Source organism: Halosimplex halophilum, from assembly GCF_004698125.1.
Lineage (GTDB): Archaea > Halobacteriota > Halobacteria > Halobacteriales > Haloarculaceae > Halosimplex > Halosimplex halophilum.
Genome location: NZ_SRHV01000005.1, coordinates 505,329 through 560,088 on the forward strand (window position 1 = coordinate 505,329; position 54,760 = coordinate 560,088).

At 71.0% G+C, this 54,760-nt stretch carries 59 protein-coding genes (1 of these 59 running past the window's edge); 25 read left to right on the forward strand and 34 right to left on the reverse strand.

Going from position 1 to position 54,760, the window contains the following annotated elements; translation table 11 throughout:
* Nucleotides 1–212 precede the first annotated feature (212 nt).
* Both E3328_RS18800 and E3328_RS18805 read left to right on the forward strand, forming a co-directional pair.
* Nucleotides 213–515: an EMC6-like membrane protein gene (locus tag E3328_RS18800; protein ID WP_135366171.1), complete on the forward strand. Its 303-nt coding sequence runs from the start codon at nt 213–215 to the stop codon at nt 513–515.
* Between the two features lie 2 nt (nt 516–517).
* Nucleotides 518–2,350 carry a ribosome biogenesis/translation initiation ATPase RLI gene (locus E3328_RS18805; protein ID WP_135366172.1) on the forward strand — a complete coding sequence of 611 codons (1,833 nt, stop codon included), beginning with the start codon at nt 518–520 and terminating at the stop codon, nt 2,348–2,350.
* 40 nt (nt 2,351–2,390) lie between these two features.
* Here E3328_RS18805 and E3328_RS18810 read toward each other — a convergent pair whose 3' ends face one another.
* Nucleotides 2,391–3,407, reverse strand: coding sequence for an ROK family protein (locus E3328_RS18810; protein WP_135366173.1), 1,017 nt, complete (start codon nt 3,405–3,407; stop codon nt 2,391–2,393).
* A 49-nt stretch (nt 3,408–3,456) separates the two neighbouring features.
* Nucleotides 3,457–4,209 carry a hypothetical protein gene (locus E3328_RS18815; RefSeq protein WP_135366174.1) on the reverse strand — a complete coding sequence of 251 codons (753 nt, stop codon included), beginning with the start codon at nt 4,207–4,209 and terminating at the stop codon, nt 3,457–3,459.
* A 230-nt stretch (nt 4,210–4,439) separates the two neighbouring features.
* On the opposite strand from E3328_RS18815, the gene E3328_RS18820 reads away from it, so the two are divergent.
* Together E3328_RS18820 and E3328_RS18825 are read left to right on the forward strand one after the other, a co-directional pair.
* Nucleotides 4,440–5,441 (forward strand): ABC transporter ATP-binding protein, encoded by a 1,002-nt coding sequence (locus E3328_RS18820; protein ID WP_135366175.1) that lies wholly within the window; start codon nt 4,440–4,442, stop codon nt 5,439–5,441.
* Between the two features lie 2 nt (nt 5,442–5,443).
* Nucleotides 5,444–6,295: an ABC transporter permease subunit gene (locus E3328_RS18825; RefSeq protein WP_135366176.1), complete on the forward strand. Its 852-nt coding sequence runs from the start codon at nt 5,444–5,446 to the stop codon at nt 6,293–6,295.
* Nucleotides 6,296–6,373: 78 nt separating this feature from the next.
* Here E3328_RS18825 and E3328_RS18830 read toward each other — a convergent pair whose 3' ends face one another.
* The 3 genes from E3328_RS18830 to E3328_RS18840 all read right to left on the reverse strand — a co-directional run bounded on the left by E3328_RS18830 (nt 6,374) and on the right by E3328_RS18840 (nt 8,529).
* Nucleotides 6,374–7,513 carry an ATP-binding protein gene (locus E3328_RS18830; RefSeq protein ID WP_167837476.1) on the reverse strand — a complete coding sequence of 380 codons (1,140 nt, stop codon included), beginning with the start codon at nt 7,511–7,513 and terminating at the stop codon, nt 6,374–6,376.
* Between the two features lie 180 nt (nt 7,514–7,693).
* Entirely contained in the window at nt 7,694–7,891 is a 198-nt protein-coding gene (locus E3328_RS18835; RefSeq protein ID WP_135366178.1) for a hypothetical protein, read from the reverse strand.
* Between the two features lie 116 nt (nt 7,892–8,007).
* Nucleotides 8,008–8,529, reverse strand: a complete 522-nt coding sequence (locus E3328_RS18840; RefSeq protein ID WP_135366179.1) for an archaemetzincin family Zn-dependent metalloprotease — start codon at nt 8,527–8,529, stop codon at nt 8,008–8,010.
* A 40-nt stretch (nt 8,530–8,569) separates the two neighbouring features.
* On the opposite strand from E3328_RS18840, the gene E3328_RS18845 reads away from it, so the two are divergent.
* The 3 genes from E3328_RS18845 (at nt 8,570) to npdG (ending at nt 10,751) form a co-directional block, all read left to right on the forward strand.
* A complete protein-coding gene (locus tag E3328_RS18845; protein ID WP_394345916.1) occupies nt 8,570–8,959 on the forward strand; it encodes a UPF0146 family protein in 390 nt (129 codons plus the stop codon).
* Between the two features lie 153 nt (nt 8,960–9,112).
* Entirely contained in the window at nt 9,113–10,006 is an 894-nt protein-coding gene (locus tag E3328_RS18850) for a TIGR01548 family HAD-type hydrolase (RefSeq protein WP_135366181.1), read from the forward strand.
* Nucleotides 10,007–10,082: 76 nt separating this feature from the next.
* Nucleotides 10,083–10,751, forward strand: coding sequence for an NADPH-dependent F420 reductase (gene npdG, locus E3328_RS18855; protein ID WP_135366182.1), 669 nt, complete (start codon nt 10,083–10,085; stop codon nt 10,749–10,751).
* Nucleotides 10,752–10,763: 12 nt separating this feature from the next.
* Here the strand turns inward: npdG and ribH are convergent, their stop codons facing one another.
* Nucleotides 10,764–11,180 (reverse strand): 6,7-dimethyl-8-ribityllumazine synthase, encoded by a 417-nt coding sequence (gene ribH, locus E3328_RS18860; RefSeq protein ID WP_135366183.1) that lies wholly within the window; start codon nt 11,178–11,180, stop codon nt 10,764–10,766.
* A gap of 122 nt (nt 11,181–11,302) precedes the next feature.
* On the reverse strand, nt 11,303–11,569 hold the full coding sequence (locus E3328_RS18865; RefSeq protein WP_135366184.1) for a thioredoxin family protein: 267 nt from the start codon (nt 11,567–11,569) through the stop codon (nt 11,303–11,305).
* 183 nt (nt 11,570–11,752) lie between these two features.
* Between E3328_RS18865 and E3328_RS18870 the strand changes: the two genes are divergently transcribed.
* From E3328_RS18870 to E3328_RS18880, 3 genes are all read left to right on the forward strand, one after another.
* Complete coding sequence (locus E3328_RS18870; protein ID WP_135366185.1) at nt 11,753–11,911, forward strand: preprotein translocase subunit Sec61beta; 159 nt, start codon at nt 11,753–11,755, stop codon at nt 11,909–11,911.
* Nucleotides 11,912–12,027: 116 nt separating this feature from the next.
* A complete protein-coding gene (locus tag E3328_RS18875; protein ID WP_135366186.1) occupies nt 12,028–12,402 on the forward strand; it encodes a DUF7532 family protein in 375 nt (124 codons plus the stop codon).
* Nucleotides 12,399–13,934, forward strand: a complete 1,536-nt coding sequence (locus tag E3328_RS18880) for a ribonuclease FAU-1 family protein (protein WP_135366187.1) — start codon at nt 12,399–12,401, stop codon at nt 13,932–13,934. The genes E3328_RS18875 and E3328_RS18880 overlap by 4 nt, the downstream gene beginning before the upstream one ends.
* 3 nt (nt 13,935–13,937) lie before the next feature.
* Here the strand turns inward: E3328_RS18880 and E3328_RS18885 are convergent, their stop codons facing one another.
* Nucleotides 13,938–15,596 carry an LVIVD repeat-containing protein gene (locus E3328_RS18885; RefSeq protein WP_167837477.1) on the reverse strand — a complete coding sequence of 553 codons (1,659 nt, stop codon included), beginning with the start codon at nt 15,594–15,596 and terminating at the stop codon, nt 13,938–13,940.
* Nucleotides 15,597–15,742: 146 nt separating this feature from the next.
* Nucleotides 15,743–17,482, reverse strand: coding sequence for a hypothetical protein (locus E3328_RS18890; protein ID WP_135366189.1), 1,740 nt, complete (start codon nt 17,480–17,482; stop codon nt 15,743–15,745).
* Nucleotides 17,483–17,612: 130 nt separating this feature from the next.
* Here E3328_RS18890 and engB point away from each other — a divergent pair, with 130 nt between their 5' ends.
* Complete coding sequence (gene engB / locus E3328_RS18895; protein WP_135366190.1) at nt 17,613–18,230, forward strand: GTP-binding protein EngB; 618 nt, start codon at nt 17,613–17,615, stop codon at nt 18,228–18,230.
* Between the two features lie 663 nt (nt 18,231–18,893).
* Nucleotides 18,894–19,232, forward strand: a complete 339-nt coding sequence (locus tag E3328_RS18900) for a cupin domain-containing protein (RefSeq protein ID WP_135366191.1) — start codon at nt 18,894–18,896, stop codon at nt 19,230–19,232.
* Here the strand turns inward: E3328_RS18900 and E3328_RS18905 are convergent.
* From E3328_RS18905 to E3328_RS18915, 3 genes are read right to left on the reverse strand one after another with little or no spacing between them, the layout of a single operon-like run.
* Nucleotides 19,229–20,212, reverse strand: a complete 984-nt coding sequence (locus tag E3328_RS18905; protein ID WP_135366192.1) for a metal ABC transporter permease — start codon at nt 20,210–20,212, stop codon at nt 19,229–19,231. The genes E3328_RS18900 and E3328_RS18905 overlap by 4 nt on opposite strands.
* A gap of 2 nt (nt 20,213–20,214) precedes the next feature.
* Nucleotides 20,215–20,952 (reverse strand): metal ABC transporter ATP-binding protein, encoded by a 738-nt coding sequence (locus tag E3328_RS18910; protein ID WP_135366193.1) that lies wholly within the window; start codon nt 20,950–20,952, stop codon nt 20,215–20,217.
* Nucleotides 20,949–22,103, reverse strand: a complete 1,155-nt coding sequence (locus E3328_RS18915) for a metal ABC transporter substrate-binding protein (protein ID WP_135366194.1) — start codon at nt 22,101–22,103, stop codon at nt 20,949–20,951. Before E3328_RS18915 ends, E3328_RS18910 begins: the two co-directional genes overlap by 4 nt.
* Nucleotides 22,104–22,301: 198 nt before the next feature.
* On the opposite strand from E3328_RS18915, the gene E3328_RS18920 reads away from it, so the two are divergent.
* Complete coding sequence (locus E3328_RS18920; protein ID WP_135366195.1) at nt 22,302–22,676, forward strand: NifU family protein; 375 nt, start codon at nt 22,302–22,304, stop codon at nt 22,674–22,676.
* A 92-nt stretch (nt 22,677–22,768) separates the two neighbouring features.
* Here E3328_RS18920 and E3328_RS18925 read toward each other — a convergent pair whose 3' ends face one another.
* A complete protein-coding gene (locus E3328_RS18925) occupies nt 22,769–23,824 on the reverse strand; it encodes a presenilin family intramembrane aspartyl protease PSH (RefSeq protein WP_135366196.1) in 1,056 nt (351 codons plus the stop codon).
* Nucleotides 23,825–24,014: 190 nt separating this feature from the next.
* Between E3328_RS18925 and E3328_RS18930 the strand changes: the two genes are divergently transcribed.
* Both E3328_RS18930 and E3328_RS18935 read left to right on the forward strand, forming a co-directional pair.
* A complete protein-coding gene (locus E3328_RS18930) occupies nt 24,015–25,568 on the forward strand; it encodes a sulfatase (protein ID WP_135366197.1) in 1,554 nt (517 codons plus the stop codon).
* Between the two features lie 2 nt (nt 25,569–25,570).
* Nucleotides 25,571–26,599 (forward strand): lysylphosphatidylglycerol synthase transmembrane domain-containing protein, encoded by a 1,029-nt coding sequence (locus E3328_RS18935; RefSeq protein ID WP_135366198.1) that lies wholly within the window; start codon nt 25,571–25,573, stop codon nt 26,597–26,599.
* A gap of 91 nt (nt 26,600–26,690) precedes the next feature.
* Here the strand turns inward: E3328_RS18935 and E3328_RS18940 are convergent, their stop codons facing one another.
* Nucleotides 26,691–26,936 carry a PRC-barrel domain containing protein gene (locus E3328_RS18940; RefSeq protein WP_135366199.1) on the reverse strand — a complete coding sequence of 82 codons (246 nt, stop codon included), beginning with the start codon at nt 26,934–26,936 and terminating at the stop codon, nt 26,691–26,693.
* A gap of 315 nt (nt 26,937–27,251) precedes the next feature.
* On the opposite strand from E3328_RS18940, the gene msrB reads away from it, so the two are divergent.
* Nucleotides 27,252–27,659, forward strand: coding sequence for a peptide-methionine (R)-S-oxide reductase MsrB (gene msrB / locus E3328_RS18945; RefSeq protein WP_135366200.1), 408 nt, complete (start codon nt 27,252–27,254; stop codon nt 27,657–27,659).
* 129 nt (nt 27,660–27,788) lie between these two features.
* The gene (locus E3328_RS18950) at nt 27,789–28,571 is read left to right on the forward strand and encodes a DUF7978 family protein (protein WP_135366201.1); all 783 of its coding nucleotides are present in this window, start codon (nt 27,789–27,791) and stop codon (nt 28,569–28,571) included.
* 4 nt (nt 28,572–28,575) lie between these two features.
* Here the strand turns inward: E3328_RS18950 and E3328_RS18955 are convergent, their stop codons facing one another.
* The 11 genes from E3328_RS18955 to E3328_RS22625 form a co-directional block, all read right to left on the reverse strand.
* Nucleotides 28,576–28,815 carry a glutaredoxin family protein gene (locus E3328_RS18955; protein WP_135366202.1) on the reverse strand — a complete coding sequence of 80 codons (240 nt, stop codon included), beginning with the start codon at nt 28,813–28,815 and terminating at the stop codon, nt 28,576–28,578.
* A 37-nt stretch (nt 28,816–28,852) separates the two neighbouring features.
* On the reverse strand, nt 28,853–29,938 hold the full coding sequence (locus E3328_RS18960; RefSeq protein ID WP_135366203.1) for a PAS domain-containing sensor histidine kinase: 1,086 nt from the start codon (nt 29,936–29,938) through the stop codon (nt 28,853–28,855).
* Nucleotides 29,939–30,047: 109 nt separating this feature from the next.
* Nucleotides 30,048–31,094: a DNA repair and recombination protein RadA gene (gene radA / locus E3328_RS18965; RefSeq protein ID WP_135366204.1), complete on the reverse strand. Its 1,047-nt coding sequence runs from the start codon at nt 31,092–31,094 to the stop codon at nt 30,048–30,050.
* Between the two features lie 143 nt (nt 31,095–31,237).
* Nucleotides 31,238–31,711 (reverse strand): hypothetical protein, encoded by a 474-nt coding sequence (locus E3328_RS18970; protein ID WP_135366205.1) that lies wholly within the window; start codon nt 31,709–31,711, stop codon nt 31,238–31,240.
* Nucleotides 31,712–31,750: 39 nt separating this feature from the next.
* A complete protein-coding gene (locus tag E3328_RS18975) occupies nt 31,751–32,128 on the reverse strand; it encodes a hypothetical protein (protein ID WP_135366206.1) in 378 nt (125 codons plus the stop codon).
* Between the two features lie 63 nt (nt 32,129–32,191).
* Nucleotides 32,192–32,797: a PspA-associated protein PspAB gene (gene pspAB / locus E3328_RS18980; RefSeq protein ID WP_135366207.1), complete on the reverse strand. Its 606-nt coding sequence runs from the start codon at nt 32,795–32,797 to the stop codon at nt 32,192–32,194.
* A 102-nt stretch (nt 32,798–32,899) separates the two neighbouring features.
* Entirely contained in the window at nt 32,900–33,706 is an 807-nt protein-coding gene (locus E3328_RS18985; protein ID WP_135366208.1) for an aldo/keto reductase, read from the reverse strand.
* 61 nt (nt 33,707–33,767) lie between these two features.
* A complete protein-coding gene (locus tag E3328_RS18990) occupies nt 33,768–34,643 on the reverse strand; it encodes a M48 family metalloprotease (RefSeq protein ID WP_135366209.1) in 876 nt (291 codons plus the stop codon).
* Between the two features lie 110 nt (nt 34,644–34,753).
* Complete coding sequence (htpX, locus tag E3328_RS18995; protein WP_135366210.1) at nt 34,754–35,635, reverse strand: zinc metalloprotease HtpX; 882 nt, start codon at nt 35,633–35,635, stop codon at nt 34,754–34,756.
* Nucleotides 35,636–35,719: 84 nt separating this feature from the next.
* Nucleotides 35,720–36,541: a tRNA pseudouridine(38-40) synthase TruA gene (gene truA / locus E3328_RS19000; protein WP_135366454.1), complete on the reverse strand. Its 822-nt coding sequence runs from the start codon at nt 36,539–36,541 to the stop codon at nt 35,720–35,722.
* A gap of 57 nt (nt 36,542–36,598) precedes the next feature.
* A complete protein-coding gene (locus tag E3328_RS22625; protein ID WP_246023057.1) occupies nt 36,599–37,177 on the reverse strand; it encodes an SHOCT domain-containing protein in 579 nt (192 codons plus the stop codon).
* 119 nt (nt 37,178–37,296) lie between these two features.
* On the opposite strand from E3328_RS22625, the gene E3328_RS22225 reads away from it, so the two are divergent.
* Complete coding sequence (locus E3328_RS22225) at nt 37,297–37,464, forward strand: hypothetical protein (RefSeq protein WP_167837478.1); 168 nt, start codon at nt 37,297–37,299, stop codon at nt 37,462–37,464.
* Here the strand turns inward: E3328_RS22225 and hisS are convergent.
* Together hisS and E3328_RS19015 are read right to left on the reverse strand one after the other, a co-directional pair.
* Nucleotides 37,446–38,756: a histidine--tRNA ligase gene (gene hisS, locus E3328_RS19010; protein WP_135366211.1), complete on the reverse strand. Its 1,311-nt coding sequence runs from the start codon at nt 38,754–38,756 to the stop codon at nt 37,446–37,448. The two genes, E3328_RS22225 and hisS, sit on opposite strands and share 19 nt — an antisense overlap.
* 78 nt (nt 38,757–38,834) lie before the next feature.
* Nucleotides 38,835–39,260 carry a winged helix-turn-helix domain-containing protein gene (locus E3328_RS19015; protein ID WP_135366212.1) on the reverse strand — a complete coding sequence of 142 codons (426 nt, stop codon included), beginning with the start codon at nt 39,258–39,260 and terminating at the stop codon, nt 38,835–38,837.
* Nucleotides 39,261–39,357: 97 nt separating this feature from the next.
* On the opposite strand from E3328_RS19015, the gene E3328_RS19020 reads away from it, so the two are divergent.
* On the forward strand, nt 39,358–39,978 hold the full coding sequence (locus tag E3328_RS19020) for a DUF7509 family protein (RefSeq protein ID WP_135366213.1): 621 nt from the start codon (nt 39,358–39,360) through the stop codon (nt 39,976–39,978).
* Nucleotides 39,979–40,003: 25 nt separating this feature from the next.
* Here the strand turns inward: E3328_RS19020 and E3328_RS19025 are convergent, their stop codons facing one another.
* The 4 genes from E3328_RS19025 to E3328_RS19040 form a co-directional block, all read right to left on the reverse strand.
* Nucleotides 40,004–40,627, reverse strand: coding sequence for a DUF7411 family protein (locus tag E3328_RS19025; RefSeq protein ID WP_135366214.1), 624 nt, complete (start codon nt 40,625–40,627; stop codon nt 40,004–40,006).
* Nucleotides 40,628–40,990 carry a DNA-binding protein gene (locus E3328_RS19030; RefSeq protein ID WP_135366215.1) on the reverse strand — a complete coding sequence of 121 codons (363 nt, stop codon included), beginning with the start codon at nt 40,988–40,990 and terminating at the stop codon, nt 40,628–40,630. It abuts the gene before it with no gap.
* A gap of 100 nt (nt 40,991–41,090) precedes the next feature.
* A complete protein-coding gene (locus E3328_RS19035) occupies nt 41,091–41,552 on the reverse strand; it encodes a 30S ribosomal protein S19e (RefSeq protein WP_135366216.1) in 462 nt (153 codons plus the stop codon).
* 763 nt (nt 41,553–42,315) lie between these two features.
* Nucleotides 42,316–43,332, reverse strand: a complete 1,017-nt coding sequence (locus tag E3328_RS19040; RefSeq protein WP_135366217.1) for a lysylphosphatidylglycerol synthase transmembrane domain-containing protein — start codon at nt 43,330–43,332, stop codon at nt 42,316–42,318.
* Nucleotides 43,333–43,489: 157 nt separating this feature from the next.
* Here E3328_RS19040 and thiL point away from each other — a divergent pair, with 157 nt between their 5' ends.
* The gene (gene thiL / locus E3328_RS19045; RefSeq protein ID WP_135366218.1) at nt 43,490–44,356 is read left to right on the forward strand and encodes a thiamine-phosphate kinase; all 867 of its coding nucleotides are present in this window, start codon (nt 43,490–43,492) and stop codon (nt 44,354–44,356) included.
* Between the two features lie 40 nt (nt 44,357–44,396).
* Here thiL and E3328_RS19050 read toward each other — a convergent pair whose 3' ends face one another.
* Together E3328_RS19050 and E3328_RS19055 are read right to left on the reverse strand one after the other, a co-directional pair.
* Entirely contained in the window at nt 44,397–45,575 is a 1,179-nt protein-coding gene (locus tag E3328_RS19050; protein ID WP_135366219.1) for a site-2 protease family protein, read from the reverse strand.
* Between the two features lie 308 nt (nt 45,576–45,883).
* Nucleotides 45,884–46,132, reverse strand: a complete 249-nt coding sequence (locus tag E3328_RS19055) for a DUF7123 family protein (protein ID WP_135366220.1) — start codon at nt 46,130–46,132, stop codon at nt 45,884–45,886.
* A gap of 396 nt (nt 46,133–46,528) precedes the next feature.
* Between E3328_RS19055 and pyrH the strand changes: the two genes are divergently transcribed.
* The 5 genes from pyrH (at nt 46,529) to E3328_RS19080 (ending at nt 54,171) form a co-directional block, all read left to right on the forward strand.
* Complete coding sequence (pyrH, locus tag E3328_RS19060) at nt 46,529–47,245, forward strand: UMP kinase (protein WP_135366221.1); 717 nt, start codon at nt 46,529–46,531, stop codon at nt 47,243–47,245.
* 25 nt (nt 47,246–47,270) lie between these two features.
* Entirely contained in the window at nt 47,271–49,148 is a 1,878-nt protein-coding gene (lysS, locus tag E3328_RS19065) for a lysine--tRNA ligase (RefSeq protein ID WP_135366222.1), read from the forward strand.
* A 165-nt stretch (nt 49,149–49,313) separates the two neighbouring features.
* Complete coding sequence (locus tag E3328_RS19070) at nt 49,314–51,092, forward strand: site-2 protease family protein (RefSeq protein WP_135366223.1); 1,779 nt, start codon at nt 49,314–49,316, stop codon at nt 51,090–51,092.
* Between the two features lie 106 nt (nt 51,093–51,198).
* Nucleotides 51,199–53,247 carry a heme-binding protein gene (locus tag E3328_RS19075; protein WP_135366224.1) on the forward strand — a complete coding sequence of 683 codons (2,049 nt, stop codon included), beginning with the start codon at nt 51,199–51,201 and terminating at the stop codon, nt 53,245–53,247.
* 81 nt (nt 53,248–53,328) lie between these two features.
* On the forward strand, nt 53,329–54,171 hold the full coding sequence (locus tag E3328_RS19080) for an SDR family NAD(P)-dependent oxidoreductase (RefSeq protein ID WP_135366225.1): 843 nt from the start codon (nt 53,329–53,331) through the stop codon (nt 54,169–54,171).
* Between the two features lie 30 nt (nt 54,172–54,201).
* On the opposite strand, the gene E3328_RS19085 is transcribed toward E3328_RS19080, so the two are convergent.
* A protein-coding gene (locus E3328_RS19085; RefSeq protein WP_135366226.1) for an MFS transporter crosses the window boundary here: on the reverse strand, nt 54,202–54,760 show its 3' portion. 656 nt of this gene lie beyond the right edge of the window; the window shows 559 of its 1,215 coding nt (coding positions 657–1,215); its start codon lies beyond the right edge, outside the window; it ends in the stop codon at nt 54,202–54,204.

Below are 54,760 nucleotides of genomic sequence, written 5' to 3' on the forward strand. Positions count from 1 at the left end.
ACAATAAAGATTCACACTGGCGACAGCCAAGACCCGGCAGTATCGCCGCCACGGGAGCGCAAACGACGGCCCCCGACGGGGGGCCGGCGAAGGGCGGCGAGGAGCGACGGGGGTGCGGCGGTAGGAGGGGACGGCGAGGGCGCGGCGGGTTCCGACCCGACGGCGGGGGCGGGAACGAACGGCTTTTGGGGCCGCGCGGCCGAGACGGAGGTATGGCTACCGAAACCGCCGAGGGGTGGGACGACCACCTGCGGGGGCTGACGGTGACGACGCTCGCCTCTCTGCTGGGGATCGGCGCCGGCGTGGCCGCCCAGGCGCTGGCGACCGGCCCCAACGACCGGCTGGGCCTGTACCTGCTCGGCGCGGCGGTGCTCGTCCAGCTTCCGGTCTACATGGCGATCGGCATCGACGTCGACGACTTCGGCCCCAAGGAGTACCTCTACATCGCGTTCATCACCTTCTCGCTGTGGTTCGTCTCCTGGGGGATCCTGCTGACCGCGGGGACCTCCCTGTAACCATGGCCGACGACTCCATCGCGGTCGTCGACCTCGACCGCTGCCAGCCGGACCGCTGTAACTACGAGTGTGCGAACTTCTGCCCGCCGAACCGCTCGGGCAAGGAGTGTATCGTCACCCGCGAGGAGCGCTTCGAGGAGGGCGAGCCCTTCGAGGGCGACCCCGACCAGATCCACATCTCCGAGGAGATCTGCCTCGGCGAGTCCTGCGGTATCTGCGTCAACAAGTGCCCGTTCGACGCCATCGAGATCATCAACCTCCCGCAGGAACTCGACGACGAGCCCGTCCACCGCTACGGCGAGAACGCCTTCGCCCTCTACGGGCTGCCCGCCCCCCAGGAGGGGCAGGTGACGGGCATCCTCGGCCCCAACGGCATCGGGAAGACCACCGCGGTCCGCATCCTCGCCGACGAGATGGCCCCGAACCTCGGCCAGGTGTCGGGCGACCCGCCCGGCTGGGAGACCGTCATGGACGAGTACCGCGGGACGGAACTGCAGACCTACCTCGAAGAGCTCCGGGCGGGCGACGTGACCGTCGCGCGCAAACCGCAGTACGTCGACCAGATCCCCGACCAGTTCGACGGGACCACCCGCGAGCTGCTGGAGCGGACCGACGAGCGGGGCGCGCTCGACGAGCTGATCGACCGCGTCGGGATCCGCCCGGTCGTCGACCAGGACATCGACACCCTCTCCGGCGGCGAGCTCCAGCGGGTCGCCCTGGTGGCGTGTCTCGCCCGCGACGCCGACTTCTACTTCCTCGACGAGCTGACGCCCTACCTCGACATCGGCCAGCGGATGACCGCCGCGCGACTCGTCCGGGAACTCGCCGACGAGGGCGGCCGCTCGATGCTCGTCGTCGAGCACGACCTCGCGATCCTCGACCTGCTGGCCGACACCATCCACGTCGCCTACGGCTCGTCGGGCGCGTTCGGCGTCATCACGAGCCCCAAATCGACGAAAAACGGCATCAACGAGTACCTCGGCGGCTACCTGGAGAACGAGAACATGCGGGTCCGCCAGGAGTCGATCACCTTCGAGGAACACGCCCCGCGGACCAGCGCCGAGGGCGAGGTCGTCGTCGAGTACCCCGACCTCACCAAGTCCTACGGCGACGGCGAGTTCTCGCTCGACGTTGAGGGCGGCGCGATCCAGGAGAACGAGGTGCTGGGCGTCGTCGGGCCGAACGGCATCGGGAAGTCCACCTTCGCCCAGATGCTCGCCGGCCGGCTGGAGCCCGACGAGGGCGAGGTTGACGCGCGGCTGGACATCGCCTACAAGCCCCAGTACGTCGAGATCGACCAGCCGATGCGCGTCGACGCGTTCCTCTCCTCTATCACCGACGACTTCGGCACCTCCTACTGGAACACGGAGATCGCCGACCCGCTGCAGCTCGACCGCGTGATGGAGCAGAACCTGACCGACCTCTCCGGGGGCGAGCGCCAGCGCGTCGCCATCGCGGCCTGCCTCTCGGAGGACGCCGACCTGTACCTGCTCGACGAGCCCTCGGCGCACCTCGACGTGGAACAGCGGGTCCGCGCCACCTCGGCCATCCGCCGCTACGCCGAGAACCACGACGCCACCGCCCTCGTCATCGACCACGACATCTACATGATCGACCTGCTGGCCGACCGGATGCTCGTCTTCGACGGCGAACCGGCCGCACACGGCCACGCCTCGCCGCCGGTGAGCATGCGTGACGGCATGAACGAGTTCCTCGCGAACCTCGACATCACCTTCCGCCGCGACGAGCGCACCGGCCGCCCGCGGATCAACAAGCCCGGCAGTCAGCTGGATCGGGAGCAGAAGAACGCCGGCGAGTACTACTACAGCGACTGACCGCGTCTCGCCGCGGAGTCGCGGCGACCAGCCTGTGTTTTCACTCCGGTTCGGCCCGGGCGGCCGCCAGCGCCCCGTAGAGGTCGATGTCGTCGCCCAGCGGCGTGATACGGACCGTCGGGCGGTCGACGAACAGGTAGCGGTCGAGGTGCTCCTCGATCCCGGCGACGATCCACTCGGGGTTGTGCAGCGCGACGCCGCCGCCGAGGGTGACCAGCCCGGGGTCGACCGCGTTGCAGACCGCCGCGACCCCGGCGGCGTCGTACCGGGCGACCTCGTCGAGACACGCCCCCGCCAGGGCGTCGCCCGCGTCGGCCGCCGCGAACACGTCCGCGGCCGTCGTCGCCGCGCCGTCGAACCACTCGGGGTCGGCCGGCGCGTCGTCCAGGGTGGAGCCGTCGCCCGATGTGGCCGCGTCGCCCGGCGCGGCGGACTCGTCCATCGCGGACTCGTCATCCGCCCCGTCGCGGTCCAGACGACGGGCGACGAACTCAGGGATCCCGCGGCCGGACGCGACGGCCTCCCAGGCGCCGGCGACGCCCGTGCTCTCGAACTCGTGTGGCGCGACCGGCAGCAGGCCGAACTCGCCGGCCTGGTCGTTCTCGCCGCGGTGGAGCCGGCCGTCCTCGACGACGCCGCCGCCGATCCCGGTCCCGAACGTGAGGTGGGCGAGACAGCGCTCGTCGCGGCGCGCGCCGTAGTACCACTCCCCGAGCGCGGCCGCGTTGCAGTCGTTGACCAGCGTGACGGGGAGCCCGTGGGCGCGGTCGACTGGCTCGGCGAGTTCGATCCGGTCGAGCGTCTCCCCGGAGGGAGTGTCGAATCTGCGGATCGCTCCGTCGGCGTCGTCGACGAGCCCCGTCGTCGAGACGGCGACGGCGTCGAGGTCCTGAGCCGTCGCCCCCCGCAGGTCGTCGACCGCCGCGACGAGCTGGTCGGCGAGATCGCGAGGCCGCGTCGGTTCGACCGCGGGCTCGGTCAGCAGCTCACCGTCGGTCGCGGCGACGGCCGACCGGAAGTTCGTGCTCCCGATCCCGAACACGGCGACGTGGTCCATCGGTTCGACGGACGGGCCGGCTCGGATATGAGGGTTCGGATGTCCCGGGCTACAGTTCCTCCCAGACGCGCCGCACGGTCCGGCCGGGACGCCGGACCAGGGCGACGGCGCTCCGGACCGCCGCCGACGGGTCCCTGCGGAGCGTCCGGACCGCGGGGACCACGTCGTGTTTCAGGGCCTGTGCGGTCTTGATCAGCGCCGCCGCGCCGATCGCGAGGACCATCGCGGCCGCGACCAGGATGAAGAGGACCGCCTCGACGCCCCCGTCGCTCAGCAGCGGCCACGGCGTCAGCCACTCGGCGGCCCACAGTCCCGACAGGACGACGAGCGCGCTCGCGGCGAGCTTCAGCGCGCCGTCGGCGCGCTCGTCCCACGGGTCGGCGCTCAGCCGCTCGCGAACCTCGCGTTCGGTCTCGCCGCGTATCTCCGCGGCGGTCCGGAGGTCGACCCGGTGGAGCGTCGCCGCGTCGTCGGCCTCGCTCGCCAGGTCCGCGGCCCGCTCGCGCGTCCGGACGGCCAGGTCGTCGCGGTCGTACCCCCGGAGCAGCCGCACCCGCTCGGCGACCAGCTGCGCGTCGGCGAGCGCGCGCCGCAGCTCCTCGTCGGAGAGGTCGTCGACGGCGAGTTCGAGCTGGCGGTCCGGGTAGTCGGCGAGCAGCTCGAAGTCGAGCAGGCCGGCGCGCACGCGCTCGCGGACGCGCTGCTGGTCGCGCCGGACCTTCTCCTCCCCCATGCCGTCGAACCCCTCGCGGATGCGGTCGCGCTGTTTCTTCGTGAGCAGCGAGGCGGATCTACCACCCATAATTCGGACAGGTTCGCTCTCGCCCTTAATACCACGCGTCCGTTCCGCCACCGGTCCGACGGGTGTATCGGGATACACCCATAGAGCGGTACCTACACCGACGAAATCCGGCCCGGGACCGGACCGATCCGGCCTCGACCGGATCGCGGGTGTACGCCGATACCGCGAACCTACCAGATCCTGAACAATGGACGGGGATTAATCAGGGGCGGTCGGTAGCGGCGAGTGCGATGCCCGCCATCGAGACCACCGCCCTGACGAAACGCTACGGCGACGTTCGCGCGGTCGAGGGACTCGACCTCGCCGTCGACTCGGGGGAGGTCTTCGGCTTCCTCGGGCCCAACGGCGCCGGGAAGTCGACGACCATCGACCTCCTGCTCGGGTTCCGGCGGCCGACCGAGGGGTCGGCGACCGTGCTGGGCCACGACGCGACCGCCGAGGCCCGCGCGGTGCGGGCCCGGACCGGGCTCCTCCCCGAGGGCTGCGAGTTCTACGAGAACCTGACCGCCCGCGACCACGTGAGGTCCGCCGTCGAGGCGACGGGCGCCGACGACGACCCCGACGCCGTCCTCGACCGCGTCGGGCTGGACCCCGGTGCGGCCCGCCGCCCCGTCGGCGGCTACTCCACGGGGATGACCCAGCGGCTCGCGCTGGCGGTCGCGCTGGTCGGCGAACCGGACCTGCTCGTCCTCGACGAGCCCTCCAGCGGGCTGGACCCGTCGGGGATCCGGCGGCTCCGGGAGATCGTCCGCGAGGAGGCCGCCCGCGGCGCGACCGTGTTCTTCTCCTCGCACATTCTGGGGCAGGTCGAACAGGTCTGCGACCGGGTCGGGATCATGGCCGGGGGCGAACTCGTCGCCGTCGACGCCATCGACGACCTCCGGGCGGAGCTCGGCGCGAACGAGGTCCTCGACGTGACCGTCGCGGAGCCCCCGGAGCCGTCGGCCCTCGACGGGATCGACGGGGTGGCCGACGTGACGGTCGACGGCGACACCGTCCGCGCGGAGTGCTCCCGGCCCGAGGCGAAGGCCGCCGTCGTCGCCCGGCTGACCGAGCGCACCCGCGTCCGCGACTTCGGGGTCGAGGACGTCTCGCTCGAATCGGTCTTCGACGAGTACACGTCGGGTACCGGCTCGACCCGGCGCGCGGCCGGCAGCGTCGGGGCCGGCGAGGCCGCCGTGGAGGGAGACGACGGGAGCAACCGCTCCCTTCCGCTGCTGGGAGGTGGGTGAGCGTGGCGACGAACGCCCTCACGGTCGCCCGCGACGACTTCCTGAACGCGGCGCGGTCGCACGTCGTCCTCGGCGTCGTCGGCGCCTTCGTCGTCAGCGTCGCGCTCGTCTTCCTCGCGGAGATGGACCTATTCGCGGACCCCTACCGGACACTGAACGACGTGGCCCTGCTGTTCATCCTCGTCGGTCCGGTCCTGCTGGCGCCGCTGTCGTACCTCGCCGTCGCCGGCGACCGCGCCAGCGGGCGGCTGAAGTACGTCATGGGGTTGCCGGCGAGCCGGCCGGGCTACGTCGCCGCCAAGGTGGCCTCGCGGGCGGGCGTCGCGGTCGCGGCGGTCCTCGCCAGCCTCGCCGTCGGCTTCGCCGTCGCGCTGGCGGCCTTCGAGAACGCGCCCGACCCAGCCGCGTTCGCGCTGTTCGCCGTCGCCTCGGCGCTGTACGTGGCGACGTTCGTCTGCATCTTCGTCGCCATCTCCGCGAGCGTGACCGGTCGCTCGCGGGCGATGTTCGGCGCCGTCGCCGTCTACTTCGTCCTGGTCCCCTTCTGGCTCGGGGTCACCCCGCCGCTGACGCTCGGGACGCTCCTCTCTGCCGTCGGCGACCTCCTCGGGACCGGGCTCTCGGCGTCGACCCGCGAGTTCGTCGACGCGCTGTCCCCGCTGCGGGCCTACGGGGGGCTGATCAGGCCGGTCTTCGCCCAGGGCGCCGAGAAGTACGAGCGGTTCGCGCACATGGGCGGCGCCCCCGACGCCGTCTACGAACGGGCGTGGTTCCACGTCGCCGTCCTGCTCGCGTGGTCGCTCGGCTCGGTAACCGTCGGCTACCTCCGGTTCCGCCGCGCCGAACTCGCGTGAACTGCCGGTCCGTTCGCCCTGACATCCGACGCCTCGCCGCTCCGGCCCTCCACACGCCGCTCTCGACCCTGCCGTGACCTACCCGCTGACCGCCGGCCGGTCGGGCCGGGAACCGTCCGCGCCGTCGTCGCTACCGTCGCCCGTGTCGGCCCGCGGTAGCTCGACGACGACGGTCGCGCCGTCGTCCGTGCCGATGCCCCCGCCGTCGGCGATCCGGAGGTCGCCGCCGTAGCGCTCGACGAGCGTCGCGGCGATGCGGAGCCCGCCGCCCGCCGTCTCGTCGCCGTGGCGGTAGGCGCTGGGGCGGTCCTCCGACGGGATCCCGGGCCCGTTGTCGCTGACGGTCAGGGTGACGGCGTCGGCGCCGCGCTCGACGGCCAGCGTGACCCGCGGATCGTCGCTGTCGTTGTGCTCGACGGCGTTCTCGACGAGGTTGTCGACGACCGACCGGAGGCCGGCGTTGGCGACGACCGGCGCCCGCTCGGGGAGGTCGGTCGCGACGGTCGCGGCGGTGGCCGCCTCGATACTGGCGGCCGCCTCGTCGACCACCGCGGCCAGGTCGACGGGTTCGTAGTCGGCCTCGCCGGCGACGGTCTTGGCCAGCGAGCCCGCGGTGTGGATGCGCTCGAACGCCTCGTCGGTCTTCTCGCGGACGACCGCCGCGTGCTCGGCGACGCCGTCGTCGGCCGCGTCGGCGTCCTCGATCTCCCCGGCGTAGGCGCGGATCACCTGCATGTCGTTGCGCAGGTCGTGCCTGACGAGCCCGTTGACGAACGCCAGCGCGTCGCTGGCCCGCTCGGCCCGGGTGGCGTCGGCGACCGCCCGCGCCCGGTAGTAGCCCGCGACGATGCCCGCAAGCCCGCCGAACGCGGCGGCGACCAGCAGCGTGAACGCCGGCTCGGAGACGGCCCTGTCCTCCAGGAACCGGACGGCGATGGTCAGCCCGACCGCGGTCGTGAACACCACGACGCCGCCGAGCGACCAGACGGCCGCCACCCACCGGTACTCGGCGTCGAGGTCGGTGTGCTCGAGGCGGTAGCCCGCGTACACCAGCCCGACCGCCGGGACCCCGTCGATCAGGAGGGCGAGCAGCGGCCCGGGGACCGACTCGAGCGTCGCCACTTCGGACCCGTGGTGGACCAGCGCCGTCGCCGCGAGCACTGACCCCACGGCGGCGACCGCCAGCGGCCCGGCCCCCCACCCGCGCTCCGTGTCCATGCCCATCGATCGAATCCGCTCCATTTCAATCAGGTGCCTTACAGGCGACCCTCGCGCCGCTGGGGGGTCCACGTCGAAAGTGCCGCCGCCGCACCGACGAGGGGTCAGGAGCGAGGAGGGGCCCGCACCGCTCGGAAACAGAGGGACTGTCGCGCTCGCGACGACCGGGCAGCCGCCCGGTCAGTTCGATGCGCCGTCCAGGTCCGCGTCGATGGCGCCGCCGAGTCCGTCGTCGTCCGGCGCGTACTCGTCGTCCTCCGAGTCCGAGACCTTCTCGCCGTCCGCCTCCTGGGACTCCGTCACGGTGTCGTCGCCGGTGACCGAGACGAACAGTTCACCGAGCTCGCGCGTCCGATCGGGGTTCTGGGTTTCGCTCATCACTCCCGCTTGGCGGGGACCGGGAATAGCGCTGATGCCTAACCACGTTGGTACCGACACGGAACGGTCGGAGACGGGCGACAGCGCCGTTCTGTGTCGGTTTCCGGGGATCGCGGTCACATGACCTGTCGCTGACAGGTGCCGCAGAGCGCCTCGTCTTTGATGTCGACCTCGCGGACGGTGGGCGAGAAGCTCATGACGCAGCGCTTGTTGTCGCAGTGTTCCAGGCCCATGGTGTGGCCGATCTCGTGGATGACCTCCTTGCGGACGCGGTCGGAGAACACGTCCTCGTCGGACCGGCGGGAGATGCCGCCGTCGGAGGAGGTGTTGAGCCGGTAGGTGGAGATGACCGACCCCTTGCCGTCGAGGTAGGCGAGCCCGAAGACGTAGTTGCGGCGGTGGTAGAACAGGTCCTTGGGCGTGATGGCGATGTTCTTGTCGCCGTCGCCGACGCGGGTGGCGAGCTTGATGAACGATTCCGCGCTGTACTGGTCGCGGCTGCGGTCGTACGCGCCGGAGGGGATCGACTGCGTGTCGTGCATCGTCACGTCGCTCTCGTAGACGGCCCGGAGGCTCGCCGAGGCCTCGCGTTTGACCTCGGCGCGGACGTCGCCCACCGGCACGATGTCGACGTGCATACGGGACGTTTATGCGTGCCGCCGTGATAAACTCCCCGCTGTGATCCCCGAGACGCTGGAGGCATTGGTCGCCCGCTTCGCCGAGTTCGACGCCGCCGTCGAAGTGGGGATCGGCCGCCGCACCGTCGTCGCCGAGGCGCTCGCCGAGGCCGGGACGGACGTGACCGCCACGGACCGCCGACCCCGGTCGGCGCCCGATTCGGTCCGGTTCGTCGTCGACGACGTGACCGACCCCGACCCGCCGGTGTACGCCGACGCCGACCTCGTGTACGCGCTGAACCTCCCGCCGGAGCTCCACCGGCCGACGCTGGCCGCCGCCCGGGAGGCCGACGCCGCGTTCATGTTCACCACGCTGGGCACCGACCAGCCGCTCGTCCCCGTCGAGCGGGAGACTATCCCCGCCGAGACGCTGTTCGTCGCACGGGGCTGATCGCGGCGTGGCAACGACCGCAGCGGACAGCGCACGCCACCGCGCCGCTCACTCCCACGTACCGCACACTCCTGCCGCATCGCCACCGCCCTTGCCGAAGTTTCTCCCGAGTCGGAACGGACTTTTGCACGGAGGACATCCCGGGAGACACGAATGAACGCGGACGCGGTCGTGCTCGACGTCGACGGCGTGCTCGTCGACGTGGCCGACTCCTACCGCCGGGCGATCGTCGAGTCGGTGTCGCGGGTCTACGGCGACACCATCCCGAAGGACGCCGTCCAGCAGTTCAAGGACGCCGGAGGGTTCAACAACGACTGGGAGCTCACCTACGCCGCCGCGCTGTACGTCCTCGCCGACGGGGCGGGGCTGGGGCTGTCGCTCCCTTCCTTCACCGACCGGGTGGCGGCCACCGGCGGCGGCGTCTCCGCGGCCGAGACGGTCGTCCTCGACGCGCTGGGGCCCGCCGAGCGCGAGCGCGTCATGAACGAGTGGGACCCCGACCGCCTCCGGGACGTGTTCCAGCAGCTGTACCTCGGTACCGACCTCTACCGGGAACTGGAGGGCGGCGAGCCCGAGATGGATACCCCGGGGTACATCCACGATGAACCCGTCATCCTCGACGGGGAGACGGTCGACGCCCTCCGGGCCCGCTACGACGTGGGCGTCCTGACGGGCCGACCCGCCGCGGAGGCCGACATCGCGCTGGACCGCGTCGGGCTGGACGTGCCCGACGAGCACCGCTTCACGATGGACGACTGGGAGGAGGGCAAACCCCACCCCCGCGCGCTGGTGACGCTGGCCGAGCGCTTCGACGCCGACTCCGTGGTCTTCGTCGGGGACACGCTCGACGACATCAGGACGGCCGTCAACGCCACCGGCGAGGACACCGACCGGGAATACCGCGGCGTCGGCGTCCTCACCGGCGGGCTGACCGGCGAGGAGGGTCGCCGGAAGTACGAGCGCGCCGGCGCGACCGCGGTGGTCGACTCCGTCAACGACCTGCCGGAACTCCTGGACGGCGACGACGAGGACGCCGGCGGGAACTGACGCGGGACCGGGGTGGCGCCCCGCCGAGTTCGCCGAATCGCTAACCCTTATCCTGATCTCGGCCTACGGGCCCGGTATGGACATCGCACTGCTTGGCGGGACCGGCGACATCGGCGAGGGACTGGCGCTGCGGTGGGCGTACCACACCTCCCACACCGTCGTCGTCGGCTCCCGGGACGCCGAGCGCGCCGAGAACAAGGCCGAGGAGTACGCGACCGAACTCGACAGCCGCGGGGTCGACGCCGACGTCGCGGGCGCCGAGAACGCGGCGGCTGCGGCCCGCGCCGACGTGGTCGTCGCCGCGGTCCCCGCGTACCACCTCACCGATACGATCGAGGCGGTCGCCGACGAACTCGACGCCGGCGACGTGCTCGTCTCGCCTGCCGTCGGGATGAAACGCGACGAGGAGGGGATGCACTACAACAAGCCGGGCGCCGGGAGCGTCACCGCGCTGGCCGCCGGCGCAGCGCCGGACGAGGTGGCCGTCGTCGGCGCGTTCCACAACCTCGCCGCCGACCGCCTCGCGAACCTCGACGCCGACCTCGACGTGGACACCCTCGTCGTCGGCGACGACGAGGACGCCGTCGACACCGTCTCGGCGCTGGCCGAGGGTATCGAGGGGCTGCGGGCCGTCTCCGCCGGCGGCATTGCGAACGCCGCCGAGGTCGAGGCGCTGACCCCGCTGCTCATCAACATCGCGATGAACAACGAGGGGCTACACGACGTGGGCGTGAAGTTCCACTAGCGACGCCGCCCCCTACTCGGCGGCTTCCGGTAACGCCTCGACCAGGTCGACGGCCGCATCGACGGCGGCCGCTCCCTTGTCGATCCGCTCGCGCGCCTCCGCCGCGCTCATGTTCGGCCCCTGGACGCCGAAGGTGACCGGCGTGTCCCGGTCGACGCTCACGGCGCTCAACTGCCGCGCGGCCGTGTGCGTGACGACCCTGTCGTGGTCGGTGTCGCCCGTGATCACGACGCCCAGCACGACGACGGCGTCGACCCCGTCCCGGCGGGCGAGCCGGTCGGCCGCAAGCGGCGCGTCGTAGACGCCCGGAACCGGCACTCGCTCCGCGACCGTCGCGTCCCGCCGGTCGGCGTTCGTCCGCGCCCGCGCTTCCATCTCTGCCGCCAGTTCCTCGTAGAACTCCGCGACGACGAGGCCGAGCGTGACCATGGCCTCCGTCCGCCTCCGCTTCGGAAAGTCGTTATCGTTCCCAGGTTCGTTACGAGCGGCTGGACGGCCCGCTACCGCCGGCGCTGTCGGGGCGGGTGAGAACGGAGATCAGGAAGGGCGCTCTACGCGGAGGCCTGCTGGAGGGCGTCCTCGATGTCGTCGGCCTGGGTGACGCCGACGAACCGCTCGACGATGCCGTCGTCGTTCTCGACGATGAGGGTGGGCAGCGAGCGGACGTGGTACTCGTTGGCCACGTCCTGCTGTTCGTCGACGTTGATCTTCTCGAACTGCACGTCGCCGTACTCCTCCTCGAGGTCGTCGAGAATCGGGTCCTGAGTCTTGCAGGGGCCACACCAGTCGGCGTAGAAGTCCTTGAGCGTGACTGTCATGGGTCATCGGAAGTTGCGAATCCGCGGGGATAAGGGTTTCCACTACCGCCGTTCGACGGGTTCGCCGGTCGCCCGAGTGACACCTTCGAGGGCGGCATCCGCCGAGGGGGCGGCCACCGGCGCGGGGTCGCGGGTCAGGGGCAGGGCGAAAGGCTTACGCGGACGGGGGTGGGACGAACAGACATGAGCAGCAACGACGGCGGCGGACTGATGTCCAGCGCGGGGCTGGTCCGGTACTTCGACGCCGAGGACCGCAACGCCATCCGCATCGACCCGAAGACGGTCATCGCCTTCGGGGCGATGTTCGGCTTCCTCGTGCTCGTCCTCCGCGCGACGATCTGACCGGCCGACCACCGCGACCACCGCACCGACCGGCGGCTCGCCCCGGCCCGGAGCGGGAACCACCGCCGCGGGGCGTGACCGCGACGTTTTCAAGCCCCGCCCGCGAACCCGCGGGTATGCACTTCGACCAGCGGACGCAGGCGGCGCTCCGCGAGGCCGGCCTCTCTACCGAGGAGATCCGGGCGGCCTCCGAGCGCGTCGTCGAGGCGACCCGCGAGGCCGCCGACGACCTCGAAGCGTTCTTCGCCGACCGCGACGCCGTGTACTCCGACATGGACCAGGCACACTCGGCCGAGGAGTTCCCCGAACACGCCGTCGACTACCTCGACCTGTTCACCCACGCCGACGACATCCGCGGGTACCTCCGGTTCGACTCCTGGGGCGTCCCCGTCACCGGCGGGCGCGTCCTCTCAGAGGACGTGGTCGAACTCTCCCTGGGGCCGACCGTCGACGACCGGGTCCGCTTCGCCGCCGACCGCGACGCCCTATGAGTGGCGATGACGGAGCGGCGGACGCGAGCGCGGATGCGGCCGGCGACGGGGGCGCCGGCGATGCCGGCGAAGTTCCGACGGTCCGGGTCCGGGGCATCTACACGACGGCGCTGACCCGGCTGTTCGAGGACGCGGGCCTGTCCGTGGTGCAGGCGTCGCCGCCGATACGCGACCGCTTCGACGACGAGTTCGCCGTCGCGCCCGCCGGGGCCGCGGTCGCGACGACGGACGACCGGCAGGGGGTCGGGCTCGTCGGCGAACGGGCGGCGGTCGCGGCGGCGCTCGACGCGGCCCGCGGGGTCGGCACCGACGCGCTGGCGTGGCGCGACCCGACGCCGCGGGGCGCCGTCTACGCCGGCGAGGTGACAGAGACGCTCGGGAGCGGCGCCGTCGTCGACCTCGGCGACGGCGCAGTCGCGGACGAACAGGCGGAGTCCGGTCCCGCTTCACTGCCCCCGGTCGCCGGCACCGACCCCGAGGGCTTCCTGCCGTACTCGAAGACGGCCGCACACGTCGAGGAGGGCGACCGGCTGCGCGTCCAGGTGAAAGAGCCCGCCGCGCCCTGGAGCGACGGCCGGCCGGTCCTCGACACGACGGTCCGCGTCCAGGCCGGCCTCGCGACGCTCGTCCGCGGCTCGTCGCCGGACAGCAACGGCCCGGAGCTGGCCGACCTGCTGCCCGTCGACCCGCCCGAGGGCTGGGGCACCGACTGGGACCGGGCGGCCGACGACGCGGACCTCGATGCTCTCGGTGACGCGCTCGAAGGGGTCGGCGAGCGCGCCGCGGCGCTCGATTCGGCGTTCGACGACGCGCCCGCGCCGGACGAGGCCGCCCCGTACTGCTACTGGCCGGGCGAGGCGACCGTCTGGGTCTGGTTCGGCCGCGAGTCGCGGTTCGGGCTCGACGAGCGCCGCCGCGACGTGACGGCGACGATGCCCGGCCACCACCGCACGAAGGCCGCGACCAACAGTGCCAGCGCGGCCGTCGACTTCGTCGAGGCGGTCTGCCCCGACGCCGGGACCGGCGGGGAGACGGACTTCCCGTTCGACGCCGTTACTCGCCAGTTCGGCCCGACGGAGGGCGACAGCGTCCGCATCGACCACGGCAAGCCCGACGGCCGGATGTTCTCGCTCGGCAGCGGCGAGGTGACCCGCCGGGACGCCGACGGCACCGTCGTCGTCGAGCGGGAGATGTCCGGCCGCGGCACCTACGACGCGCTCGGCGTCGACCAGCAGGCCGGCGACGTGGCCGTGACGAAACTCACGGAGGGCAAGTGGTGGTACCCGACCGTCTACCGCGGCGACGACGGCGAGAAACGGGGCACGTACGTCAATATCTGCACCCCGGTCGAGGTGTTCCCGTCGGCGGTCCGCTACGTCGACCTGCACGTCGACGTGGTCAGACACGCCGACGGTCGCGTCGAGCGGGTCGACGACGACGAACTCGACGCCGCCGTCGCGGCCGGCCACGTCCCCGAGGCGCTCGCGGAGAAGGCTCGCAGCGTCGCCAGCGCCGTCGAGAACGCTCTCTGAGGGCTACTCCTCGTCTCCCGGTTCGTCGCTACCGTCGAGCAACCGCCACGCGCCGATCCCCAGCCCGGCCAGCGCCGCCGCGGGGCCGAACCCCGGGCCGTCGCCCGCGGTCGCGCCCCCCGTTTCCACTGCGTCGGTTCCGACGCCGCTTCCGCCACCGTCGCCGCTCCCGTCAGCGCCCGCGTTTCCGCCGTCGCCGCCTCCATCCGTCGCCGGGCCACCCGACCCGGTCGGGGCCGTCGTCGCGCCGGATCGCCCGGGCGTCGGTGTCGGCGTCGCCCGGTCCACGTCGGGGAAGGTGTAGACCCTCGCGGGCGCGTCGGGGTCGGAGGGGTCGTAGTAGCTGGTGGCGACGACCGTCTCGCCGGGCGCCGCCAGCTGTGCGGTCCAGAAGCTCGTCGTCGACGAGCGCCGGAAGTACCGCACCCGCTCGGGGTCGGCCGGGTCCGACAGGTCGTGGACGGCCACCCCGCCGCGGTACCACGACGAGTAGAGGTGGCCGGCGGCGAGTTCGAAGTTGTGTGCGGTCGTCCGGACGCCGTTGACGTTCGGGTCGGCCGTCGGCGGCGGGTCGATGGTCGACAGGTGTTCGGGCGAACGCGGGTCGGCGATGTCGTAGACGGCGATCCCGCTCGGGCCGCCGGGGTCGTCGGGGCCCGGCGTGGTGCCCTCCTTCCCGAAGTTGGAGTTCCACGACTCCTTGCCGACCGCGAGCAGCGAACTGTCGGGATCGGTCGCGGCGTAGTGGTCGTTGCCCGGCGGCTCCGAGTACTCCCGGGCGACCGCCAGCCCGTCGAGGGCGGCCAGCGTCTCGGGGTCGCGCTCGCGAACGTCCGCGACGTACCCGGGGTCTGCGGGGTCGCTCACGTCGAGGATCCACGTCCCGGCGTCCCAGTAGGCGAGGTAGGCGAAGCCGTCGCGGACGAACACGTCGTGCAGCGTCCGCAGCTGCTGGGGGACCGTCTCCCAGACCGGGTCGTGGTCCAGCACCGACCAGCGGGCGACCTCCCGTGGCTGGTCGCGGCCCACGTCGACGACCAGCAGCGGGTTGGCGTCGCGGTCGCTCCGGGTGAGGTAGGCGTACTCGCCCGCGAGGTCGCAGTTGTGGACCGGGTAGGCCGTCTCGTAGGCCCGGAGGAACCCGGGGTCGGTCGGGTCGGACACGTCGAACAGTGCGACGCCGTAGAAGCTGTCGGGGTCGTAGCCCGCGGGGCCGCCGACGAGCAGGCGGCCGTCGTCGTACTTCACGTCCCGGACGCCGCCCATGCGCTGGGTCGTGCCCGGCGGCGAGATGTCGCGCTCGCTCGTGACGACCGTCGGGTCCGCCGGGTCCGTCAGGTCGAGGACGGCGAAGCCGTCGCCGACCGCGACGAACGCCGTGTCGCCGTCGGGCGTCAGGACCGCTTCCGTCGCGCCCGCGACGGCGACGCTGCCCAGCGGCTCGTACCCCGAGGTGGGCGTCGCAACCGCGTCCGTCGGTGTCGGCGTGGGCGTCCCGGAGGGAGTCGCCGTCGCAACCGAGCCGTCACGCGTCGCGGTCGCGTTCGCAACCGGGCTCGCCTCCGACTCCACCCGGCGGGCGTCGCCGTCGCGGGCCGCCAGGGCGGCGGTCGGGAGGGCGGCGGTCCCGGCGACCGCCCGGAGGAACTGGCGTCGATGCACGTCCACGGCCTAGCGGTCGACGGGTATCAGTTTCCCGGTGGGGTCGACGGGACCGGCGGACCGGTGAGTCAGCGAGGCCGGCGAGACCGGCGGGTCGGCGCGACTGGCGGACCGGCGAGACCGGCGGGTCGGCGCGACCGGTGCGGTCACTCCTCGTCGCGGCGGCCGAGCCGCCAGGCGCCGATGCCCAGCGCCGCGAGCCCCGACAGGACGCCCAGCCCGGGGCCGTCCCCGCTGGTCGTCGCGTCCGCGTTGCCGGTCGCCGTGTCCCCCTCGCCGGCCGCGCCGCCCGCCGTCGCGGTCTCGCCGGCCATCCCGCTCGTCGCGGTCCCGCCGGTCGCGGTCGGGGTGTCGGTCGGCGTGGCGGTCGGGGTGTCGGTCGGCGAAGCCGACGGCGTGGCCGTGGCGGTCGGCGACTCGGTCGGTGTCCCGGCCGGGGTCGCCGTGTCGGTCGGTTCGGGCGTGTCGGTCGGCAGGTCGATCTCGGCGCCGGAGGGGGTCACCGTCGCCGGGTTATCGGTGGGGTCCGGGAACGTGTAGAACGCGCCGGGGCCGTCCCGCTCGGTCGGGTGGACGTAGCTCGTCGCGATGAAGAACTCGCCGGGGACGCCGACCCGCGCGGTCCAGAAGCTCGCGCGGTCGCCGTTCTCGTAGTGGGCCAGCTGTTCGGGGTTCGCCGGGTCGGAGATGTCGTGGACTTTCACTCCGCCGCGGTACCACGACGAGTAGAGGTAGTCGCCGGCGATCTCGAAGTTGTGCGAGGTGGTGTAGTAGCCGCCCTGTCGCCGGGCGGTCTCGCCCTCCGGCGGCTGGGGCGGTTCGATCTCCGTCAGCCGCTCGGGACTGGCGGCGTCGCCGATGTCGTAGAGGATGATCCCGCTGGGGCCGCCCAGGTCCTCCTCGTCGGACTCGTCGTCGTCGACGCCCCCTTCGAGGTTCCAGCTCTCCCCGCCGACCGCGAGCAGGTCGCCGTCGTCGTCGGGCTGGACGTAGTGGGCGTTGCCCTCCGGCTCCATCGCGTACTCGTACACGTCGGTCCCGCTCACGTCCTGCAGTTCCGACAGGGAGTACTCGGCGGCGTGCCCGACGTATTCGGGGCTCGCGGGGTCGGACACGTCGAGGATCCACGCCCCGCCGTCCCAGTAGGCCAGGTACGCGCGCTCGTCCTGGACGTACATGTCGTGGAGGTTGAGGAGGCTGCCCGACAGTTCCCCGTACCCCGCGTCGTACTCGGCGGGCGACCACTTCGCGACCGACTCGGGCTGGTCGGGCGCGACGTGGACGACGTCGAGCTCCCGGCCGGTCGTCAGGTACGCGTACTCCCCGTGGAGGTCGGAGTTGTGGATCGTGTAGGTCGTCTCGTAGGTCTTCATCGGCCGCGGGTTCAGCGGGTTCGACACGTCGTAGATGGCGATCCCGCGGAACGCCTCTGCGGCCGCGGAGGTCGCCAGCATCAGTCGACCCTGGTTGTACTTGATGTCGTAGAAGCCCGTGATGGACCGGCCGCCCGACGCGGTGATCCCGGTGTAGGTCCCGACGACCTCGGGGTTCTCCGGGTCCTGACAGTCGACGACGTAGAAGCCGTCGATCCGGGAGGCGAACGCGTACCGGCCGGACGGCTCCATCACCGCTTCGGTCGTCTGGAACCCGCCCTGGTCGTTCGACACGTCGAAGCTGGCCAGCGGGCCGTAACCGTCGCCGGCGTCGGTGCCGGTCGGGGTCGCTGTTGCGGTTTCTGTCGGCCCGGCGGTGGCGGTCGGCGTCGCGGTCGTTCGGGAGGAGGGCGATGCGTCGTCGTCGCTGCCGGTGGCGGTCAGGGCGCTTCCTGCGATCCCCGCCAGACCGGCAGCGCCGACTGCGGAACGGAGGTATTCACGGCGGCGCATGCACCCTCTCCTCCGGGCGGCTGTCGTTTAGTTTTGCTGATCGGACCGATCAGCGATCCGTCGCGCCCGCCCCCGCGGTCCGCCGGGCGCGAACGCGCTCCTTTTCCACCCGCCCGGTGTAGGACCGCCCATGTTCGAGTCACGCCCGGACCGGGACGCCGAGGTCGTCCTCGTCGGCCGGTCCAACGTCGGCAAGTCGACGCTCATGCGCGAGCTCACCGGCCACACCTTCGACACCGGCCAGCGCCCGGGCGTCACCCGCTCGCCCAACCACTTCGACTGGGCCGCCGAGGACTTCGTCATCACCGACCTCCCCGGCTTCGGCTTCATGGAGGGCGTCCCCGAGGACGTGCGCGAACAGACCAAGACCGACATCGTCCGCTACATCGAATCGAACGCCGACAAGATCCTGGTCGCCGTCCTCGTCGTCGACGGCAAGGCCGCAATCGACATCATCGACCGCCACTCCGGCCCCGACGAGGTGCCCTACGACGTGGAGATGTTCCACTTCCTCCGCGACGTGGACATCCCGGTCGTCGTCGCCGTCAACAAGATGGACAAGGTCGACGACCGCGACGAGCGGCTGAACGAGCTGTGCGACCGCCTCGGCCTCTATCCCCCCTGGAAGCAGTGGCAGAACACCATCGCTCCCATCTCCGCGAAACGGGGCTCCATCGAACCCATGACCGAGGCCGTCCGCCACCACCTCCACGAACAGGAACGGGACGACCTGTTCCAGTTCTTCTAAACCATCTCTTTCCCGCCCGGGTTTCCTCGGTCGCCCGCGGCGACCTGCGGGGAACCCGGGCGGCAAAAACATGAGTGAAAAAGGCCGGACGACTCGGTCGCTGCGCTCCCTCGCGTCCGGTGAACCGGCGCTCCGCCCGGATGCTGCCTGCAGGCGTAGCTGTTGCAGTGGGCGGTTGCGGTGCGGTCGGCGCGCGCTGTCGTCTCGGAATCGCCTGCGATTCCGATGGGCCGTCAGAGCTCACTCTGACGTTGGCGGCCTCCGTGCCGCGACGGAATCGCGCGAGAGATTCGCGACTCGCGTGTCGCGAATCGGCTGGGGAGGTTCGTGGCCGTCTGCGGTGCTGTGCGGTTGCGGTGTCGTGCGGTCGCGGTGCTGTCCTGGCGGACTGAAAGGGCGAGGCGCGCTCGCGCCGATAGTCGCCTGAGCGGGCACTATCCGCGCGGGCGGTGCGGAGAGCGCGGATATCCCGCTCAGCGACCGCGAGCGCGGCGAGGGCTTTCAGCGCTTGCTGTCGAGTACGGTCGAGCCGAGTGCGGTCGCTGCCTCGCTACATTCTTTCAAACCGGTTCGACCAGAGACACCCGATCGACTCACGACGCTATCCGACGATCCTATCGAGCAACAGCTACGCTTAGGTGCGGGCACGCCCACAGGCGATCCATGCAGGTCGAAGCACACTCGGCGAACGAGACGGTCGAAGTCACCGACGGCGTCCACCTCACACAGCTCGCGGTCGGCGAGCGGATGAGCATGCAACACGTCCACATCGAGCCGGGGGCGGTCGTTCCGGAGCACAGCCACGAACACGAGCAGGTCGGCTACATCACGAGCGGGTCGGGCGTGTTCGTCGTCGACGGCGAGGAGTTCCCCGTCAGCTCCGGCGACTCCTACCACCTCGCGAGCGAGGAACCCCACAGCGTCGAGGCGACCGGCGACGAGCCGCTGGACGGGATCGACGTGTTCGCGCCGCCGCGGGCGAACCCCGACTGGATGGACTAGACCGCGCGAGCGGTGCGCCGCCATACGTCGGCGACGCGGCTCCAGGCGAGCGCGACCACCCGGCTCGCCACGTAGCAGCCGAGCGCGACGAGGACGATCGTCCCGCCGGCGGCGACGCCGAACAGGTACGACAGCGTCGCGCCGGCGATCGTCGCGACCTGGGCCGCCAGGACGGCCGCGACCAGCGAGCGCCGGAACCCGCGGACCGCGCTCGCCGTCGCGACGGGGACGACGAGGAGTGCGGCGACGAGGATCACGCCCATGATCTGCATCGCGCCGACCACCACGACGGCGGTCAGCACGACCAGGACGTAGTTGTAGCGGGTCACCCCGATCCCGGCCGCGCGGGCGGCCGTCTCGTCGAAGGTCGCGTACAGGAGCGGTCGGTAGGCGACGGCGACGACCGCCACCACGAGCACCGTCAGCGCGAGGAGCACGCCGACGTTCCCCCGGGAGACGGTGGCGAGCGACCCGAAGAGGTAGGCGTCGATGCCGACCGCGATGCCGCCGTCGGTGGCGGTCACGAGGACGCTGCCCAGCGCGAACCCGCCGGTCAGCACCATCGCCAGCGAGGTGTCGGTGTACAGGCCCAGCCGCTCGACCAGCGTCTGGACGAGGACCGCCGCGATGACGGCGACGACCAGCGCCGAGAGCAGCGGCGAGACCGACAGCTCGAAGGCGGCGTTGACGAACAGCCCGAGCGCCACGCCCGCGAACGCCGTGTGGGCCAGCGTGTCGCCGATCAGCCCCATCTCCCGGTGGACGAGGAAGCTCCCGACGACCGGGCAGATCACCGCGACGCAGACCGCCGCGAGGTACGCCCGCTGCATGAACGGCGACGCGAGGATCTCGACGCCGAGCGCCTCGGCCAGCACGCGCATCGCCGCGCCGTAGGCGTCGTCGAGGAACCAGTCGCGCAGCCCCGTCGCCCCCGCGGCGACCAGCGGTTCGGACGCGGTCGCGAGTGTCGTTCCGGCCATCGTCAGTGCCCGTGTGCGACGACGCGGTGGTCGGTCCCGTAGGCCTCGGCGAGCGCGTCGGTCTCGACGAAGGTCTCGGGGTCGCCGTGGAAGTACAGCCGCCGGTTGAGGCAGGCGATCTCGGTGGCGTGAGCGGTCACGACGCCGATGTCGTGCTCGACGAGCACGACCGTCAGCCCGTCGTCGTTCAGCGAGTCGAGCAGGTCGTAGAACGCCGACCGCGACTCGGCGTCGACGCCGACGGTCGGCTCGTCCAGCGCGAGCAGGTCCGCCTCGGCCGCCAGCGCCCGCGCGATGAACACCCGCTGGCGCTGCCCGCCGGAGAGCCGGCCGACCCGCCGCTCGGCGAGGTCGGCGATCCCCACCCGCTCCATGGCGTCCGCGACGGCTCGACGGTCGTCGGCGTCGAACCGCCCGCGGAGCCGCCGGGGGTACCGCCCCATCCGCACCGCCTCCGCGACGGTCACGGGCATCGCGTCCCCCGTCCCCGCGGTGTCCTGTGCGACGTACCCGACGCGCTCGCCGTCGGCGCACTCGTGGGCCGGCGAGCCGAACAGCCGCACCCGCCCGGCGTCGGGCCGACGCAGGCCGATCAGCAGCTCCAGCAGCGTCGTCTTGCCCGACCCGTTCGGGCCGACCAGGCCGAGGAACGCGCCGGGCTCGACGGTCAGCGAGACCCCGTCGAGGACCGGCCGGTCGCCGTACCCGAACGTGAGGTCGTCGGCTTCGATGACGGTCATTCGACCCCCAGCGCGCGCTCCAGCGTCGGCAGGTTCACCGACTCCATCACGTCGACGTACCCCCACCCCTCCTCGACCCAGGCGTCGCTCCGGCCGGGGATCGACGTGAGCGGGAGCACCTCCTCGGCGTCGGTCTCGGCGACCAGCTCCCGGGCCGCCCGCCGGGACTCCAGCGGGTCGGCACAGACGTACCGCAGGTCGTGCTCGTCGATGCGGCGCTGGGCGCGCTCGATGTCCCGCAGGCTCGGCGAGTCGTCGGGCGAAAGGCCAGTGAGCGTCACGAACTCGATGTCGTAGCGCGCGCCGAGGTAGCCGAAGGCGTCGTGGCCGGCGACGAGCACCACGTCCGTCGTCGCGCCGGCGAGGCGCGACTCGAACGACTCGTCGAGGGCGGCCAGCCGCTCCCGGTAGGCGCTCGCGTTGTCGGCGTACCGCGAGGCGCCGTCGGGGTCGACCGCCGCGAACGCCTCCCGGACGCGCTCGACCGCCGCGCTCGCTCGCCGGGGGTCGAGCCAGAAGTGCGGGTCCACTCCCCCGTGGTCGTGCCCGCCCTCGCGGCCCCCGTGTTCGCCTTCGCCCCCGTCGGTGTGCTGGTCCTCGTGGTGGTCCGTGTGTTCGCGACCGTCCTCACCGTGGTCGGTGTGCTCGCCCTCGTGATGCTCTCCGCCCTGTTCGTCCTCGTGGTGCCCGTCGGTGCCTTCGTCCCCGTGATGTTCGTCGGTGTGTTCGCTCCCGTGGTCGACGCCGAGCAGGTCGACGCCGTCACCGACGGCGACGGGGCGGACCCCCTCGTCGTCGGCCCGCACGTCGCGGACCATGTCGTCGGCCCACGGCTGGAACCCCTCCATCCCGTAGACGAACAGGTCGGCCTCGGCGACCGCCCGCCGGACCTGCGGCCCGGGTTCCCAGCCGTGACCGTGCTGGCCGACCGGGACGAGCGTCTCCGCCCGCGCCGCGTCGCCGGCGACCTGCCGGGCGAAGTCGCCGAACACGAAAAACGACGCCCGCGCCACCGGCCGGTCGTCGGTCTCCGCCGTGGAGCCGGAGTCGTCCCCGCCCGGGCCCGCGCTGCCGATACATCCGGACAGAGCGACCGCAGTGGTCGCTCCCGCCGCCGCTCCCAGAAACGATCGCCGCGTGTGTCGCGCCATGTTATTATTCTTAACGACTAATCTAATAACAGTTGTGAACTAGAATAAGGTAATTATTAAACGGACGGACACAGGTGCCGACGGTTCGAGCGGGGCCAGCGGGGCTCGGAAGGGGCAGGTGGACGGTACGGGGGCGAAGCGGTGACGAACCCGTGAGTCCAAAGGTCTAAGCCCCGTCGTCGCCAACGTCGAGGTACTATGAGCACAGAGACCGAGGACGGCGACGACCTGCGCGAGCGCATCTCGAACTTCCTGCGGCGGAACTTCCCGCAGATCCAGATGCACGGCGGGTCGGCGGCCATCGAGGAGATCGACCGCGAGAGCGGCTCCGTGACGATCCAGCTCGGCGGCGCCTGCTCGGGGTGCGGCATCTCCCCGATGACGATCCAGGCGATCAAGACCCGCATGACCAAGGAGATCCCCGAGATCGAGACGGTCAACGCCCGCACCGGCGGCGGCATGGGCGGCGAGGAGGGCATGATGGGCGCCGACACCGGCCCCTCGATGCCCGGCGACTCCCGCGGCGGCGACATCGGCGGCGACGACGACGAAGGCCCCGAAGCCCCGTTCTGAGGCCGTCCCCTCGGTTCACCTTCTCGCGTTTTTCGCGGCGGACAGCCGCGGCGCCGTCGCTTTCGGTGGCGGAGACCGGGACAGACCCCGAGCTACAGCCCCAGCGCCGTCGTGACCGGGACCCCGGCGGCGACGGCGCCGACGAGGTACCCGCCCAGCACGCCGGCGTTCAGCGGCGGGAGGCCGGCGTGGGCGCCCTCGACGCGGTGGACGAGATACAGCAGGCCGGCCATCCCGACCAGCCCGCCGACCAGCGCCCCGAGGGCGGGCGCGTTGGCGTTGAGCGCCGGGACGACGGTGGGGGCGTCGAGAAAGCGGCCCGCGCTCACGGCGAGCATCCCCGGGATGATCGCGTCGCCCAGTCCCAGCAGCGCGACCTCCGAGCGGGCCGGTGACGCGGCGCCCTCGGGCGGCCGGTCGCCGTCGGCCGTGTCGGGCGCGCCGTCCGCTGAACTCTCGTCCCCGCCCATCAGGTCGAACTCGGGGTCGCGCATCGAGAACGAGCGGGAGTGGGGGACGACGAAGACGATGGGCGCCTTCAGGTCGCCGAGGCCGGCGGCGAGTTCCTGCATGTGGCCGGAGACGTAGACGGCGTAGGCGTCGTAGCCGGCCCACGCGACCAGCAGGACGACGACCGGGAGCGGCCCGAAGCCGAGGCCGAGCATCGGGATGGCCGCGGCGCCGAACACGACGGCCGCGATGTCGTTGACGTACCACTCGGGATAGGTCCAGAGGACGGCGAACGTGACCGCGGCGACCGCGATCGAGGCGGGACTGGTCGGCAGTCCCATCGCGACGCTCCCGCTCGCGGCGATCTCGCCGACGCCGGTCAGCGCGACGAACGCGACGGCGGTGAGCGTGCTGGCCGACCCCAGCAGGAAGGCGCGGACGAGCGCCTCGCCGTAGCCGTAGCGGAAGGCGGCGACCATCCCCGCGGTGGCGACCAGCAGTATCGCCGCGAAGACGCCCACGTTCCCCACGTTCCCGGGGTCCTCGAACATGGCCAGTCCCATCGCGGCGACCTCGTCGGTCAGCGCGAGCCCGAGGACGATGGTCGCGGCGTACAGCGCCACGATCCCGACGTAGGCGTAGGTCCCCGACGGGATGCCCGTGGTCTCCTCGGCCGCTCCGGCGGGCCGTTCGCTCATCGGCCGGCCCCCCGGCGGACCGCCGTCGTCGGTTCCCCGCGCGCCGCCAGCCGTTGCATGGTCGGCGACGAGGGCCACCGCCGGCAAATACTTCCCGGAGTCGGCGTCGGACCGGCGGCCCGCGGCCGGCCGACCAGCGGGCGACCGCCGGACCACGGAGTTTAATTCCGTGCGTCGCGCTCACCCACCCATGAGCGAGACAGACGGTCCGGGGAACGTCCTGTTCGTCGTCATGGACACGGTCCGCCAGAGCCACCTCTCGGTGTACGGCTACGACCGGCCGACGACGCCGAACCTGGAGGCCTTCGCCGACGACGCCCGCGTCTTCGAGGAGGCCGTCGCGCCGGCGCCCTGGACCCTGCCCGTCCACGCCTCGCTGTTCACCGGGCTCTACCCCACCCAGCACGGCGCCACCCAGGAGAACCCCTACCTGGAGGGCGCCACCACGCTCGCCGAGTCGCTGTCCGCGGCGGGCTACGCCACCGCCTGCTACTCCTCGAACGCCTGGATCACCCCCTACACCAACCTCGCCGACGGCTTCGACGACCAGGACAACTTCTTCCAGGTCATGCCCGGCGACTTCCTCTCGGGTCCGCTGGCGAAGGTCTGGAAGACGATGAACGACAACGACACCCTGCGGAGCGTCGCCGACCGCCTGGTGGAACTCGGCAACACCGCCCACGAGTACTTCGCCGAGAGCGGCGGCGGCGACACCAAGACCCCCGAGATCGTCGACCGCGTCCAGGACTTCGTCGAGGACAGCGAGGAGTCCGGCGACGAGTGGTTCTCCTTTATCAACCTGATGGACGCCCACCTGCCGTACCACCCGCCCGACGAGTTCGCCGAGGAGTTCGCCCCCGGCGTCGACTCCACCGAGGTCTGCCAGAACTCCAAGGAGTACAACTCCGGCGCCCGCGACATCGACGACGACGAGTGGGAGGCCATCCGGGGCCTCTACGACGCCGAGATCGCCCACATCGACCACCACCTCGGCCGGCTGTTCGACTGGCTGCAGGAGACCGACCGCTGGGAGGACACGCTGGTCGTGGTCTGCGCCGACCACGGCGAGCTGTTCGGCGAGCACGGCCTCTACGGCCACGAGTTCGGCATCTACGACCCGCTGGTCAACGTCCCGCTGCTGGTCAAACACCCCGAGCTGGACGCCGAGCGCGACACGGAGACCCAGGTCGAACTGCAGGACCTCTACCATACAGTCCTCGATCACGCGGGCGTCGACGCCGACGCGGGCGGCGAACCGTTCGACCGCGCCCGGTCGCTGCTCGATTCCGACTACCGCGAGTTCGCCGGCGTCGACGCGCCCCGTGGGGCCGACTCGCGCTTTTCCGCCCACGACGCGGGCGAGCTCGACGGCTACGCGTTCGTCGACTACCACCGGCCGGTCGTCGAGCTGAACCAGCTGGAGAGCAAGGCCAGCGCGGCCGGGATCGAACTCGATACCGACTCGCGGTTCTACTCGCGGATGCGCGCGGCCCGCCGGCCCGACGGCAAGTACATCCGCAACGAGCGCATCCCCGACGAGGCCTACCGGCTGGACACCGACCCCGACGAACTGGACGACCTCGCCGACACCGACGACGAGGTCATCGCCGCGACCGAGGAGGCCCTCGTGACGTTCGAGTCGGAGATGGACGGCGAGTGGGCTGACGTGACCGACGAGGACGTGCTCGACGACATGGGCGAGGAGGCCAAAGACCGGCTGTCGGACCTGGGGTACATCGAGTAACCGTGAGCGAGACCGGCCGGGACCTGTTCGACTTCGTCGACCGCCAGACCGCCCTGAAGATCGTCGGCGGGTTCGCCATCGCCCTCGTGGCGCTGGGACTGATCGCCTACGGCATCGGCATCGAGAAGATCCGACAGGAACTCGTCCGCGCCGACCCGGCGTGGCTGGCCGCCGGCTGTCTCTCGACGGCGGTCGGGCTCGTCGCCTGGGCGAAGGCCTGGCAGGTCGTCCTCCGCGTGGTCGGCTACCGGATCCCGTTCCGGAAGCTCGTCGTCACCTACTACGCGGCGACGTTCGCCAACTACGTCACCCCGCTGGGCCAGGCCGGCGGCGAACCCTTTATCGCCTACGTGCTCTCCAGGGACACCGACGCCAGCTACGAGGACTCGCTGGCCTCGGTCGTGACCGCCGACCTCCTGAACCTCCTGCCGTTCTTCACCTTCGCCGCGATCGGCACGGTGGTCCTCGTCGTGCGGACGACCCTGTCGGAGCAGATCCGCGGCGTCGCGGGAATTCTGGTCGTCTTCGCCGTCGGCGTCCCCGTCGCCGCCGTCGTCGGGTGGCGCTCGCGCCGTCGGCTCGGGCGCCTCGCCCTGCGCGTCGTCGCGCCGGTCGCCCGGCGGACCCGCTTTCTCAGCGTCGAGGGGCTGCGCGAGCGGCTGCGCGAACTCAACACCGCCTTCGAGCGCATCGCCGCCGACCGGGCGGCGCTGGCCCACGCGCTCGTCTACTCGTTCGTCGGCTGGCTGTTCTTCGCGCTCCCGCTGTACGCCGCCGTCCGCGCGCTCGGGGAGTCGATCTCCATCTTCCTCGTCTTCTTCATCGTCCCCGCGAGCACGCTCGCCGGGCTGACTCCCTCCCCCGGCGGGCTCGCCGGCGTCGAGGCGGCGCTGGCCGGCCTGCTCGGGACGCTCGGCGGCTTCTCCTTCGCGACCGGCCTGTCGATCGCCATCGTCTACCGGCTGGCGAGCTACGTCTTCGCCGTGCTGGCCGGCGGGGCCGCCGCGGTGTACGTCGTCTCGCGGAACTGAACGGTGGCCGCGGCGCCCCAGCGCTCGGACGCGGCGGCCGAACGGCGTCGCTCGGCGGGACGAACCGGCAGAAACGGACCGTGCCCTCCTCTCAGAGGTCGCCGAGCCGGACCTCGTCGTCGGTGACGGACTCGATCCGCTCCTCCTGCAGCGGGTACGTGTCCTCGTCGCTGTCGCCCCAGCCGAGCTTCGACATGATCGTGTCCGACATGCTCGGGTCGGGGTCGACGTGCGCCGTGCCGTGGCGCACCTCGGCGACGCGACCGAACTCGTCCCCGTTCGGACCGACGACTCTCTTCCCCTCGTCCGCGTCCGTGAGCTCGATATCTGTCGCCATAGCGAGCGAACGTAGGGGCTTCGAGCGCCTGAGCCCGGCCCTTGCGACTGCAGGCCGACGGCCGGCGCGCCGTCCCCGCTAGGACTCCACGGCGGCCTCGTGACCGCGCCGGCCTCCGGCTCCCGGGCGAGGGCGGGCAAGTCGAGGCCCTCGCGGGAGTCGAACACGAACCGCTGTTCGAGCGACGAATCCGCCACCACCGGGGCGTATGCGCGCCCGCCGAGAACTGCCGAGGCGGTGCCGACGGTGGTCGGGGACGGCCCCGCGGCGTTCCCGAGCGGTCGGTATAAACGCCTGGAGCGGCTACTCGGGGGTATGTCAGAGCACGAGGACGCGCTGCCGGACTCGGACGAGGAGTGGCGCGAGCGGCTGACCGAGGAGGAGTACAAGATCCTGCGCGAGCGGGGGACCGAACCGAAGTTCAGCGGCGAGTACCTCGACGTCGACGAGGAGGGTGAGTTCACCTGCGCCGGCTGCGGGACGGAGCTGTTCTCGACGGACCAGCAGTTCGACTCCGGACACGGCTGGCCGAGCTTCTTCGACGTGGTCGAGGAGGGCAACGTCGAGACGAAACTGGACACCAGCCACGGGATGCGCCGGACCGAAGTGGTGTGTGCGACCTGCGGCGGCCACCTCGGCCACGTCTTCGACGACGGCCCCGACCCGACCGGCAAGCGCTACTGCATCAACTCGGCCGCGCTCGACTTCGAGGGCGACGAGTAGCGACCCGGGCGGCCGCGGTTGTCGCCCCGGCGGCCCGGATCGCCGTCCCGGGCGGCGGCCGGCCCGGGGACTATCATTTCGATCGAAGCGGGCGGAAGCCTTTTTGAACTGCTGCGCGCTTGGACGGGTGTGAGTTCAGAACACGCGGACGACCCGGGGGGCGAGGAGGCGTCCGGCGACCGGACGGTGTCGGTCCTCGGCACCGAGGTCGTCCTGGAGGAGGCGTTCGTCGCGTTCCCGTGGCGGGCGGGGATGGCCCGGGCGCCCGGCGCCTTCCTCGCGGTCTTCGTGCTGACGGCCGGGGCCGCCGCCGTCGGCGGCTTCGGCACCGGGTCGCTCCAGCGGCGGTTCGCGCTGCTCGGCATCGTCGTCTTCAACGCCCACAATATCCCGGCGACGACCGGCATTGTACCGGAGTTGCTCACCCCGGTGGCCGACCCGGTCATCGCCGTTCCGGGGATCGGCCGGCTCCTGCGCGGACTGTTCACGTTCGGGACCGGCCACGCGGACCCGCTCGCCCACGTCGGCGGGATCATGGCGGGCGAGACCGACGAGATCGGTCACCTCAATCTCATCGCCCAGCAGGGCGAGACGGACGTGCCGGCGGTCGTCTACTACCTGCTCGCGCCGGTCGCACTGGTCGGCGCCGGCTACGAGTTCGCCGACAGCCACTGGTCGGAGACGACCACGGAGTCGTTCGCGGAGGTGGCCCGGTTCGGCCTCGCCATCGCCGCCGGCTACGTCGTCGTCCTGCTCGTCGGGTCGGTGCTGTTCACCGCGGTACTGGTCAGCCCGCTGGCGGGCGAGGTGACGATCCTCCCCGACCGGTACCTGACCGTCGTGTACGGGTTCGCCTACCCGACGATCTTCGCGACGCTCGGGGCCTGGGTCGTCTACCGGGACCGGACCTGAGAATCTAGGCGTAGCTGGCGTCGAGGTACTCGACGATCTTCTCGGACTCGGCCATCGTGACGCCCCGGTCGTCGTCGACGAGGACGGGGACGCCCCGCTGGCCGGAGACCTCCTTGACCTCGTTGCGCTCGGAGTGGAGCGCCTCGACCCACACCGTCTCGTAGTCCAGACCCAGTTCGTCCATCCGGTCGGCGACCTTCTCGCAGTACGGACACCCGTCGAGCTGGTAGAGCGTGAACGCCATACCCGGCCTTCGGAAGCGACCGGCAAGTGCGTTGCGCCTACCGGTCGAGCTCGACCCCCGCGAACTCGAAGCGAGCGCCCCGCGGGGTGCCGTCGGTCGGCGTCCGCGCGTCCGTCAGTCGGACGCTCCAGCCGTGGGCGTCGGCGACCTTCCGGACGATCGCCAGCCCCATCCCGGTGTTGCCGTCGGCCTCGTTCGTGGAGTAGCCGGCGTCGAACACCTGCTCGCGGTCGCCCGGCGCGACGCCCGGCCCGTCGTCGGCCACGAAGAAGCCGTCGAACGTGACGCCGACGCTGATCCGGCCGTCGCCCGCGTGTTCGACCGCGTTGCGGAAGAGGTTCTCGAACAGCTGGGCGAGGAGGCTGGCGTCGGCGACCAGCGCGACCTCGTCGAGCACGTCGAGCGTCGCCGACCCGGTCTCGACGTTCGTCCACGCCGCCCGAGCCACCGTCCCGAGGTCGACGTGTTCGGTATCGGCGGCGTCGGACCCGCGAGCGAGGACGAGCGCGTCGTCGACGATGTCGTTCATCCGTTCGAGCGACCCGCTGATCGACTCCGCGTGTTCGGCGACGGCGTCCGCGTCGCCGGGCGTCTCCGCGAGGAGGTCCGCGCGGGCCATCGCGACGTTCAGCGGGTTGCGCAGGTCGTGGCTGAGGACGTTCGCGACCGTCGACAGCGTCTCGTTGTTGGCCTCGACGCGGAGCTCGGCCTCCTTGCGGTCGGTGATGTCGACGTGCATGACCAGCGCGTGAGGGGCGTCGTACTCCGACAGTTCGATCGCCCGCATCAGAAACCAGCGCCGTTCGTCGGGCGAGTGACACGGGTACTCCAGCGAGAACGACGAGCGCTCGCCCGCGATGACGGACCGGATGCCGGCGGCGGCCTCGGTCGCCGTCTCGTCGTCGGACCCGTCGCAGACCGCGAGGTAGTCCTCGCCGACCATGTCGACCCCGCCGCCGAGGTCGTTCGCCGCGCCGAACTCCCGCCAGGCGCGGTTGGTCGCCCGGATCACCCCCTCCGAGTCCACGACGGCGACCTGCGCCGGGAGCGCGTCGAACGCCGCTGCGGTGAGCGGCCGCTCCCCGCTCGCCGCCGGCTCTCGGTCGTCGCACTCGGGAGTCACTACCTGATCCCAGGTTCGCGACGGACATAACGGCCCCGACCGATTCTCATCGGTGAGTCTCGGAGAGCGGTCGGATCGGTCGAGTCGGCCGTTCAGGCGGTCGGTCCCGTCACTCGTTCATCAGGCCGTCCTCCTCGACGCGCATGACGGCCTCGCCGTCGGGGAGGTTCGGGGCGTCGACGAGCTTGACGATGCGCTTGTCGCCCTTGGACTTGCGGAGGTAGATGCGGAACGTGGAGGTGTGACCGAGGATGTTCCCGCCGATGGGCTGGGTCGGGTCCCCGAAGAAGGAGTCGGGGTTGGAGGCGACCTGGTTGGTGACGACGACGGCGGTGTTGTGGAGGTCGCCGACGCGCATCAGGTCGTGGAGGTGCTTGTTGAGCTTCTGCTGGCGCTCGGCGAGCTCGCCGCGGCCGACGTACTCGGCGCGGAAGTGGGCGGTCAGCGAGTCGACGCAGAGCAGCCGGATGGGGAACTCGTCGTCCTGGGTCTCGCTGGCCAGCTCCTGGGCCTGCTCGGCCAGCAGGATCTGGTGGTTGGAGTTGAACGCCTTCGCGACGTGGATGTTGTCGAGCATCGCCTCGACGAGCTCGTCCAGCAGCGCCTCGTCGGTCGCGTCGGCGTCTTCCTCCTCCTCGACGATGTCGTGCAGGACCATCGCGTCTTCGAGGACCTCGTCGTCGTGGCCCTTGACCATCTGGTCGATGCGCTCGGGGCGGAACGTGTCCTCGCTGTCGATGAACATCGCCGACCCCTCCAGGCCGCCGTGCTCGCGGGGAAGCTGGACGTTGACGGACAGCTGGTGGGTGACCTGGGACTTGCCGGCGCCGAACTCGCCGTACACCTCGGAGATCGACTGGGTCTCGATGCCGCCGCCCAGCAGGTCGTCGACCTCGTCGACGCCCCAGGTGAGCTTGCCGATCTGCTCGCGCCGTTCCAGGACGGCCGCGCCCGTCTCGAAGCCGCCGATGTCGGCGGCCTCCCGCGCGGCGTTGATGATGTCCGCCGCGCTGGACTCGCCGATGTCCGCCGTGTTCGACAGCTCGCCCGGCGAGGCGACCGCGATGCCCTGGTAGCCGTCGAACCCGTTCTCCCGCAGCTTCTCGGCCGTCGCCGGACCCACGCCCGGCAGTTCTTCGAGGTCTTCTGTCGCCATACCCAGCGGTTGCGCCGCCCGTCATATAAACCCTCGTTAACACCAGAGTGAAAGTGAAATCGCGGGCCGGCTCGGCGCTCGGATCGAACCGTTCCGAAGGTTGATACGTCAACGCGCGGTCGCGGCGCGGATGCCCGCCGCGCTCAGCCGCGGGCGCCGAGGTAGACGACGGCGAAGACGCCGAGGAAGTAGACGGCGGTGAGCCACGACTCGGGGACCGAGAGGACGCGGTGGCCCTGGTGGCCGACGACGACCAGCGCCAGCGCGACGACGGCGAGGGCGGGGCGAGCGAGCAGGCCGGCGACGAACGCCCGCAGGTTCCAGACGACGCTCTCGGCGAACCGACGCGCCTTTTCACCCAGAGGCCGGTTGCCGTCGGGGTTGTCGGCCGGCTCGAACCCCGTCAGCGCGTCGCGATCGACGGTTGCAACCTCGCCGGTGTTGACCCGGTGGCCGTCGGCGTCGCCGACCCGCAGGAGCGTGACCGACGAGTCGGCGGTGCCGACGACGCGGTAGACGCCCGGGGCGAGGTCGGTGTCGGCGTCGTCCGACACGGACGCGCCGCTACCGCCGGGCACCCGGACGTGGTCGTAGACGCTGGGGTCGCGGCCGGTCATCGATCGCGATTCACGTTCCCCGAGGGACGGCCCGACGGGTTAAATCCGTCGGGGGTGGTCCGACCACGGGGCCACTCCGAGATGGTTGCCGACCGTCAGGGCGGCGAGGACGACGACGAGTCCGCCGGTCGCCAGCCCGGCGGTCCCCGCGACCGTCGCCGCGTAGGCGAGGCCGTAGACCGCGAACGCGACCGCGAGACCGACGTTGAACGCCCAGCGTTCGCGGACCCCGGGTCGAACGAGGATGGCCACGGCGAACGCGGAGACGAGCCCGCCGGTCGCGAACACGGCCGTCGTCCCGGCTCGCCAGCTCACCGCCAGCACGGCGACGGCGGCGGCGACCGCGCGGGAGCGCGGGGAGCAGACCAGCGCTCCGGCCGCGCCCCGCTCGTCGGCGGAGGGATCGGTCGGTGACACCCGTCTCCTGTCGACTGTCGTGAAAGTAAGCCTGTCGCCGCGGCCGAGCGACGGGGGGCCGACTCACTCCCAGGGGTGGTTCCCGGGTCGGTCGGGCCAGAGCGGGTACCAGTACTCCTTGTCCGGTTCGACGGTCAGCTCGCCGTCGAGGACGCTCTGGAGCTTGATCTCCGTCTGGTTGTGCCGGTCGTGGTCGCCCTCCGGCGCGAAGGGGTAGTACTTCCCCCGGCGGAACGAGTAGACCCAGTAGGCCACCCGGTCGCCCTTCTCGAAGGCGAAGACGGCGGCGAGCAGCCGCGAGCCGTAGCCCCGTTCGATGAACTCGTCGGCGGCGAAGTGGATGCTCGTCACCAGGTCCTCGGGGTCGTCGTCCGCCAGGACGACCCACTCGTAGCCGTGGTCGTCGGTGGTGAACCTGGCTTCGGTGCCGGTCTCGACCTCGCCGGCTTCGAGGATGGCCTCGACGTTCTCGACGGCGTCCTCGAAGTCCGTGCTGTCGACCTCGGCGAAACAGAGGGCGGCCGCCCCCGCCGGCTCGAACCCCAGATCGGCCTCCATCGTCATGTAGGCCGTGCTCATCCCGAAGAGATCCTCCGGGTCGGCGTCCCGGGTCGCGTCGGCCTCCGCCTTCATCCCCAGCGCGGACTTCAGGCCGTCCAGCAGTCCCATGCCCGTTCCTTCGGCCGAGCGCCTAAAAGTCGCTTCCCTCCGGCGGTCGCTCGCTGCCGCCGGTCCGACGGTTTCCCCGCCGGTTCGTCGGGCGCGACCGGCCTACTCGTCCCAGGGCGCGCCCTCGAAGTCGATCTCCCGGTGGCCCCGATCCAGCTCGGCGATCCGGTCCAGGTCCTCGTCGTCCAGATCCACGTCGTAGGCGCCCCAGTTGTCGCGGATGTGCTCGGCGCCGGTGGCCTTCGGGATCGCCGCGACGCTGTCCAGCGACAGGAACCACGCCAGCGTCACCTGCGGGACGGTCGCGTCGTGTTTCTCCGCGATGTCCCGGAGCACGGGATCGTCCAGCACCTCCGTCCGCGCCAGCGGCGAGTAGGCGACGACGGTGTGGCCGTGCTCGCGCGCGTACTCCCGCAGTTCCGCCTGCTGGAGGTACGGGTGCATCTCCACCTGGTTCGCGAAGACCGGCGCGTCGAGCACCGCCCTCGCTTCGTCGAGGTGGCGCGGTTCGAAGTTCGAGACGCCGACGTGGCGAATCGCCCCCTCGTCGTACAGTTGCTGGAACGCCGAGAGCGTCCCCTCGGGGTCGTAGGCCTCCGTCGGCCAGTGGACGTACAGGAGGTCGAGGTAGTCGACGCCCAGCCGCTCCAGGCTCTCCTCGGCGGTGGCGAGCACGTCGTCGTGCGCGAGGTTTGCGGTGTCGACCTTCGTCGCCAGGAAGACCTCCTCGCGCGGTACGTCGGCCTCGGCGATCCCGCGACCGACGTACTCCTCGTTCTCGTAGGCCTGTGCGGTGTCGATATTTCGGTACCCGAGTTCCAGCGCGGTCTTCACGCTCTCGGCGCACTGCTCGGGGTCGGTGTTCTGCCAGGTGCCCAGTCCGAGCCGGTGCAGGTCGAGTTCGCTCATGTATTCCGGATCCCTTGGTCGCCGCGCCCCTAACGGCTGGGGAACCGGCCCGTCTCTCCCCCTACGCCGTCCCTTCCATCTCGGCCGCCAGCTCCCGCAGTTTCCGGATCCGCTTGTGCGTCGGCGGGTGCGTCCCGGGCAGCCCGAGCGAGGGCGACGGGACGATGCAGAAGGCGTTGAACCCGGCCATCGAGCGCATGTCCTCGTCGGGCGGCTCCGGCAGGCCGTGCAACTCGGCGAGCGCCTCCGCCAGCGCGACCGGCTTGCCCGTGATCGCCACGGCGCCGCGGTCGGCGGCGTACTCGCGGTACCGCGAGAGGACGAGCGTCCCCGGCAGGCTCACGACCAGCAGCGGGAGGCTCAAAAGCGCCAGGAACACCGCAGCGCCGAAGTAGCCCAGCACGATGGCCCAGCCGTTCATCCCCTCCAGGGCCGTCGAGAGCATCGCCAGCGCGACCGTCGCCGGGAACCCCGCCACGGTCAGCACCGAGGAGTCGCCGTTCTTGACGTGGGCGAGTTCGTGCGCGAGGACGGCCTCCAGTTGCTCGTCGTCGAGCTCCTTCAGCAGCCCGAGCGTCACGCAGACGACGGTGCGATTGCCCGTGCCGGCGGACATCGCGTTCGGCTCGTCGCTGGGGATCACGGCGACGGGCGGGCGCGGCACGTCGGCCTGCCTGGAGAGTCGCTCGACGGCGTCGAACAGTTCGGGGTGGTCCTCCCGTTCGATGGCGACGGCCTTCGTCGCGATGTAGGCCAGCCGGTCGGCCTCGAACACGAGCCCCCCGAGGACCGCCAGGAGGACGCCGCAGACGACCAGCGCGCCGGCGGGCGGGAGGAGCCAGACCACCGGCCCGAGCAGCGCGGCGTAGCCGAGGAGGGCCAGCCCCAGGGCGAGGGCCATCCGGCGGGTCAGGCGGCTGTCGGTCTGCCACTCCATACGGGACGTTCACTCTCGCTGACTTATGAGTCTTCGGTCGAACGGGCGACAGTCCCGACGAAAGCGACGATTCGGACGGACACGACGACAAGCGACGGACGGGCGGCCGCTCAGGCGGTCTCCATCTCGCCGGCGAGGTCCTGCAGGCGCTCGACGCGGCGCTCGGTGGTCGGGTGGGTCCGGAAGAGGTTCGCGATGACGCCCGAGTCGATGGGGACGATGAAGAAGGCGTTCATCTCGGACTGCTCGCGCAGGTCCTCCTTCGGCACGCGGTCCATACGGCTGTCGATGGTCATCAGCGCGGAGGCCAGCGCCGCGGGCTTGCCGGTGATGGCGGCGCCGCCGCGGTCGGCGGCGTACTCGCGGTACCGCGAGAGCGCGCGGATGAGCAGGAACGAGACGATCCAGACCACCAGCGAGGCGACGACGGCGACGATGATCCCGCCGCCCCCGCCCTGGCGGTTGCGACCCCCGCCGCCGAACAGGAACCCCCACCGGAGGATGAACATCGCGATGGTCGCCAGGAACGACGCGATGGTCATCACCGCCACGTCGCGGTTCTTGACGTGCGCGAGCTCGTGGGCCATCACGCCCTCCAGTTCCTCCTGGTCGAGCGTCTCTAGGAGCCCCGTGGTCACCGCGACGGTCGCCGACTTCTGCGAGCGCCCCGTCGCGAAGGCGTTGGGCGTGCGGGTGTCCGCGACGGCCACGGTGGGCTTCGGCAGGTCGGCCTGCTGGGAGAGCCGGCCGACCATCCGGTGTAGCTCGGGGTACTCCTCCTCGGAGACCTCGCGGGCGCCCATGCTCCGCAGCGCCAGCTTGTCGCTGAAGAAAAACTGCGCGATCAGGAAGACGCTCATGAAGCCGACGATGAGTACGAACGACTGGTTGGTCCACAGCAACACGCCGAGGAAGGCGATGTACAGCGCCGCGAGCAGGAACATCGTGAAGAACATCCGCCCGCGGAGTCCCCAGTCGGTTTTCCACTCCATAGGGAAAGTAGGGGCCGGCCGCCATATCAATCACTCGTGTCACTCGCCGGCACGGCGCCCCGCGAAGGCGATCCCTTCGACCCCTCATTCGAGCGAATCGCGGATCGCACCGGCGACGCGTCCCCGGACCGAGAACTCCGCGCACCGGTCGTCGAACACCTCGCGGGCACTCTCGGCCGCGTCCCCGTCCACCGAGAACTCGACGCCCGGGTAGGTCACGTCCCAGAGGACGAGCGGGTACGGCGGCGCCGGGGCGACGCCCTCCGGCCCGTCCACGACCGCTTCGCCGAGCACGCGGTCGACCTTCGAGAACTCGGACTCGCCGCGTCCGATCTCGACGGCGAGCCCGACGACCCGCCTAACCAGCTGTCGGGCGAACCCACCTGCTCCGAGACGCGCGACGAGAAAATCGCCGTCGCGTTCGACCGTCGCCGACAGGTTCCGGACCGTCCCGGTCTCGTCCGGCGTGAGGTTGTGGAAGTCGTGTTCGCCGGCGAGCCGGTCGAACGCATCCCGAATCCGACTCTCGTCGATCGCCCCCTCGTCACCGTCGCGAGGCGCGTACAGGTGATAGCGATAGGTGCGCGACTCGGCGTCGTGCGTGGCGTGAAAGTCCGGATCCACGTCGGCGCCGGCCCACGCCCGGATCGAGGCCGGGAGTTCGCTGTTGAGCGCCCGCGGCGAGAGCCACCCCGGCGCCGCGAACGCCACCGTCTGCGCGCGCGCCGAGACTCCCGCGTCGGTCCGCCCCGCCGCGGCGTACCCCTCGGGCTTGTCCGTCCCGTCGTCCAGCACGCCCAGGTCCCGGAGGGCGTCGAACAGGGCGTCCTCGACGGTTGGCACGTCGGGCTGGCGCTGGAACCCGTGGAACGGCCGGCCGTCGTAGGCGACGCGGTAGGCGCGCAGTTCCGGCATCGCTCGCGCTTCGCGGGAGCGGACCTTGTCGGTTTCGGGGCGGTTCGGTCAGGAAGTTTCGGAGACGCGGTCGGGTACGTCTTCGCCGAGTACGTCCAGCCGGCTGCGGTACTCCTCGTCGTCGATCTCCCCGCGAGCGTATCGCTCCCGGAGGATCGCCACCGGGTCGCGCTCACCGTCGTCCGGGTTCCCGTCGCCGATGCTCGGGTCGACGGCCCCGGGACCGTCCTCGACGACGCGCTCGACGCGGCGCTCGAACTCGTCGAGCGAGAGCGCGCCGGCGGCGTAGCGGGCGCGCAACTCCTCGATCACCACGTCGTCGTCCGTCACCTCGTAGGCGTCGAGGCGGTCGGCGACCGTGGCGACCAGCCCGAGCAGAACGACGGCGCCGAGACCGCCCATCTGCCAGGGCGCCAGCCCGACGACGGTAGGGAAGACGGCCGGGAGAACCGGCCCGACCAGCGTCCAGAGTAGCGCGAGCACCACCAGCGCCGTCAGGTCCGCGTCATCGCGCGAGCCGCGACCGCGGACGGCGCTCCGGACGCGACCCCAGTGGAGTGACCCGTCCGGCTCCGTGGCGACGCGACCGACGCGCTGCCAGTCGATCCCGTCCTCGTCGTCGCCCATCGATCGCGGGAACGAACGTCAGTGCAATGACCGTTGTGACTCTCCCCGCGTGGCCGTCCATTCGACTCGCCTCCCGGCCGACCCAATACTGAAGCGGTCGCGAACCGTTACGGACGGGTATGGGCGAGCGTTCCAGCGATCGTGACGAGAACGAACACTCGCTGTACGGGCTGGTCGGGATGCTGAGCGACGAGGAGGTCGAACAGTTGCGGGCGGCGTCCGCGCGATTCCGCGAGGATCTCGACGCCGCGATGGAGCGGGCCGACGATCACGCGAACTCGTCGTAGGTCGGCCGCTCGCTGTCGCCGGGGAACTCGTCGACCGGCACGTTCGTCTGGTCGCCGCTCTCCATGTCCTTGACCGTCACCTCGTCGTTCTCCAGGTCGCGCTCGCCGACGATGACGACCGTCTCGGCGTCGATGGAGTCGGCGTAGTTCATCTGCGCGCCGAACGACCGGTCGCTCACGTCCGTCTCGACGACGTGGCCGCGCTCGCGCAACTCGCGCGCGATACGCGAGGCCACCGGGCGCACGTCGCCGACCTGCAGGACGTAGTAGTCCGTCGAGATGCCCTCGCCCGGCCAGGCGTCGTGGGTCTGGAGGAGCAGCGGCAGCGTCGAGTTCATCACGCCGATGCCGACGCCGACCGCCGGCGTGGGCTGGCCGCCGAACTCCTCGATGAGGTGGTCGTAGCGCCCGCCGCCGAAGATCGAGCGGGAGACCTCGCCTGAGGCGTCGAAACACTCGAAGACGACGCCGGTGTAGTAGTCCAGCCCGCGCGCGGTCGTCAGGCTCACGTCGCAGTACTCCCGGACGCCGAAGTCCTCGGCCGCCGCGAGCACGTTCTCCAGGTTCTCGACCGCGGCCGCGAGGTCGTCGCTGTCGGAGAAATCGGTGAGCGCGGAGAGGTCGTCGTCGCCGGCGACGAGCAGGTCGTCGAACTCCCGGGCCTGGTCGTAGGACAGCCCCGCGTCGGAGAGCAGGCCCAGGTACTCCTCGCGCTCGACCTTCGCGCGCTTGTCGACGGCGCGGATCGCCTCGGTGGTGTCCACGTCGGCGTCGAACGACCGCAGGAGTTCCCCGAGGATGTCGCGGTGGGAGACGCGGAACTCGAACTCCGAGCCGTCGAGCCCGAGGTTGGTCAGCGAGTCGGCGGCAAAGGCTAACACCTCGGCGTCCGCTTCGGGTTCCGAGGAGCCGAAGATGTCGGCGTTGGTCTGGTAGAGCTCGCGAAAGCGGCCCTGCTGGACCTGCTCGTAGCGCCAGAACGGCCGCGTCGAGAACCACTTGATCGGCTTCGACAGCGCCTGCTGTTTCGCGACGACCATCCGCGCGACGGTGGGCGTCAGTTCGGGGGTGAGCGTGACGTGGCGCCCGCCCTTGTCCTCGAAGTCGTACAGTTCGTCGACGATGTCCTCGCCGCTCTTGTCGGTCCACATCTCCGCCGGCTCCAGAGCCGGCGTCGACGTCTCCCGGAAGCCGTAGGCCCGGGCGGTGTCTTCGATCGTGTCGATGACCTCCCGGAGCGGGGCCATCTCGTCGGGGTAGAAATCGGTGAACCCCTTCAGTCCCTCGTACATACCCCGTGGTTCGGCGAGGGGTCGCTTCAACCTGTCCGTGTGGGGCGAGCCGTCCGTCGCGTCGAGATCTCCAGCCCGTCAGTCACTCGCGTCGGATTCCGCGGAGCTGTCGTACATGGTTTCGAACTCCCGTTCGCCGCGGATCAGGTCCTCGACGCCGTCGGCGAGCACGACTTCACCGAAGACGGTCGCTCGGTAGTACGTGTAGAGTCCATCCTGTCCGCGTTCGGTCCGCTGGCGCTTCTCGACGAGACCCACGTCGACGAGTTCGTTGAGGTGGTAGTGGAGCGTGCTGTCGTCGATATCCATCGCCGCTTCGAGTTCGGTCGGGCTCATATCCCCTCCATGAACCAGTCGATAGAGGACTTCGTACCGAGTTCTGTGGCCGACAGCGGCGTGCATAGCGAGGTACTCGTCGAGCGAGAGGACACTGTCCGCCGGCAGCAACTCCTCCGGGTCGTCCGGGAAGCCGTTCTCCGCCCCCGACGTGTGGTCGATCGCCATCTCGTGATCGAGTAGTGGACGAGCGAACTTAGCTGTTCTCAAGCCGACGATCGCTGAAAACACCGTACTTTATAAATTGTGCGGCGGAAAGACGGGTATGTCCGCGGAGATAACGCGTGAATCGATCGCCGAGCAGCTGGGGGGCGTGAAATACGACCAATTTCTGTTCTACCTGATGGGGCCGTACAAGTCGTTTAACCTCAACTACGTGCTTAGCGAGGAGGAACGCGAGGGGATCGATATCGAAGATCTCCCGGGGCCGATACGGCGGCTGTTCCGAAACAGAGACGACATCGACGCAGCACAGCGGCTCTTGCGACGGGTACAGGGAAAACTCCGGACGGACCCGGGAGTGAACGCGTTTCTGGCGCTCGATATCGGGGTCGATACCGACGACGTGGACGCGGCGACCCAGAGTATCGAGTTCACGCGATGTAGTAACGCGACGGCATTCGTACTCCCGTTTCTCGGACATAACTTCGGTGTCGGTGAGGAGGCCGGGAGCGTGCTCGAAGCGCTTTCGGAAACGCACGGGGATCGGCTGGTGTTCGTTCGCGAAGAAGACGTGACGAGCGCCATGATCCGGTCGGCTACGGTACGCTGGGACCTACAGGTGGAGACCTACGAGACGGAGGCGGAACTCGTCGCGAAGCTGCGGCGGTTCGCCGGGAGGATCATGCAGCGTGAACGCCGCGGTGACCTCGATCGGCTCGACTGAGAGGCGCCTGGGGCCGGGTATCGGATCAACGGCTCCGCCCACGCACCCGCGACTGAACGTGCTCGGGGAACACGTCGGCGACGGTCCCCTCGCCGTGCTCGGCGGCCATCAGTGCCCGCAGTTCGGTCTCGTAGTCGCCGGTCGGAAGCCGCTCGCTCGGGCCGGTCTCCACCTCCAGCAGCCGCCCGGTCAGCTCGTCGATGGCCCCGCGGCCGTAGCCGGCGAGCGGGCGCAGGTAGTCGACGCCGTGGCGGTCCTCCAGGCTCTGTGCGAACGGCCGCTCGATTGCGGGCGCGCGGTCGTCGCGGCGGGTGCCGTCGGCCACGGCGTCGAATGGGCGGCCGTCGACCTCGTCGCGGCCCGCGACCGTCTCCAGCGCGTGCTCGTGGACCAGCTGGATCCCCTCGCGGGGGTAGCCGTCGGCGACCATCCGGTCGACGGCCTCGCGGGCGACCGACGCGTCCAGCTCGACGGTCGCCACCGGGAACCCCGCTCGCTCGCCGGCCTCGCGAGCGGTCCCGGCGACCGACGGGCCCGCGTCGAGGGCGAACGTGCAGCTACAGAGGGTCACGTCGTAGAACGGTTCCAGAACGAGGGCGGCGAGCGTCGAGTCCTTGCCGGCGGAAAAGAGCGCGGCGACCGTCGGCATCTACCGGCGCTGGATGTCGAAGCTCTTCTTGTCGGGCTGGAGCTTCTCGAGGAGCTGTTTCATCTTGTCGTCGTCGATCTTCCCCTGGATGCGGCCGCTCTGGGCCAGCGCGAGCACCTGCTGTTCGACCTGCTCGCCGAACTCGGGCTTGGACATCTGGACGGTGTTGAGCCGCTTGCGCGCCTCGTCGGTGAGGTGCTTGCGCAGCATGGCCTTCTTCTGGGCCTCGCGCTGCTCGCGCTGGGCCTCCATGGCCTCCTCGTCGACGCCCTGGCCCTGGCCCTGACCGCCCTGTTCCTGTAGCTGCTCCATCTTCTCCTGGCGGAGCTTCTCGAGCTCCTCGTCGTTCGGTTCGCCGCTCATGGGCGTCCCTTGTCGAGTCGTCGGGAAAACGATTTCGGAGCGGACGGGACGGCGGCCCGGCTACCCGTGGCGGCGAAAGCGAGAGAACCGGCGGCAGAACCTAGGCGTAGCGTTCGAGTTCCGGACGGTCGAGGTCCTCGAGGACCTCGCCGGCGGTGTCGTCGAGGAGGCTCTGGCCCTCGGGGGTGATGCGGCGGCCCTCGCCCTCGGCGGTCTGGACGTAGCCGGCCTCTTCGAGCTGCTGGAGCGCGGTGCGGATGATCTTCCCGCTCGCGTCGGTGGTCTGTTCCGGGCGGACGACGTAGCGATTCGAGCCCTGCTTGGAGTCGCCGTAGGCCGTCCGGAGCGCGCCGACGCCCGTGGGGCCGTCGACGGCGACCTTCCGGAGGAGGCTGGCGGCCCGCAGCTGCCAGAAGTCCTCCTGCTCCGGCGGGAGCTCGCGGCCGACGCCGGTCTTCGCGAACTTGAACCAGTCGGGTTCCTGTACGTCGTCTTCCTCGGCGAGGCGCTCGGCGACCGCCTCGTTGAGGTCCTCCGCGGGCACGTCGTAGAGTGTCGCCATTGCAGGTGTCTTCCGGAGCGGCTCATTTAAGGGCATCGTTCGCCGGACGGGTGCGGGACGGCGACACAGGGAGTGTGGGACCGAACGGAGCGACCCCCTCGGCGGTGCGAGGGGTGGTCCGAGGGAACCGCGAGCAGCGAGGCCGACTGAAACCTCAGCTCTGCACGTCAGATTTATACTGTCAGCCGGAAACAATGCTGTATGGGTCTCCCCGGTCCCGGTTTGGGTTTTCATAGACCGGAACAGCACCGCCCCGTGAGAGAGGGATGCTGTCCCTCGGTCGGAGCGTCCGACTAGCTGGCTGACATCGCATCCCGAACGTCTTGCGGGCGTCGCCGGCGCGCCTGCGCCGTTGGGTGTCTGTTCCGGTCGTCGATACCCAACCATGACCGCACGAACGTCTCACTGTGCCGGGGACACGGAGCGCCAGCACCCGTCGAGCGCCGCCTCGCGGTTCTGGAGGCACTGCGACCGCTATCACGACCTGGCGGAGAGGTTCGCCGAGGACATCGCGATCGTACACCCGGACGGAATGTCGGGGCGCCATCCGGGCTGTCCCGGCGACACCGAGTGCTGTGGGTGGTGTCGTACCGGAGTCGTATACTACAAACACATTCCGAAAGCACGACACAGCGAGGGCGAATGGCTCTGACGTTCTGCCGGTAGCGCTCGCTCGCGAGCAACTGAGTGAACGGCGGTCTCGGGGAAGCGGAGGGTGACCGGGGAGAACCCGGGAGTGCGACCGGCCGGCAGCAGCGACGCGTCAGTCGCCGACGCCGAGGGCGAAGGCGACGCCGCCGCCGACGACGGTCGGGAAGACGTAGGTGGCGCCGCGGTGGACGAGGACGGCCGCGCCGGCGACGCCGCCGGAGACGCCGGTCGTCGAGACGAGCAGGGCTATCAGCACGGCGTCGACGCCGCCGAGACCGCCCGGCAGCGGCGTCATCCCGGCGACGGCCCCCATCGGGACGACGAGCAGGACCGCCGAGAACGGGACCGTGTGTCCCAGCGCGTACACCGACAGCCACAGGGAGGTACACATCGCGAGCCACCCGAGCGCCGAGAACCCGATCGCCTCCAGCAGCGTCCGGGGGCTCGTGGCGACCCGTTCGATGGCGCCGAAGAAACCCTCGATGCGGCGCTCGATGGCGTCGGTCGTCGGCGGCGACTTCCGGGGGACGACCCGACCGAGCGTGCGGACGAGAGGAGTGATCGCGCGGACGACGGCCGCCTCCAGCTCGTAGCGGTACTGCCAGCCGAAGTAGGCGGCCGCCGGGATGCCGACCGCGAGGGCGACCAGCGCGGTCGTGGCGAAGACGAGGTTGCGGCCGAACTCCGCCGCGCCGGCGACCACGAAGGTCAGGCCGACGAGGGCGTAGCCGATGGAGGGGACGAAGTGCAGGGCGTCGACGGAGGCGATGGCTGCCAGGCCCGTCTCGTACTCCCGGTCGGTCGCCCGCGAGATGAGGTAGCCGCTGACTGGCTCGCCGCCGGCCTGCCCGAAGGGCGTGACGTTGTTCGAGAACACCGCGCCGGCGAACACCAGCCCGCTCATGCCCACGGAGATGGGGGCGTCGAGGGCGCTCAGGACCGCGCGCAGGGCCAGTCCCCAGCAGACGAGCCAGACGACGGCGACGGCGAGGATCACCAGCAGGTACCGGAGTTCGACCCCGCGGAGCTCCGAGAGGATGTCGCCGATGCCGACGATCCACACGAGGACGGCGAGGACGACCGCCGCGCCGAGAAACCCGACGACCGTCGCCCACCTGTCCCCGTTCATGTCGGGGCCGAAGGGCGTCCGCGGCTTCAACCCTCCGGACTGCGCGTGCGGGGAGAGGCGAGCCCGGGGCCACCGATCCCCTCGCCGGCGGGCGACGCCCCCCGCGAGGGCCCGTCGGAACCGCAGGCGGTTTCCCGGGAGCGGGCGAACGCGGGGTATGGACGAACGGACCGCGCTGGGCATGCTCGGCGACCGCCTGTCGGCGGCGGGCGACGACGCCGCCGTGGTGGACGGGGGGGTCGTCACCACCGACATGCTCCACGACCGGACGGACTTCCCCGACGGGACGACCCGCTACACCGCCGGCTGGCGCGCCGTCGGGGCCTCCCTCTCGGACGTGGCCGCGATGGGCGCCGCGGCCACCGCCGCCGTCGCCGTCTACGCCGCGCCCGCGTTCGACGAGACGGAACTCGCCGACTTCGTCGACGGCGCCGCCGACGTCTGCGAGGCCGTCGCCGCCGAGTACGTCGGCGGCGACCTCGACCACCACGAGGAGTTCACCGTCGCCACAACCGCGCTGGGCGACGCCGACGACCCCGTGTATCGCTCGGGCGCCGAGGTCGGCGACGCGGTCTGTGTCACCGGCACGCTCGGGCGAAGCGCCGCCGCCCTCCGGCTGTTCGAGCGCGGCGCGGTCGACCGAGCGAACGACCTGTTCCGGTTCACTCCGCGAGTCGCGGCCGGGCGGGCGCTGGCCGGCCGGGCGACCGCGATGATGGACTCCAGCGACGGGCTCGCGCGCTCGCTCCACCAGCTCGCCGAGGCCAGCAACTGCGGGTTCGCCGTCGAGTCGCCCCTGCCGGTCGACCCGGTCGTCGACGAGGTCGCGTCCGACGCAGACGAGCGACTGGAGCTGGGCGCCTTCTTCGGCGAGGACTTCGAACTCGTCTGTACGGTCCCCGAAGCGGCCCTGTCGGCCGTCCGCGAGGACCTCTCCGTCGATCTGACCAGAGTCGGCACAGTCGTCGAGTCGGGCGTCACGCTGGACGGCGAACCGCTCGCCGACCGCGGGTACACGCACTGAAACTGCTGTTTTTCGGGGGATCTTGCGCCATCACGAGCGCCTACGCCGCAAGGATCTCGAAGGGGACGGGCGTGAAACAGAGCAGGCCGAGAACGAGCGTAACGGCCCCGAGCGCCTGCCGGCGGGGACCGATGGGGTCGTCGCGGATCGGCGTGGCGGGGCCGGCGTAGGCCAGGCCGGCGGCGATGACCCCCCAGACGACCCAGAGGACGACCGCGTTCGTCGCCTCCCGGGCGAAATAGAGGTAGCCGGCGAGGCCGAACAGCGCCGCCGGGACCGCGGCGGCGACGGTCTCCTGGCGGGGGCCGAGGATCGCGCGGACGATGTGGCCGCCGTCGAACTGGCCCACCGGAAGGAGGTTCAGGAAGGTGACGAACATCCCGACCCAGCCGCCGAAGATCACGGGGTTGGCCGCCAGCCGCGGGTCCGGGTACGACAGCGGCTGGCCGGTCGCCTCCGCGAGGATCACGAGCAACAGCGGGTCGTTGAACCGGATCGCACCGCCGCCCCCACTGGCGACGCGCTCGGGGACGGTGATCGGGTCGAGGTACAGGCCGACCACGGTGACGACGACAGTGGCGACCAGACCCGCGAGCGGGCCCGAGACGCCGATGTCGAACAGCGCCTTGCGGTCGGGGATGCGCCCGCGCATCCGGATGACCGCTCCCATCGTTCCGATGAGCGAGGGGAACGGGATGAAGTAGGGGAGACTCGCGTCCACGTCGTGATAGCGGATCATGACGTAGTGGCCGAACTCGTGGACGGCGAGCACGCCGAGGATCGCCGCGGTGAACGGCCACGCCTCCAGCAGGGCCAGCGGGCCGTCGAGCTCGACGTAGTACCAGATCGACCCGACGTACAGCGTCGACAGCACCGTCAGGACGAAGAAGACGAGGTTCGTCCACGGGATCCCGTCGATGTGCGGCGAGCGGGGTTCGGCGACGAGGACGTACTGGGGGCGGGTCGGCCCGAAGCGGTCCTCGATGGCTGGCCGCTCGTCGAACGGCGCCGACGACTGGGCGCGGGTCGTCAGCGACACGTCGTAGCCCGCCTCGCGGAACAGCCCCCACAGCTCCCGTTCGAGGGCCTCGGCGGACGCCAGCGGCGTGCCCAGGTAGTAGATCGCGTCGTCGTCGCCGACGCGCACGTCGGCCACCTGGAAGACCGACTCGATCTCCTCGACCGGCGGCCCCTCCGCCGGCACGCGACGCTCGTCCATCGGTCTCTGGTTGGGTTCTCCCCGGTATAAATCCCGGGACACCGCCGGCGACCGACGGACGCCCGTCGGCGGTCAGCCGGCGGACCGGTCGACGCGGCCGACGACATCGGTCGCGCCGCTGGTCCGCTGGCGCGGAGAGAAAGCGGGGTCGGGACGCCCGCGCTCGGGCGTCCCGCAGGGGTGTGGTGAACGGCTGGGGTGGTGTTCGGATGTCGTTCGGGAGTCGGTGCGTGTGGTGGGGTGTGGACGGGGTCGCCGTCCGGGGGTGTGGGGTCTGGGGTCGGAGCGTCGGTGTCGCGAAGCTCGGGTCAGGCGACTTCGACGCGCCACGTGGTCGCGCTCGTGTAGGACCACTTCTCGACCTCGAGGTCCGTGGCCGAGTCGCGGATCTTCACCATGAGCGCGCCGATCTCTTTGGGCGACAGGCCGACCTCGTCGGCGATGAACTTGCTCTTGAAGTACATCTCGCCGTCTTCGGCCTTCTGGCGCAGATACGCCTTGAGTCGCTCTTCTTTCGACGGCGCGTCGTCGTTGGAGGGCTGGAGTATCGAGCTCATGTTGACACCTCGCTTCCCTCTGGGACCGGTAACCCCATATAAAGGGAGGAATCTTCGGGTGGCTTCGTGTCGTTTCACGAACGACCCGGGAGAGGCGGCCGAGTCTCGAACTTTCAAAACGTTTTCTGAGGGGGTTAGACATTTTATACTCTTCTCTGAGGCGCCGAGACGTTTTTGCGTCTCGGTCGCACGGCCGACCGAAAAACCGATGCGAAACGCGGATTCAGTCCGATCTTGAGGCAACGGTTGCTGGTTCTCGCGGGCGAGCGTCGCCGAGCGTGGGCGCGGACGCGCGGGGTAGCGAGTGGTCGTGGATGGTATCGCGGGGGCGACGGCGGGGCGCTCGACCGTCGGGCTTGACAACCCTTAAGACGGCATCGCGGCTACGCCGTCCCAATGAAAACAGTCGTCTCTATCGGCGGGAGCGTCCTCGTCCCGTCGGTCGGCCCCGAGCGGGTCCGGGCCTACGCGGACGCGATCGAATCGCTCGACGCCGACGGGTACACGCTCGGTACCGTCGTCGGCGGCGGGCCGACCGCCCGCGAGTACATCGAGGCCGCACGCGATCTGGGCGCCAACGAGATCGAACTCGACCAGCTGGGCATCGAGGTCACGCGGCTCAACGGGCGCCTGCTGATCGCCGCGCTCGACGAGCGGGCGGCCCCGACGCCGCCCGAGAGCTACGAGACCGGGCGCGAGGCCATCCGCCGCGGGGACATCCCGGTCATGGGGGGTACGGTCGCCGGCCAGACGACCGACGCCGTCAGCGCCGCCTTCGCCGAGTACGTCAACGCCGACCTGCTCGTCTACGCCACGAGCGTCGACGGCGTCTACGACGCCGACCCGGGCGAGGACCCCGACGCCGCGAAGTTCTCGGAGATCACCGCCGACGAACTCGTCGGCCTGATCGCCGACCTGGAGATGGACGCCGGGAGCAACGCGCCCGTCGACCTGCTCGCCGCGAAGATCGTCCAGCGGTCGGGCATCAGGACCGTCGTCCTCGACGGGACCGACCCCGAGGCCGTCGAGCGGGCGGTCCGCACCGGCGACCACGACGGGACCGACGTGGTCCCCGAGGGCCTGAGCGAACCGCCGGCCGAGTGGAGTCACTGATGAGCGCCCGTCCCCTGGAGACAGCATGAGCGAGAGCGACTCCGAGGCGACGACCGACGGACCGAGCGCCACCGCGAGCGCCGACGGGACCGACGCGGCCGGCGAGGCGGAGGCGACCGACGACACCCGGACCGACGAGACCGGCGGCGAGGACCGCTACGCCTTCTGGGCCGACGAGGTCGCCGACGCCGTCGAGGCGCGCGACCCCGAGGAGCCGATCGTGATCAAGGGCGGCATCTCTCCCTCCGGGGTGCCCCACCTGGGCAACGTCAACGAGATCATGCGCGGCTACTTCGTCGCCGAGGTGCTCCGGGAACGGGGCTGGGAGGTCCGGCAGGTGTTCACCACCGACGACCGCGACCCGCTCCGGAAGCTCCCCCGGAAACTCGCCGACCTCGACGGGAAGATCGTCGACCTGGGCGACGTGAACGCCGGCGCCCTCGGCAAGAACCTCGGGCACGCGTACACGGACATCCCCGACCCGTTCGGCTGCTGTGACTCCTACGGCGAGCACTTCTCGACGCTGATCGCCGAGTCGGCCGACCTGCTCGACGCCCCCATCGACGTGGTCTCGACGACCGAACTCTACGAGTCCGGCCGGATGGACGACGTGGTCGAACACGTCCTCGAACACCGCGAGCAGGCCCGCGACGTGCTCTCGGAGTACCAGGACAAGGTCGACGAGGACTACGTCCCGTTCAACCCCTTCTGTTCGGAGTGCGGGAAGGTGACCGAGACGGTCACCGCGGTCGACGTGGACGCACGCGAAGTCGAGTACCGCTGTACCGACATCGAGGCGGGCAACCGGACCATCGAGGGCTGCGGCCACGAGGGGACGGCGACGTTCCGCGAGGGGAAACTGCCCTGGCGCTTCGAGTGGCCCGCCCAGTGGCAGGTGCTGGGCGTGGACTTCGAGCCGTTCGGCAAGGACCACGCCGAGGGGTCGTGGCCCTCCGGCGTCGACATCGCCGAGAACGTCCTGGACATCGAACCCCCGGAACCGATGGTCTACGAGTGGTTCACGCTGGACGGCCAGCCGTTCTCCTCCTCGGAGGGCAACATCGTCCTCGTCCACGACGTGCTGGAGATGCTCGAACCCGAGGTCGTCCGCTTCTTCTTCGCGAAGGACCCCAACCGGGCCAGGGACTTCAGCGTCGAGCGCCTCGACCAGCTCGTCGACGAGTTCGACCGCGTCGAGCGGCTCTACTACGATGAGGAGTCCGGTACCGCGAAGGAACAGCGGCGCGCCGACCGGGTGTACCCGTTCCTGCTCTCGCTGGCGGACGTGCCCCCCGAAGCGCTCGCCGCGAGCGACGTGTTCGCGGTCGACGGAACCGCCGGCGCCGACGACGCCGCGCAGGTGGCCGCCGACTTCGACCACAACGACCCCGAGGACCGTCGGCGCCGCCGCGAGTTCCTCGACGGCGAGTTCGCCGACCGGGTGCGCCTGCCGTACACCTTCGCCGCCGTCCTGGGGATGTTCGACGACGCCGAGGCCCGCGCGGCGACCGCGCGCAAGGAGGGCCACGTCACCGACGACGACCCCGAGTGGGCCGTCGACGACGCCTTCGGTCGCGTCGCGCTCGCGGGCGAGTGGGCCGACCGCACCGATAACGAGTACAACTACACCGTCTCGCGCTCCGAGTTGCCCGATGTGTCGGTCGACGCGGCGACCGCCGCGGCGCTGGACGACCTCGCCGAGTTCGTCGCCGAGGGGGCGGACGGCGAGGCCATCCAGGGCGAGATCTACGAGACGGCCAAGCGTCACGACATCGAGATCGGCGAGTTCTTCGGCGTCGGCTACCGCCTCTTTTTCGGCGAGGACGAGGGCCCGCAGCTCGGGCACTTCCTCGGGGACCTCGACCGGGAGTTCGTCGTCGAGCGGCTTCGACGGGAGCGGTAGCGGACCGCAGTCGACGCGAGCCGTGGCCGAGCCGCTATCGACGCGGTCCCGGTCGGGTCCGACCGGGCCGGTTCGACGGGAGCGTGCGGCGTGACCGGCCGACCGACAGCCGCCCGAAACCCCACAACCAAACCCTCTTGGCGGGGAGGCCCCTGACTCCGGGTAATGGTAAGCCCGCTGTACTGGGTGCTCGCTGCGATCGTCGTCTTCACCGCGGGGACGATGGCGCTGCAGGCGCGGGGCAAGCTCCCCGACTCCGTCCGGGTCTCCGGTCCGATCCTGACGCTGCACACGCTCCGGGGCCGACAGTTTCTCACGTGGCTCGCCGGACCGAAGCGGGCCTGGCGCGCCTGGGGCAACTTCGGCGTCGGGATGGCGCTGGTGACGATGGTGGGGATGTTCGTCGCCGTCTTCAACGCCGGCTGGCAGGCGATGCAACAGCCGACGCGCCAGCCCGTCCAGAACCCACAGAACGTGCTGGTCATCCCCGGCGTCAACGACTTCCTCCCCCTCGCCGCCGCGCCGGAGATCGTCCTCGGCCTGCTCATCGGCCTCGTCGTCCACGAGGGCGGCCACGGCCTGCTCTGTCGCGTCGAGGACATCGACATCGACTCGATGGGGCTGGCCTTCTTCTCCTTCATCCCGGTCGGCGCGTTCGTCGAACCCGACGAGGAGAGCCGCCTCCGGGCGAGCCGGGGGAGCCAGACCCGGATGTTCGCCGCCGGCGTGACGAACAACTTCCTCGTCGCGTTCGTCGGTTTCCTCCTCCTGTTCGGCCCGGTCTCGGGCGCTATCGCGACCGCCGCGGGCGTCCCGGTCGGCAACGCCGCCGCCGGCTCGGCCGCCGACGAGGCCGGCCTGGAGTACGGTGATCTGGTCACGGAGGTCGAGGGCCAGTCCATCGCGAACGTCTCCGAGTTCGAGGAGCGGCTCGCGGCGATCGAGGAGCGGTCGGTCGAGCTCACGCTGAAGAGCGGCGAGACGACCACGCTCGAACGGAAGCTCGCCCTCGTGCGGTCGGTCCCGTCGGTGACCGACGGCATCGAGCCCAACCGCCGGAACGCGACGATCGTCGAGGCGGTCGACGGGACCCCCGTCTACACCGAGCGCGGGTTCGCCGAGGCGATGGCCGGCCGCGAGACGGCCACCATCGAGACCAACCGCGGGACGGCGACCTTCCCCGTCGGCGCCTACGGGCTCGCAGTCGAGAACGGCCCGCTCGCCAACGCCTCCGTTCCCGCCGACGGGACCGACGTGATCGTCCTCTCGGTCGCGGGTGAGCGCACGCCCAACGCCTCCGCGTACGGCGACGTGGTCGGCGGGCTCGAAGCGGGCCGGACCGTCGACGTGCGGGCGTCGGTCGGCGGCGAGGTCGACACCTACGGCGTCACGGCCGGCTGGGGCGGGCCCGGTGACGCGCTCGGGCTCCGCACCCAGCAGGGCTTCAGCGGCATCACGGTGACCGACGCCGGCATCGACGTCTACCCCGCGGCGCAATTTTTGGCCTACCTCGGCGGGTTCAGCGGCCCCTGGGGCGGGCTGTTCTCCGGGCAGTTCCTCCAGCAGATGTTCGTCGTGCTCCTGCTCCCGTTCCTGAGCACCATCGGCGCGGGCTTCGGTTACAACTTCGCCGGGTTCGTCCCCGACGTGGCGAACTTCTACACGGTGACGGGGCCGCTCGAACCGCTCGGCGGCGGCGTGTTCATGCTCGCGAACATCCTGTTCTGGACGGCGTGGGTGAACCTCAACCTCGGCGTGTTCAACTGCGTGCCCACGTTCCCGCTGGACGGCGGGCACATCCTCCGGGCGTCGGCCGAGTCGCTGGTCGCCCGCCTCCCCGTCGAGGACGGCCGCCGCGCGACCACCGCCGTCACCGCCTCGATCAGCCTGCTGATGCTCGCCGGCCTCTTCCTCATGCTGTTCGGGCCGCAGCTGCTGAACTGAGGCGGGCGGTTCAGCGCCCTCGCGGGCGCCAGCACCGACTCCTCGTTCGCGGCCGCGACAGCCGGGAAAGACAAGTTTCCTAAACTGCGACCGGTTACTCCCCGGTATGGTCAGACGCGAGCCGCCGCAGACGGAGGAGGGCTGGTACGCCCTCCACGACCTCAGGACGGTCGACTGGGAGGCCTGGCGGGACGCCCCCGAGCGCGTCCGCGAACGCGCGCTCGAAGACGCCGTCGAGTTCCTCGGGTCGGCCGAGGCCGTCGCCGACGCCGAGGAGGGCCAGTCGGCGCTGTACGCCGTCGTCGGGCACAAGGCCGACCTCATGGTCGTCCACCTCCGCCCCTCGCTGGCGGCGGTCGAGCGCCTCGAACGCCGGTTCGAGCGCACCGAGTTCGCGCGGTTCACCGAACAGTCCTCGTCGTACGTCTCTGTCACGGAGGCGTCGGGCTACTCCGAACGCGCCCGCGAGTACTTCGACGGCGAGGTCGACGACGACTCCGGGCTCGCCCAGTACATCCAGTCGCGGCTCCACCCGGAGATCCCCGACGCCGAGCACGTCTCCTTCTACCCGATGTCCAAGCGCCGCGAGCCGGAGCAGAACTGGTACGACCTGCCCTTCGAGGAGCGTGCCGAGCACATGGAGAGCCACGGCGACATCGGCCGCGGCTACGCCGGGAAGGTCGAGCAGATGATCACCGGGTCGGTCGGCATGGACGACTGGGAGTGGGGCGTCACGCTGTGGGCCGACGACATGACGGACGTGAAGGACCTGCTCTACGAGATGCGCTTCGACCCCTCCTCCTCGAAGTTCGCCGAGTTCGGCCCCTTCTACGTCGGCCGCCGGTTCCCGCCGGCGGACCTGGGCGCCTACCTCGCCGGCGAGTCCGTCCCGACCGCCGACGCCGCCGACGCGGGCGAGGGGTCGACCGGCGAGCGCGAGGCCCACGCCAGCGCCTCGAACGCCGGCCACGACGGCCACGCGGGCGACAGCGCCCACGGGAACGGCGCGCACGGTTCCCGGGGCGACGACGAGTCGGCCGACCCGCCCGCCGAGAGCCACGCCGGCGGGGCGAGCAGCGGGACGACCGAGACCGTCGACGAGTCGAGCGAGGGCACCGCCGCGAGCGGTGGTCGGCCCGCCGCTGCACAGAAGGAGGTCGACGCCGAACGGCTCGACACCGACGAGGCGGTCCAGACGCTCGCGAACTTCGGCGTCTACCCCGAGGCGTACGGCGCGGGCGACCACGCGCTGGTCTGTTACGCCGACGCCGACGCCGAGGCGATCGTCGACGAGGTCGACGGGCTCCGGGGTAACTTCGACCACTACGACACCCACGTCCTGACGAGCGTCCGGGCCAACCAGGGCCAGACGGCGGTCGTCAGCGTCTGGGAGACGGAGAGCGCCGCCGACACGGCCATCGGCTTCCTGACCGACATCGAGGGCGTCACCCGCAGCGCCCGCGGCCCGCTCGGCGACGCCGGCGAGGCCGACGGCGGTGAAGGCGCCGACCAGTCGGCCGACGGCGACGCGGCGGCCGCCGAGACACAGGGCGACGACACGACGGCCGCGGACATCCGCGAGGAACTCGCCGCCGAGGGGGTCTACGCCGGCCAGCCCCACGGCGAGGACGTGTACGCGCTGGTGCTGTACTCGGAGGCCGACCCCGAGACGCTCGACGCGGAGGTCGCCGACCTGCGCGACGGCTTCGACCGCTACGACACCCACGTCAAGACCGCCGTCTACGGCGACGTGGCCGACGACTCGGACACCACGGCCGTCGTGAGCCTCTGGGACACCGAGAGCGCGGCCGACACCGCGGCGGACTTCCTCACCGACCTGCCGGAGGTCGTCGGCCGCCCGCAGGACCGGGAGGGCTTCGGGACGATGGGGATGTTCTACACCGTCAAGCCCGACTACCGCGAGGAGTTCGTCGACACGTTCGGGGAGGTCGGCGGACTCCTCGCGGAGATGGACGGCCACCGCGAGACGGCCCTGCTGGCCAACCGCGAGGACGAGACGGACATGTTCATCGCCAGCCGCTGGGACGCGAAGGAGGACGCGATGGCCTTCTTCCGCTCCGAGGACTTCCGCGAGACCGTCGAGTGGGGCCGCGAGGTGCTGGCCGACCGGCCGCGCCACGTGTTCCTGGCCTGAGCCGGGCCGTCGAAACCGAGTTGGGTTTTCGCCGTCCCGCCCGCCGACAGCTACAAGCGGGAGATAGCCGAACGGCGAGCCATGACAGGACGAGTCGCGGACAGCGTGGCGGTCGTGACCGGCGGCGCCCGCGGCATCGGCGAGGCGACCGCCCGGCGGCTGGCCGAAGAGGGCGCGGACGTGGCCGTCGTCGACGTACTGGGCGACCGGGCCGAGGCGGTCGCCGACGACATCGCGGCCGAGACCGGCCGGGAGACGCTGGCCGTCGAGTGTGACGTGGGCGACGAGCGCGCGGTCGAGGAGATGGCCGAGCGGGTCGCCGAGCGGTTCGGCGGTGTCGACGTGCTCGTGAACAACGCGGGGATCCGCGTCGACCCGAAGCCGGTCACCGAGGCCGACGAGGAGAGCTGGGACCGTATCCTCGCGATCAACCAGAAGGGCGTCGCCTTTTGCGCGAAACATCTGATCCCCCTGATGACCGGGACGGAGGGGGACCGTGAGCCCACCGGCGGACGCGAGGGCAACGGCTCGGTCGTCAACGTCGCGTCGATGGGCGCCGAGGTCGGGCGGCCGGAGTGGGCCCAGTACGACTCGACGAAGGGCGCCATCGTCGCGATGACCAAAGACATGGCCTGCGACCACGCGCCCGACGGGGTCAGGGTCAACGCCGTCTCGCCGGGCTACGTCGTCACCGAGTACCACCTCCCGGACGATCCCGAGGAGGCCCGCGAGTACCGCGACGAACAGACGACGCCCAGCGCCGACGGGCCGGGGGTCCTCAAGCGCGCGGCCGAGCCGCGGGAGATCGCCGACGCCGTCGTCTTCCTGGCCTCCGACGAGGCGTCGTTCGTCACCGGAACCAACCTGCGGGTCGACGGCGGGGTGTCGGCCGTGGGGACGGGCTTCGACTGGGACCCCGCGTAGGGCGTCAGTCCCCGGCGCCACGAGCGAGCGTCACCGGTCGGTGACCCACAGGACGAGCGTCAGCGCCGTCGCGGCGACCAGCGCGGCCGCGAGCAGCTGGAACGCGGGGGTGAACCCGGCGGTCTCGGAGAGGTAGCCGACGACCGCGGGCGAGGCGGCGCCGGCGACCATCAGCAGGGTCCTGACGACGCCGAGGCTGCCGCCGGCGACCGATTCCGGCGTGACCTCCATCATGTAGGCGCCCCGGACCGGGCGGTAGCCGTGGGCGCCCAGCCCCAGCAACACGACGGCGCCGCCGAGCACGAGCGGGCCGCCGGTCGCCGAGAACGCCAGCACGGCGACCATCCCGGCGGTGGCGACCGCGAGCGTCAGCGCCAGGATGGGCTCGACGCCCACCCGGTCGCTGGCCTCGCCGGTGACCAGCTGGACGAGGCTGACCAGGAAGAGCGCGCTGAAAAGCAGGTTCGCCGTCGCCGACGACACCGCGGTCTCCTCGGCGAGGTACAGCGGCAGGAAGGCCACGGCCCCGTTGTAGGTGAAGGAGAAACAGACCGTGACGACGACGAACAGCGTGAACCGGGGGTCCCGG

Bases quoted from the DNA above. Each gene is read 5' to 3' on its own strand.
- E3328_RS18875 (WP_135366186.1), top strand. From the start codon at position 12,028: ATGCACTTCGACCAGCGGACGCAGGCGGCGCTCCGCGAGGCCGGCCTC.
- E3328_RS18810 (WP_135366173.1), bottom strand. From the start codon at position 3,407: ATGGACCACGTCGCCGTGTTCGGGATCGGGAGCACGAACTTCCGGTCG.
- E3328_RS19070 (WP_135366223.1), top strand. From the start codon at position 49,314: ATGGTAAGCCCGCTGTACTGGGTGCTCGCTGCGATCGTCGTCTTCACC.
- E3328_RS18905 (WP_135366192.1), bottom strand. From the start codon at position 20,212: ATGGCCGGAACGACACTCGCGACCGCGTCCGAACCGCTGGTCGCCGCG.
- radA (WP_135366204.1), bottom strand. From the start codon at position 31,094: ATGGCGACAGAAGACCTCGAAGAACTGCCGGGCGTGGGTCCGGCGACG.
- E3328_RS18915 (WP_135366194.1), bottom strand. From the start codon at position 22,103: ATGGCGCGACACACGCGGCGATCGTTTCTGGGAGCGGCGGCGGGAGCG.
- E3328_RS18930 (WP_135366197.1), top strand. From the start codon at position 24,015: ATGAGCGAGACAGACGGTCCGGGGAACGTCCTGTTCGTCGTCATGGAC.
- E3328_RS22625 (WP_246023057.1), bottom strand. From the start codon at position 37,177: ATGGGCGACGACGAGGACGGGATCGACTGGCAGCGCGTCGGTCGCGTC.
- E3328_RS18880 (WP_135366187.1), top strand. From the start codon at position 12,399: ATGAGTGGCGATGACGGAGCGGCGGACGCGAGCGCGGATGCGGCCGGC.
- E3328_RS18850 (WP_135366181.1), top strand. From the start codon at position 9,113: ATGAACGCGGACGCGGTCGTGCTCGACGTCGACGGCGTGCTCGTCGAC.
- E3328_RS18990 (WP_135366209.1), bottom strand. From the start codon at position 34,643: ATGGAGTGGCAGACCGACAGCCGCCTGACCCGCCGGATGGCCCTCGCC.
- E3328_RS18925 (WP_135366196.1), bottom strand. From the start codon at position 23,824: ATGAGCGAACGGCCCGCCGGAGCGGCCGAGGAGACCACGGGCATCCCG.
- E3328_RS18870 (WP_135366185.1), top strand. From the start codon at position 11,753: ATGAGCAGCAACGACGGCGGCGGACTGATGTCCAGCGCGGGGCTGGTC.
- hisS (WP_135366211.1), bottom strand. From the start codon at position 38,756: ATGTACGAGGGACTGAAGGGGTTCACCGATTTCTACCCCGACGAGATG.
- E3328_RS18830 (WP_167837476.1), bottom strand. From the start codon at position 7,513: ATGGACACGGAGCGCGGGTGGGGGGCCGGGCCGCTGGCGGTCGCCGCC.
- E3328_RS22225 (WP_167837478.1), top strand. From the start codon at position 37,297: ATGGGCGAGCGTTCCAGCGATCGTGACGAGAACGAACACTCGCTGTAC.
- E3328_RS18920 (WP_135366195.1), top strand. From the start codon at position 22,302: ATGAGCACAGAGACCGAGGACGGCGACGACCTGCGCGAGCGCATCTCG.
- E3328_RS18890 (WP_135366189.1), bottom strand. From the start codon at position 17,482: ATGCGCCGCCGTGAATACCTCCGTTCCGCAGTCGGCGCTGCCGGTCTG.
- lysS (WP_135366222.1), top strand. From the start codon at position 47,271: ATGAGCGAGAGCGACTCCGAGGCGACGACCGACGGACCGAGCGCCACC.
- E3328_RS18815 (WP_135366174.1), bottom strand. From the start codon at position 4,209: ATGGGTGGTAGATCCGCCTCGCTGCTCACGAAGAAACAGCGCGACCGC.
- E3328_RS18835 (WP_135366178.1), bottom strand. From the start codon at position 7,891: ATGAGCGAAACCCAGAACCCCGATCGGACGCGCGAGCTCGGTGAACTG.
- E3328_RS19030 (WP_135366215.1), bottom strand. From the start codon at position 40,990: ATGAGCGGCGAACCGAACGACGAGGAGCTCGAGAAGCTCCGCCAGGAG.
- htpX (WP_135366210.1), bottom strand. From the start codon at position 35,635: ATGGAGTGGAAAACCGACTGGGGACTCCGCGGGCGGATGTTCTTCACG.
- engB (WP_135366190.1), top strand. From the start codon at position 17,613: ATGTTCGAGTCACGCCCGGACCGGGACGCCGAGGTCGTCCTCGTCGGC.
- E3328_RS19050 (WP_135366219.1), bottom strand. From the start codon at position 45,575: ATGGACGAGCGTCGCGTGCCGGCGGAGGGGCCGCCGGTCGAGGAGATC.
- E3328_RS18970 (WP_135366205.1), bottom strand. From the start codon at position 31,711: ATGACCGGCCGCGACCCCAGCGTCTACGACCACGTCCGGGTGCCCGGC.
- E3328_RS19075 (WP_135366224.1), top strand. From the start codon at position 51,199: ATGGTCAGACGCGAGCCGCCGCAGACGGAGGAGGGCTGGTACGCCCTC.
- E3328_RS18800 (WP_135366171.1), top strand. From the start codon at position 213: ATGGCTACCGAAACCGCCGAGGGGTGGGACGACCACCTGCGGGGGCTG.
- pspAB (WP_135366207.1), bottom strand. From the start codon at position 32,797: ATGGGACTGCTGGACGGCCTGAAGTCCGCGCTGGGGATGAAGGCGGAG.
- E3328_RS18940 (WP_135366199.1), bottom strand. From the start codon at position 26,936: ATGGCGACAGATATCGAGCTCACGGACGCGGACGAGGGGAAGAGAGTC.
- E3328_RS18805 (WP_135366172.1), top strand. From the start codon at position 518: ATGGCCGACGACTCCATCGCGGTCGTCGACCTCGACCGCTGCCAGCCG.
- E3328_RS18840 (WP_135366179.1), bottom strand. From the start codon at position 8,529: ATGCACGTCGACATCGTGCCGGTGGGCGACGTCCGCGCCGAGGTCAAA.
- npdG (WP_135366182.1), top strand. From the start codon at position 10,083: ATGGACATCGCACTGCTTGGCGGGACCGGCGACATCGGCGAGGGACTG.
- E3328_RS19080 (WP_135366225.1), top strand. From the start codon at position 53,329: ATGACAGGACGAGTCGCGGACAGCGTGGCGGTCGTGACCGGCGGCGCC.
- ribH (WP_135366183.1), bottom strand. From the start codon at position 11,180: ATGGTCACGCTCGGCCTCGTCGTCGCGGAGTTCTACGAGGAACTGGCG.
- E3328_RS18910 (WP_135366193.1), bottom strand. From the start codon at position 20,952: ATGACCGTCATCGAAGCCGACGACCTCACGTTCGGGTACGGCGACCGG.
- msrB (WP_135366200.1), top strand. From the start codon at position 27,252: ATGTCAGAGCACGAGGACGCGCTGCCGGACTCGGACGAGGAGTGGCGC.
- E3328_RS19025 (WP_135366214.1), bottom strand. From the start codon at position 40,627: ATGCCGACGGTCGCCGCGCTCTTTTCCGCCGGCAAGGACTCGACGCTC.
- thiL (WP_135366218.1), top strand. From the start codon at position 43,490: ATGGACGAACGGACCGCGCTGGGCATGCTCGGCGACCGCCTGTCGGCG.
- E3328_RS18955 (WP_135366202.1), bottom strand. From the start codon at position 28,815: ATGGCGTTCACGCTCTACCAGCTCGACGGGTGTCCGTACTGCGAGAAG.
- E3328_RS18900 (WP_135366191.1), top strand. From the start codon at position 18,894: ATGCAGGTCGAAGCACACTCGGCGAACGAGACGGTCGAAGTCACCGAC.
- E3328_RS19035 (WP_135366216.1), bottom strand. From the start codon at position 41,552: ATGGCGACACTCTACGACGTGCCCGCGGAGGACCTCAACGAGGCGGTC.
- E3328_RS19015 (WP_135366212.1), bottom strand. From the start codon at position 39,260: ATGGCGATCGACCACACGTCGGGGGCGGAGAACGGCTTCCCGGACGAC.
- E3328_RS18865 (WP_135366184.1), bottom strand. From the start codon at position 11,569: ATGACAGTCACGCTCAAGGACTTCTACGCCGACTGGTGTGGCCCCTGC.
- E3328_RS19040 (WP_135366217.1), bottom strand. From the start codon at position 43,332: ATGAACGGGGACAGGTGGGCGACGGTCGTCGGGTTTCTCGGCGCGGCG.
- E3328_RS18985 (WP_135366208.1), bottom strand. From the start codon at position 33,706: ATGAGCGAACTCGACCTGCACCGGCTCGGACTGGGCACCTGGCAGAAC.
- E3328_RS19055 (WP_135366220.1), bottom strand. From the start codon at position 46,132: ATGAGCTCGATACTCCAGCCCTCCAACGACGACGCGCCGTCGAAAGAA.
- E3328_RS19020 (WP_135366213.1), top strand. From the start codon at position 39,358: ATGTCCGCGGAGATAACGCGTGAATCGATCGCCGAGCAGCTGGGGGGC.
- pyrH (WP_135366221.1), top strand. From the start codon at position 46,529: ATGAAAACAGTCGTCTCTATCGGCGGGAGCGTCCTCGTCCCGTCGGTC.
- E3328_RS18820 (WP_135366175.1), top strand. From the start codon at position 4,440: ATGCCCGCCATCGAGACCACCGCCCTGACGAAACGCTACGGCGACGTT.